Here is a 48,224-nt window from a genome sequence, read left to right as displayed (position 1 = left end):
TTAATCGTTTATGTATCAATGATTTATTTGCACTACAAAGATACAAAAACTTTTGGACATTCCTTCTCTTTTCTCTTGATTTTTAAGACTTTAAGGGCGAGCTATTTGCAAGTGGGAAACTTTAGTATGGTTATCTGAGCGACGCCAAGACACTGAGCATAGTGAAGATCAACCGCACGTCGAACAATGCCCCCTACGACAAAAGCTATGTGGGAAAGAATGCCGTAGCCATCGGCGTGGAAGCCGGCTACGACATCTTCTCACAGATGCAGAAACTGCACGTCGACCAGCAAAAGTTCTATTTCTTTGGCCGATACGACTACTATAACTCTTATATTCCGGCCAAAGGTGAGCCCTCCTATGAATATACAAAGAAGCAGGCCGTGACCTTCGGCTTCAACTATTACCCCATCAAGCAGATTGCCATCAAGGCTGACTACTCCTACCGCTTCCTCAAAAGCCAGTACAACAACGAGCCGAGCTTGAACATAGGTATCGCCTACGAGGCTTTCTTCCTGTAAAGAAGTACGGGATATGTAACGAAAACATAACTAACAAAGACATAAGGTTGCTACGAAGACGAGACACCCGTCGTGGTAGACAATGAAAAACTGGAGCTGGCCTTCAAACTCGGTGAGGCTGTCTTTGAACGTAACTTCACTGACAATACAGAGCCCTTCAAAGGACTCGGACCGGCTTACCTGCGATCATCGTGCATTGACTGTCACCCAGGCTACGGCCACGGCAAGCGGCAGACCTCTTATCCTTCGACTTATGGCAACGGTTATCTGCTGGCTATCTACCATCCTACGTCAGAGGGCAGCAACGACGGTGCCTATATCTCTGAGGTCACGGGCATGCCGCAGACCCTCGCCAATGCACCCTTCCTGCCACCTGTCGACGGCAGTCAGATAAGAATAGAGTGGAAGCACGTCACCGCCATGGAGTCAGGACTGCCAATGAAGTTTCCCGACGGCGAAACCTACGACCTTATCTATCCTGAGGTAACGATTCCTGAGAGTGCCTTCAACACCAACCCGAAGCCTACCAACTATGCTGTCAGACTGGAATCGACCATTGGCGTCATCGGCACAGGCCTCATCGATGCCATTCCACAAGACTCTATCATCGCACAATATAAGGAAGAAGCTGCTGTCGGTGTGGAGCTGAACCCAAGCTTTTGGGACAAAGGAGCCAACGACATGGCAGCCAGTGCCTGGTATAAGTTCACTGTCCCCGGCACCGACTCTAAAGGACAGCCTGTCGAGAAAATGCTCAAGCGCTTCACCTATGCCCTCACCCGTGCATCTCTGCAGGATGGCCCCGGTGCCAACGCCGTGTGGAATATCACCAACGTGACGCGTTCCGACCGTCCTTATCTCTATACCACCAATGCTTGGGCCAAGGCTATGTCGGAAAACGAAAGCGTGCTGAAGGCGATCATGGCCGATCCGACTTCACCCTATTATGGTGACGGCTCACGCGACAGCGTACAGCACATGGTCTACAACCTACTGCGACCCGGTACCAACCAGTTCGACAACCCTTGGCATAAGTTCCAGGCAGAGATGAGCGACGACCAGTTCTACAACTTCATGGTATGGCACCGCGGACTCTCCATTCCCCGTGCCCGCGATCTCAACGATACCGACGTACAGCGTGGCAAGGAGCTCTTCATCAGCATGGGGTGCGCCCACTGTCACCGTCCTCAGTGGACTACCGGCGATGACAACTATTGGAGTCCAAATAACATCAGTCTGAGACCACTGCCAAAATATCCACATCAGAAGATTTATCCTTATTCTGACTTCGTACAGCACAAGCTGTGCATGAAGAACGATATCCACGGCAGCTGGTGCCGCACCACACCTTTGTGGGGACGCGGACTCTCGCTGGCCAACACAGGCGCCGAAGACCGACTCCACGACTGCCGTGCACGTAACGAGGTGGAGGCCATCATGTGGCACGCCTACAGCAAGAACAGCCAGGCTTACTTCGCTGCGGCGAAGTTCTATCAGCTCAGCAAGAAAGACCGCGACTGTGTCGTGAAATTCTTACGAGCAATATAACATCATGTTTTTGTCATGCGACCATGACACGGAATCGTGAGATCCTGCGTCATGCCGCATGACTTCTCTTTTCCGAAACACATGATGCCCAACACAATATTAATACTATCATCGTCGTTTTAATTCATTATCAATAACATGGTGTTTATCAAGAAAGCTCTTCTCTCCCTTTACATGCTTCTTATCAGTGTAATGGCAGTTGCCACCGTCGTAGAGCATTGCACCAGCACGCCGTTTGCCAATGAACACATCTATGGCGCATGGTGGTTCACGCTGTTGTGGGCTCTGTTGGCAGCAGGCGGAATCACATATATCGTTAAGCGGCACGTAAGGAAATGGAATATCGTGTTGCTCCACCTCTCACTCCTTATTATATTATTAGGTGCCTTGCTCACTCACCTCACCTCGTTCAGCGGTACGATCCATCTGCGGCAAGGCGAAGCGGTAGACAGCTATCGCGAGATGGTGTCGATGACTGAGAGCAAGAGCCAACCTCTTCCCTTTGTCGTCCGACTCGATCGCTTCGACGTAATCAACCATTCTGGCACCACAGCTGCCTCAGACTACATCACCCACTTCTCTATCGCCGACAGCAAGACCGTTACCCATGCCCAAGTGTCGATGAACAAGATCTTTGTCTACCACGGTATTCGTTTTTACCAAGCCAGCTACGACACCGATAACCTTGGCTCGATACTCAGCGTCAGCAGCGACCGCTGGGGTATCCCCACCACCTACACGGGCTACGGTCTGCTCTTTTTCTCATTGCTCTGGTTGCTCATAGACCCCAAGGGCACGTTCCGCCGCAGTATCCGACAGCTGTCCCATTTGGGCGACACCGTTAATAAAAGCAAGGATAATACATCGCAAGCAAGGCGCAGCTCGGTTCTTACTAATACCTTATTAATATTGTTGCTGTCAGTCCCCATCACCAGTCACGCCCAGACCAGCGTGCCACGGGAGACTGCCGACCGCTTTGGCAAGCTGCTCATGGAGTACAACGACCGTATCTGTCCCGTAGAGACCTATGCCCTCGACTTCGTACAGAAGATCCATGGCAGCCGCAGTTATAAAGACTATACAGCCGAGCAGGTGCTTCTGGGCTGGACTTTCTTCTCTGAGGACTGGTCGGGAGAACCTTTCATTTGCATTAAAAGCAGCGAGATGCGCCAACAATTAGGCCTTGAAAAATATGCCAGCGTGAACGCTTTCTTCCGCAATGGAGAATACATTTTAGGACAACCTGCCTACGACTACGCCCACGGTACCAACAAAGATGCCTTCCACAAAGCCTGCGCCGACATCGACTGCAAACTGCAGATGATGATGACGCTACGTCAGGGCACCCCATTCACGCTCTATCCCTACACCTTCTCCCATCAACGCACACTGTGGTTCTCACCCTTTGAGCGGTTCCCAAAAGAGATGCCTCGACAGGATGCCGACTTCATTGGGCGTTCCTTTGCCACGCTCTTCGTCGTTGCCCGGCGCGGCGACTTCTCCACCGTGAACAGTACACTGGACGCCATCGCTGAGTATCAGCAACACAACGGCGGCAACAGCCTGCCCTCAAAGTCAAGACTCACTGCTGAAAAAATCTACAACCGACTGCCTTACACCACGATTCTTTTCATTCTCAACCTCACGCTGGGAATGCTGACCGTCGTCCTCCTTGCACGGCACAGCCATCGCAACGATGATACCAAGAAGCATTGCAACACGAAGAAACAAAGAGGCGGAAGTTGTCAGACAACATGCCATTGCATCACAATGTCACCTGCTTTGTGGCTGCGCAACCTGCTGGTTCTCTCATTGCTGGCTCTCACCGCCGTGCTGGCACTGCGCTGGGAGATATCAGGAACCATCCCCTTGGGCAATGGCTACGAGACTACCCTTGTCGTGGCATGGATGTCACAGTTCTTTGCTCTCGTTTTCGTCATCACCAAAGGTACAGACCGCATCCATCCGCTATCCGGGCAAACAGCAATCAGCATGGGCGGAGCCGACCACTTGTCCCACCTGCACGATGAGCATCACCGCTGCCGCTCCCACATCAACGGTCTTGGCCTGCTGATGTGTGCCTTCGGTTTTCTCATCTCCGGCTTCTTTCTGCTTGTAAGCCATATCAGCCTCATGGATCCGGCCATCGGCCCACTGATGCCCGTACTCAACTCTCCACTGCTGAGCATCCACGTGAGTTTCATGATGATGAGCTACGCCTTCCTCTCCATCACCTTCTTCTGCGGACTTGCCGCACTGATACGTCCCCGCACGGCAGAAGCCTTGCAGGTGATCAGCCGCGTGTTTCTCTATCCCGCCATCGTCACCTTAGGCATTGGCATCTTCCTCGGTGCCATCTGGGCCAACATCAGTTGGGGCAGTTACTGGAGCTGGGACCCGAAAGAGACGTGGGCACTCATCACCTTCATGCTCTATGCCATCGCCCTGCACACACAAAGCCTGCCACGACTGGCTCGTTCGCGCGCGTACCATATATATATGGTATTCTGCTTCCTGAGCATCCTGATGACGTACTTCGGTGTGAACTATCTGCTCAGCGGCATGCACAGCTACGCTTAAAACACAAGATGCCAGAGCTACCCGACAAAAGAAAACTTAGAATCATGAATCAATACAAAATCTTCAAAGCACAACAACAAGGCAGTTTCGAGCAACAGACAGCCGACATCAAACAACAACTCGACAGTTGGCTGAACGACAACCAGCAGACCGCCGGCGAACTCCGCTACTGCAAAGTATTTCTCAGCGACATCCTCAACCAATACGACACGCTGAAGACTTCTCCCCTCTACCAAGACTGTCTCGCCCAGCATCCTTGCACCATCATAGGGCAAGCACCGGCCGACGGCTGTAAGATAGCCCTACTGGCAGAAGCTGGGCATAACGCCAACGGCTTTCTGTTCCAAAGCCTACGTCTCAGCGATGAAGAAGCGCAAGGCGTGAGCAGTTATCTACAAACACTCACCCTCTTTGAGCGATACATCCAGAGCCTGCAAGGAACCGAGATGACCATTCGCGACAACCTCGTGCGCACCTGGATCTACGTTGCCGACATCGACGTAAACTACGACGGTGTGGTGCGGGCACGAAACGATGTCTTCCGTCGCTACGGTCTTACCGCCGACACCCACTATATAGCCAGCACTGGCATCGGCGGTTATTCCCAAACACGCCATGCCACCGTGGCCATCGACTTCCTCTCGCTGCCCGACGTGAAGCCCAGACAAATGAAGTATCTCCAAGCCCTCGACCATCTCAATCCAACCCATGAATACGGTGTAGCCTTTGAGCGCGGTACCCGTCTGACACTGCCCAATCGTGAGATCTACTACATCTCGGGCACGGCCAGCATCGACAAGCAAGGGCAAGTACTCTACCTCGGCGACGTGGAACGGCAGACCGCTCGACTTTTAGACAACATCCGTGCGCTGCTTGCCGACGGTGGAGCACAGATGAGCGACATCCGCCACTTCACCGTTTATCTGCGCGACTTTGCTGATCGCGAGACAGTAGGGCGTTATCTCGACAACCACCATCCCGGCATTCCCTACATACTGCTCCACGCCAAGGTGTGCCGCCCGCAATGGTTGGTAGAGATGGAGTGCATTGCCGAAAAAGACAAGAAGCAATAGCATTTAGCAAAAATATCCTAAAACACGCACCGCCACCGCCCGATAATTTGCTTCTTCCAAAAAAGAATGTTATCTTTGTGAATGATTTAAAGTCAAACAACATTTAACACAACAAAACATTATGGCAAAAAGAAACGAAGTATATAAGTGCGCAGAGTGCGGCAACATCGTAGAGGTTATCGTCCCCACCGACAAGGACGTATGCGGATTCAAGCAGCTCAAGGAGAACACTACCGACGCTGCCACAGAGAAGCACGTGCCCGTCGTAGAGAAGATTGAAGGCGGATACCGCGTCACCGTAGGTGAGGTGGAGCACCCCATGACAGAGGCTCACTACATCCAGTTCATCGAGCTTATCACCGACAACAATGAGGTGTTGCGCAAATACCTCACCCCGAGCGACAAGCCGGTGGCTGAGTTCAAGACCGACGCCAAGAACGTCTATGCCCGTGAGTATTGCAACCTCCACGGACTGTGGCGCTCTAAGTAAGCGTAAAGAAGCCGCGTAAGCAAGACACAAAGGGCAGTAGCTGCGTACATTACAGCCTACGTGACCACTCATATAACTAACAATAAGCCAGACTGCGACATTTTGCAGTCTGGCTTTTTTATGCGATTCATTCACCACCCAGTCCACTCGTCACTCATTTTTCCAGCTATCCATCATACATCTTTCATTATTCAAATAATTCATCTGTCCGCACCCAACATTCAACATTCAAAAATTGGTTATATGGCGGAAAATGCTTAATTTTGCAAGGTTAAAGTGATTCACAACTCATAGGTATCTATTATATGACCCGTTTACACCGCATAGCACAGTTTCTCTTGAAGCCTATTACACGCAATGGTGTATTTTTCTTCATGATGTACTCTCTTGGCATTGTCACCGCTCTGATAGCGCCATCGAGTGACCGTGTGGACTTCAACAGCGACCATTTTCTTTACGACAATCTCTTTCTCGAGTTGTTTCTCGACACCTATCTTGTCTGTGTGGTGCTTGCTCTTCTGCCGCACAAAGTACGTATATGGTTGCGCCGTCTGCTCTATGTATTTATCTACGCCACCACGATGGCCGATGTCTACTGCTATTGGAAGTTCGGCTCCACACTCAATCCTGCCATGCTCCTTTTGGTTGCAGAGACCGACAGCCGCGAGGCCGGTGAGTTTCTAAGTTCCTATCTCACTCCCGATGTACTCTTCTCACCGGTAGGCTGGATTGTGCTGCTCATCGTGATTCATGCCATCGTAGCCTTGCGACATCGTTGGTGCCGGTTGTTCACCGAGCGCCAGCATCTGCTCTTTGAAGCATGGAAAGACCGTACCCGTCAGCGTTGGCAGCACGTGCCCGTGACGCTGATCAGTGGTATCGCCGTAGTTGCTCTGCTCATCACCAGCGCCATCACCAGTTGGCACAACAAGGTGGAGATGACCCGAATGATGACAGCTCCGACCATCGGCACCATCGAGCACAAGCTCACCGCTGCCGACCACGCACAGTTCTACTTGCCCATCTACCGTCTGGCTTTCAGCATATACAGCAACCACCTTGCCTCGATGCAAGTAGAGAAGTGCATCGCCGCCGCCAAGAATGCCAAAGTTGACTCGTGCAGCTACACCTCACCAACCATCGTGCTCATCATTGGTGAGAGCTACAGCAAGGCGCACGATGCCCAATACGACTATTTTCTCAACACCACCCCTCGGCAGAAAAAGCTGGAGCGCACTGGACTTCTCACCAAGTTCACCGACGTGGTGAGCTGTTGGAACCTGACCAGCTTTGTCTTTAAGAATGTTTTCTCCACCCACGTCGTCGGAGAGAAAGGTGAGTGGTGCGACTATCCGCTCTTCCCCGAGCTCTTCCGCAAGGCCGGCTACCACGTCACCTTCCTGACCAACCAGTTCCTGCCACGTGCCAAGGAAGCCGTGTACGACTTCTCAGGCGGTTTCTTCCTCAACAATCCCACGCTGAGCGAGGCACAGTTCGACACACGCAACAGCCAGCTGTACCGCTACGACGCCGGACTGCTGAGCGACTACGACAGCAAGGTGAAGGACGGTCAGATCACCATCGACCGTGTGCGCCCCGGACATGAGACTCACCACAATCTCATCATCTTCCATCTCATCGGGCAGCACGTAAGCTATCGCCAGCGCTGCCCCGACAACCAGCGCGTGTTCACTCCCGACGACTACAAAGAGCACCGGCCTGAACTCGGACCGGGACGCCGGCAGATGATTGCCGACTACGACAACGCCGTCCACTACAACGACTCCATCGTCACAGCTATCGTCAAGCGTTTCTCCAAGCGCAACGCCATCGTCATCTACATGCCCGACCACGGCGAGGAATGCTACGAGCCAGACCGCAACATCGTATGCCGCAACCATAGTGCCGAAGTTGACTGGCCATTGGCGCACTATGAATTTGAGGTACCCTTCTGGATCTATTGCTCGCGCAGCTATGCCAGACTGCATCCCGCCGTCTTCCAAGCCATCAAGGCGGCTCGCCGCAAACCTTTCATGACCGACGCCCTGCCCCACATGTTGCTCTGGCTCGCCGGCATTTCCACCAAGGACTATCACGCACAATACAACCTGCTGTCGCCCGAGTATGATGCCTCGCGGCCGAGAATACTCAAGAACAAAGCAGACTACGACAAGTTACGACCAAAAGAAAAATGAACGCAGAATTATTAACCCGTACGGAATGCAACGTGATGCGCGGACTGGCTATTCTGGGCATCTTCCTGCATAACTACTGCCACTGGCTCAGTCCGGTAGTAAAGGAGAACGAATACCAATACTTCCAGCACAACGTCGACTGGCTGCTGCAAGTCTGCGCCCGTCCCGACGCCTTGCTGCCGATGCACCTCATCTCGTTTTTCGGACACTATGGCGTTCCGGTCTTCCTCTTCCTCAGTGCCTTCGGCCTGGAAAGAAAATACGGCAACACCAAGCCCGGTCCACGTCTGGAACCGAAGGTCAACACAGGAGGCTTCATCCGCTATCACTTCCTGAAACTGTTCAAGATGATGATTGTCGGATTTATCTGCTTCACCATCGTCGACGCCATCACGCCGGGCAGCTGGCACTACACCGTGGTGCAGATCCTCACGCAATTAGGTATGGTCAACAACTTCCTTGCCCATCCCGACGACAACATCTGGCCGGGTCCCTACTGGTTCTTCGGCTTGATGCTTCAACTCTATGTCGTCTACCGTCTGCTGCTCTACCGTCGTCATTGGGGCTGGACAGCAGGTCTGATGGCCGTGTGTCTGGGCTTACAGATGGCGATGGGACCCGAGAGCGAGACCATCAACTATTATCGCTACAATTTCATGGGCGGCATGCTGCCTTTTGGCCTGGGCCTTCTCTTCGCCCGCTACGGCGAGCGCATCATGCTGGTGCGCATGAATTTCGGCAGTGCGCTGATGAGTTGGGTCGTCTGCTCATTCTTCATCGTGTCGATGAGTGCCAACTACTACGCCTGGGCTTTCGTGCCGGCAATGGTGTGCTACGCCACTGTCTATTTTGTGAAGACACTTTCGCTGTTGCCTATCCAGCGTCTGCACGACATGTTGTGGTTTGTCTTCTCTTGGCTGGGTTCCATCTCTGCGGCCCTCTTCGTCATCCATCCCGTGCTGCGCAAGGTGTTTATCCCCATCTCGCGTCAAGGTGACAACTATACGGGACTGCTGCTCTACATCATCGCCTCTCTTGGAGTCGCCTGGCTGCTGAAAGAAGTGATGAAGAAGATTCCCAATCCCAAGGAAGTGAGGAATTAGGCTAAGGATACTTTCATCTCTCATCACTCAACTTTGAGCTAATTCCACCATAAAACTCTCAACATCCAACATTGTGAAACGTATACCTGATATAGAACTTTCCAACATCAGCCGCTTCCGTGGCGAGCTGATGGGAGCCGCCATGCTGTTTATCATGCTGTTCCATGTAGACCTTGCCCGTTCCGACGCCTTCTTTGGTCTTCGTCGCATGGGCAACATCGGTGTGGACATGTTTCTTTTCCTCAGCGGTATAGGCCTGTGGTTCTCATGGGCTAAGAATCCGTCTGTCAAGCGTTTCTATTTCCGGCGTTTCGTGCGCATCTATCCAGCCTGGCTCATCATCGCGGCACTGTTCTATCTGCCAAAGTTCCATGGCGGCTCAGCTTGGTCGTGGATCGACCTCTTCGGCGAGTTGGGCTTTAACTGGGAGTTTTGGCTGCGCGACGAGTTAAACTTCTGGTACATCCCCGCCATCATGATGCTCTATCTCTTTGCCCCGCCCTACATGGAGCTGATCCGCCGTCACCCCATCTATCGTTGGTTGCCCGTGGTGATGGTGATGTGGTGCATCCTTGTGCAATGGGTGACGCCAATCAACCACGCCGTGGGTCACCTTGAGATTTTCTGGAGCCGCGTGCCCATCTTCTTCATCGGCATCAACATGGGCGAGATGGTTCGGCGCAAGCAGACTGTCGACGGACAAGGCATATGGATGATCTTCCTGATGTTTGTCATGGCTCTTGCTTCCAGCGTCTTCCTGGAGCAGGAGAAACACGGACTGTTTCCGCTGTTTATCGAGCGCATGCTCTACATCCCACTCACCGTCACAGCCATCCTCATCCTCAACCGCGTCTTCCGCCGGTTGCCTGCCAAGGTGAACGGTTGCTTCCGTTTCGTGGGTGGACTGAGTTTGGAATGCTATCTCATCCATCAGCATTTTGTGCTGGCCTACATCCCCAAGACACTCTCCTATTGGCCGACCTTCCTGCTCTGTCTGGTCATCACCCTGCCCTTGGCATGGGTGCTGCAAAAGGTGACGCAAGTGATCCAGAATGTAGTAGAGAAACGCTTCCAAAGAACACCAACAGAAAAATAAAAGAAATACACATGCACTATACCAGCCTACTTAAGCTCATCCGTCCAGCTCAATGGATGAAAAACGCCTTCGTGTTCTGCCCCGTGATGTTTGGCGGAAAACTCTTCGAGGCCCAGCCCCTACTGTCGACACTGATCACCTTCATGGCATTCAGCTTCGTGGCATCGAGCATCTATTGCTACAACGACATCTGCGATCTTGCCGATGACATCCGCCATCCCGAGAAATGCCACCGCCCCATTGCCTCCGGCGCGGTCACCATAGCACAGGCCTACGGTCTGATGTTCCTGCTGTTCCTCATGTCGATAGGCTGTTGTGCCTTGCTCCTTACCGTGGGCAACGACATGGAAGGTGCTACCGTGAGCGTGGGCAGCGTCATCCTCTTCTACTGGCTGATGAACCTCGGCTACTGTGCCAAGCTGAAGCAGTATGCCGTCATCGACGTGTGCGTGGTGGCCTTCGGCTTTGTACTGCGCCTGTTTGCCGGTGGTTTTGCGACAGGCATCGTGCTGAGCAAATGGATCGTGCTGATGACCTTCCTGCTGACGCTGTTCATGAGTCTGGCCAAGCGCCGCGACGATGTGCTGCGCATGGAGCAGACAGGACAGCCTCCACGCAAGAACACCATCCACTACAACATGACGTTTATCAACCAGAGCATCACCATCACAGCCGCCGTGACCTTGGTATGCTACATCATGTACACCGTAAGTCCCGAGGTCATCGCCGCCTTCCACAACGACTATCTCTATCTCACCTCCATCTTCGTGCTGGTAGGTATCCTGCGCTATCTGCAGATAGCCGTAGTGGAAAAGAAGAGTGGCAATCCCACAAAGATCATCCTCCACGACCGCTTCATCCAGCTCGATGTCCTGGCTTGGTTTGTCGCATTCCTCGTGATCATCTATTAGAGTTGAGAGTTGAGAGTTGAGAGTTGAAAGTGGAAGAGTGGAGAGTTCTTCCTACCCACATCAATACCATAATACCATTCATAGCATCAACCACATGCCGCCATCAACCACATGCCGCCATCAACCACATGCGACAAACAATTATATGCCACCAACAATTAAATATCATCATCAACCACATACCATCATGCGAATCGTTCTCTTCGACTTTGACGGCACGCTGACTACGCGCGACACGCTGATAGCCTTCATCCGCTATGTCCATGGTACCCGCCGGACGCTGGCCGGATTTCTGCACTACCTGCCCCAACTGGTGATGATGAAACTCCACCTCTATCCCAACTGGAAGGCGAAGCAAAAGATCTTCACGCACTTCTTCGCCGGTATGTCATTGGACAACTTCAACAATTGCTGCCGTCGCTTTGCCGCTGACAATCATCATCTCCTGCGTCCCCAAGGCCTCGCTACCCTGCGCCAAGCCTTGGACGCAGGTGCACAGGTGATGGTGGTCAGCGCGAGCATCGACAACTGGGTAGCTCCGTTCTTCACCTCTCTCTTCCCCACTCATCCCACTCCCCTCTCCTTCCCCCATTCCACACCTCACACTACACTCTCCTCCCCCCATTCCACACCTCACTCTACACTCTACTCCCCCCCCTCCACAGCATCCTCCCACTCTTCCGGGCCGGACGGCAACTCTCAACTCTCAACTCTCAACTCTCAACTCTCCCGCCTCCTTGTTGTTGGCACCCGGATAGAAGTCATCGACGGCAAGGTCACCGGGCGCTTCCTCACTCCCAACTGCTATGGTCCCGAAAAGGTGCGCCGTGTGCAGGAAATGCTGAGCGAGCCGCGCGACCATTACCGTATCACCGCCTACGGCGACAGCCGCGGCGACAAAGAAATGTTGCAATATGCCAATGAAAGACATTACAAGCCATTTAGATAAAGACAAGCACGAGAAGCTGGGCGAGGTGCTGCGCTTCGGCCTTGTCGGCGGCGTGGCCACACTCATACAGTATGGTGTGTATCTGCTCCTGCTCCAATGGACGAGTGCGGGCGTTGCCAACACCGTGGGCTACGCGGTAAGCTTCTGTTTCAACTTCTACGCCAGCACCCATTTCACTTTTCATGTCAAGGCCAACGTGAAGCATGGAGCCGGCTTCGCGCTGAGCCACGTGGTCAACTATTTGCTGCAGATGGCCATGCTCGCGCTGTTCATCTGGTTGGGCGTGCCGAAGCGGTGGGCACCCATCCCGATGTTCTGCGTCTGCGTGCCTGTCAACTTCCTGCTGGTACGCTTCTTCCTTAAACGATAGTTGCCATGTCCGTGAACAAGAAAGAAACCGTCTGCCGGGCACTGGCCCTGGTCTATGTCACCTTGCTCAACGCGCTGGTCATCGCCCGTTACTGGCATCAGCTGAGCCATCTCAACGACAACTACCGCAAACTGGTGCTGGGCACCTTCCATATCTCAGGCTTCGATCCGCTGAGCTACATTGTCATCGACCACTGGACCACCGCCTACAACATCTACCGCCACCCGCTGCTGGCTTTCTTCATGTGGTTGCCCTCGCAGCTCAATGCCGCTGTGGAATGGCTCACCGGGCGCAATGCCGCACCGCTTATCATGGGTTGCATACTCGTAGCCTGCGCCTACTACACCTATATATATATGGTACGTCTGCTCCACCGTGTAGTAGGCATCGGCGAAGGCGACGCCTGGCTGCTGACCACCTTCCTGTTTTCTTTCGCCTACGTGATGGTGACCGTCAGCGTTCCCGACCACTTCTGTCTGTCGATGTTCATGCTCACGCTGGTACTCTATCTCTCCGGCATGAAGATGAAGGCGGGAAAGACCATGCCTCGCTGGCAGACCGTCCTGCTATTCTTTCTCACTGCCGGCATCTCGCTCAACAACGGCATCAAGGTGTTCCTGGCCAACCTCTTCGTCAGTGGCAAGCGATTCTGGCGTCCTGCCAACCTGCTGCTGACCGTTGTCCTGCCTGCTGCTCTCATCTGGGGCTTTGCCCGATGGGAATGGCAGACCTTTGAGCGACCTAACTTCATTGCGCGTCAGGAAGCCAAGGCGAAGAAGCACGACAAACTCATTGCCAAGACCTATCAGCAGGTTGCTGACACCATGCACACCACCGACACGGCTCTCATCCGCCGCACAGCCCTTGCCATCGTAGCCCGACAAGACTCTGTCAAGGCAGCCAAGAGCAGCCGACTCGCCATCCACGCCCACGAGGGCAAGCCCATCGCCAACGGTGAGTTCTCACAATGGACAGACATCAGCACGCCACGCGGATGGAGTCTGATAGAAAACATTCTGGGCGAGCCCATCCAACTGCACAACGACCATCTGCTCGAAGACGTGCTGCGCAACCGCCCCGTCATCGTGCACTATCGCTTTGCCTTCAACTACATCGTGGAAGCCCTCATCTTCCTGCTCTTTCTTCTCGGTGTGTGGGCAGGCCGCCGCAGCCGCTTTCTCTGGCTCGCCCTCTCGTTTCTTGGCTTCGACCTGCTCATCCATGTGGTGCTGGGCTTCGGTCTCAACGAGGCTTACATCATGAGCGCGCATTGGCTCATCGTCGTACCCGTCGCCGTGGCGTACCTGTTCCGACATATCGACCCGAAGTATCTGCCCTCGCTGCGCATCCTCGTTGCGCTACTGATGTGCTATCTGCTTGTATATAACGGAATGTTGTACAGTGGTTACTTAATGAGTTGACCGATTCATACTTTCACTCAACAGGAACAAACTTCCTCAAGGCAAAGTTACGAAAGAACAATCTAAAACAGGTATCCTTGCACCCGGATGCTTGCAGATGTCAGATATTTGTATTATCTTTGCCGTAAAGAAAACAGACGCCACTATATGAACTATGCACTCATCATCGCCGGCGGATCCGGCAACCGCATGGGACAGGACATCCCCAAGCAGTTTATGCACGTAGACAACTGCCCGATCATCATCCACACGATGAAGGCGTTTCAACAGCATCCCGACATCCACGGCATCGCCGTGGTGTGTCTCGCAGGGTGGGAAACGGTGTTGCAGTCCTACGCCAACCAGTTCAATATCACTAAGCTGAAATGGATCTTCCCCGGCGGACAGAACGGACAGGAGTCGATACACAACGGCATCTATGGTCTCCGCGAGGCTGGATGCAAGGACGACGACCTGGTGCTGGTGCACGACGCCGTGCGTCCGCTGCTCTCACAAGACATCATTTCGAGCAACATCGCCATCTGCCAGAAATACGGCTACGCCATCACGGGCATCAAATGCCGCGAGGCCATCCTCGAAAGCGACGACGGTTTCACCACCTCCACGAGCATTCCACGCGACAAACTCATCCGCACGCAGACACCACAGACCTTCCGTCTGGGCAACCTCATCCAAGCCCATGAGGAAGCAAAAGCCAAAGGCATTACCAACTCGGTGGCTTCGTGCACGCTGATGGCAGAACTCGGCGGGCGCGAGATGCACATCGTGCCGGGATCGGAAAAGAACATCAAGATCACGACTGTTGAGGACTTGGAGATCCTCAAAGCACTGATGAAGGTACAACCGGAGACATGGCTGAAATGACACCTTACCAAGAAGACATCAGGCAACTCTACGCCCGAGGCCTCAACCTCGACGCGCTGCAAGGACACTCCCTGCTCGTGGCGGGTGCCACAGGATTGGTCGGTGCCTGTGTGGTAGACATCGTGATGGCGGATCCTCACCGCAATCTGCAGGTCTTCGCTGCCGGCCGCAACCGCCGAAGGGCCGAAGAGCGCTTTGCCGCCTACGCCGATGACCCTCGCTTCTCATTCGTGGAGATGGACGTCACACAGCCTGTCATGGACGAAAAACCATACGACTATATCATCGACGCGGCCAGCAACGCCAGCCCAAACTTCTTCAAGCAGCAGCCCGTAGAGGTTATCAAAGCCAATATCGACGGCGTGGCTCATCTGCTGGACTATGGACGCCAGCACGGTCTGCGCAAGATGGTCTATGTCTCATCGGGCGAGATCTATGGCCAGGGCGACGGTCACGCCTTCACCGAGACAAGCAGCGGCTATGTCGACTGCGCCACACCGCGTGCCTGCTATCCCTCGTCGAAGCGCGCTGCCGAAACGCTCTGCATCGCCTACGCCACTGAGTATGCCACACCCGTGACGATCGCCCGCCTATGCCACACCTACGGTCCGGGATTTACCGAGTCGGACAACCGCGTCTTCGCACAGTTTTTCCGCAACGTGCTCCGCGGTGAGGACATCGTGCTGAAAAGCCGCGGCGAGCAATACCGCAGCTGGCTCTATGTCGTAGACAGTGCCCATGCCCTCCTCCACTTGCTACTTCACGGCGAGAGCGCACAAGCCTACAACGTGGCGGATGCAACTGGCAACATCACCATCCGACAGCTCGCTGAGCAGGTGGCCGCGTGGGCCAAGCGCAAAGTGGTCTTCGACATACCCGCCACAGCCGACCAAGGCAACACCACGCCCGTGACACGCGCTACCTTCGACACATCAAAGATAGAGCACACGGGATGGAAGCCACTCTTCGACATCTCTACGGGACTGAGCCACTCGCTGGAGACGCTGAAAAGCCAATAAAAGCAGGAAGGATTATCAGAGTCAGCGGACAAGCATGAACTAATTTGTTCGGTTTTGTGACATTTTACCGCCTCTGAGAATGCGTTCTTTGCCAGCAAACAGTACTTTGGTGGCGATTTCGCGAATTTTGCTCAATGTTACCAACTCTCTGAGCAACAACCATTTAAGAGAAAAACGATTTTTTACTCATTATAAAAACGGTGGTTTGACCAAAAATTCTCTAGAGAATTTTTGGTCAAACCACCGTTTTCATCACCTCAGAAAGGCTTTTTCATCGAGTAAAATAACCTTTTTGAGGACGACAACATCGGTTTTTGATCGTTTCATCTCGCTTTTTTGGATGAAACAACTCTCTTTTATCTCTTTTTGCCCTCGCTTTTCTCTCTAGAATGAAAGCTTAGGCAGACAGACTTTTGTCGGCTTTTCTTATCAGCAAAAGGAGTATTTTCCCAATCTTATCTATTCTTTTTCGCCGGTTACTTCTCGGCCTCATGAACCTTCAAATCGGGGATGATGAGGATCGCATGGAAGTGGCGCTTCTCCACGGGCGGGATGGTCATATAATCCTTGTAGATGTTCTTGAGATACTGATCGGGGTCGTTTGGTGCCGGGAAGTCGGTGTCCTCGAAGCGTATCTTGCCCAAGGGAAACACGGTGGAGCGGTCGTGGGTGATGCCATAGCCGTTCATCGACGGGATGTCAGCGTAGCGTGTCGACTTGCAGCAAAGCATAAGCACACGCCAAAGAGCAGTATAGAGCAACTTCTTGCCACCAAACCAAAAAAACTCAGCCACGGCACGCAGCGAGTAGCGATGGGAGTGGTTGAGGATCGCCATGCTCTTCGTGATGCCGATGCTCAGCCGTTTGATCCATGCTTTCGGCGCATTGGGATGTCGGTCAAAGGGGAAGATGTCAACATAGATACCCTTCTCATAGTCGTCGATGAAGTTGTCGACCTTCTCGATGTAGAGCGAGTTGAGATCCCGCACCTTCACGTTTTGTGCTCTCACTTGCGGGTTGGTCTCCCTCGACTGTATCATCAGGTGATGCGGCAAATAAGCCTGTCCCTCCTTGACAAAGCGGCGGAGATCCTTCACGTCCATGGCAATGTCGATGTCGTCGTCCCATGGGATGAAGCCACCATGGCGCACGGCACCCAACAGCGTGCCGCCGTCGAGCCAATAGCTGATGCCCATTTTCTTGCAGGCCTTGTCGATGTCTTTGAGAATCTCCAGCTGCTTCAACTGGCAGGCCCGCAGGTTGGGTTGGTTATACTTATAGAGTTGCTCTTTGTAGTCCATGTCTTCCTTTTTGTATGCAAAGATACTGCAAACGAGGGGAAAGCCCAAATAAAATGGAATGAAATGGAATTTTATTTGGATTTCCCGAGTGCAGCGTATCTTATTTAAAGATACTGCAAACGAGGGGAAAGCCCAAATAAAATGGAATGAAAATAAATCGGAGAAAAAGCAAAGGATATTAAAAAAGAAAATGTATCTTTGCAATACGTTCTCATTACTACAGACAAAAGAAGAAACATGGCCACAACCGACAAGATACATTCCAAAGCAATGCTCAAAGAGTTTCTGAGGGCTGACTCAAAAAACTATCAGAAGCAGCTCCATCTGCTCAGCCGATGGAAAGAGCGCATCGCCACCAACCCCATGTCAGACCAGCACTGCATCTGGCAGTATATCGTGGCACTTCGTCATCTGGAATACTACAAGAATGCGCCACAAAAAGGCTGGTATCTCATCGGCCATGTCTATTGGGCCTGGAGATTGCGCCGGCTGAGCTACAAAACCGGCTTTCAGATTCCCCCTAACACCTGTGGCAAGGGTTTGACGATATGGCACTGGGGATCCATTGTCATTAACCCGAAAACGCATATCGGCGAGAACTGCACGCTCTATCCGGGAGTGCTCATCGGCCACAAGACGCCTGAGGAAGGCAAAAGCGCCACGATCGGCAACAACGTCTTTATCGCGGCCGGTACCAAAATCATCGGCGACGTGACCATCGGCGACAACGTGACCATCGGCGTAAACACGGTCATCGTCAAAGACGTGCCCAGTAATGTCGTCATCGCCGGCAACCCTTACAAGATCATCCGACGGCTGGAAGGCGGGAACAACAGATAACCGGACTGTCCACTCTATAACTATCATTCCTCTATGCAAACGTTTAAAACAGACGTGGCGGTGCTGATGCTCTTCTTCAACCGCCCCGATAAATTCCAACAAGTGTTTGAGCAGGTGCGCCAGGCACGCCCCAGCCATCTCTTTCTCTACCAGGATGGCCCACGAGGCGAGCGCGACATGCCGGGCATCTTGGCCTGCCGCAAGATAGCTGAAAACATCGACTGGGAGTGCGACGTGCAGCGCCACTACTGCGAGAAAAACCAAGGCTGCGACCCTTCGGGATACCTCTCGCAGCGATGGGCGTTCTCAATGGCCGACAAGTGTATTGTGATTGAAGACGACGTTGTCCCCTCACAGTCGTTCTTCCCTTTCTGCAAAGAGATGCTTGACCGTTATGAACACGATGAGAGAATTACGATGATTGCAGGCTTTAACACCGACGAAGTGTCAGAAGATGTCTCGGCCGATTACTTCTTCACTTCCGTATTCTCTATCTGGGGATGGGCTTCGTGGCGGCGTGTCGTGGAACAATGGGACAGCAGTTATTCTTTTTTGGATGACCGGGAGACAGTACAACGATTGCGAGATCTCATTCGGCAACGAAATTATAGAAAGAGCTTGTTGCCTATGTTTTTTACACATAAAAAAACAGGAAAGCCGTATTTCGAGAGTATCTTTGCTGCCAGCATGATGCTCAACAACGGACTCGCCATCATGCCGAAGCACAATCTCATCAACAACATCGGCCTCACCGCCGACTCCACGCACTATTCCGCCAGCGAGAAAACGACACCACGCGGACTGCGCAAGATCTTCACCATGAAACGCTTTGAGCTCCAATTCCCACTGAAACATCCGCGATATGTCATCGACAACGTGGCTTATAAAGAGCGGTTCTACCGCCGCAGTGCCTGGGGACACCCTTGGATAAAAGTGGGACGCTCGCTGGAAGAGCTCTTCCTCAACCTGCGCTATGGCAACTTCCGCGTCATCGGCAAAGCCATTACCAACCGATTGCAGAAGGCCATAGGGCGACGGTAGACATCGCCAGCCCGAAGCGGAAAACCATGTCGCTTTTGCTTGTTTATATCAAAGAATTGTCTTATATTTGCAGGTAGTTACCATTCCACAAAGCTATGACAAAATATCCCATAGGCATTCAGACCTTCTCAAATATCAGAGAAGAGCAGTACATGTATGTTGACAAGACACAATATGTGTATGAACTTGCCAACACCAAGAAGTACGTCTTTCTCTCGCGTCCACGCCGCTTTGGAAAGTCACTGCTCGCAAGCACGTTTCACGCTTATTTCAGTGGTCGGAAAGAACTGTTCAAAGGACTGGCTGCCGAGCACATGGAAAAAGAATGGAAGAAATACCCGGTACTGCACTTCAGCCTTTCAACGGCCAAGAGAGGTACTGTGGAGGACTTGGATAGCGTCATCGCTATGCAGCTAAAATGGGCAGAACAGCAATATGGAATAGGAAACGACAGCCGCGATGTCACCGCACGTTTATCCTCCTTGGTCATGCGACTCTACGAAAAGTTGCATCAGCCGGTCGTCATCCTCATCGACGAATACGACGCGCCACTACTCACTGTCCTGCACGACAAAGAGCGGTTGGGGGCTATTCGCACTGAGTTGCAGTCGTTCTATTCTCCTTTGAAAGACCTCGATCCCTACCTCCGCTTCGTGTTTATCACTGGCATCAGCAAACTTTCAATGCTAACGACATTTGGACCGCTTAACAACTTCTTCGATATTTCTATGCTGCAAAAATACGCTACTCTTTGTGGCTTCACACGGCAAGAGTTAAAATCAAATTTTCAAGAAGGCATCAATAGTTTAGCCGAAAGATTAAAGACTACGAAGGACGACATCCTTCACAAGTTAGATATATTCTATGGTGGCTATCGCTTTGCAGCCTATTCGACAAAAGTCTATAATCCTTTCTATTTACTCTCTGCTATGAACAAGCAGCAGGTTAACAATAACTTTTTAGCTGCATGCGCCCCTGACCTCCTTGGTAAAATGAAAGAGGAAATCCATACCGATCCCATTAAAATTGACGATAGTAATATTTTCGCACAGGATATCATGGCCACCATCGACAATACATGCTCTATTGTACCGCAGCTTTATCAAAGCGGTTATATTACTATAAAAGACTACGATCAACGTTCACAATGTTATACATTGGGGATTCCCAACGAACAGGTGAAGGTGGGCATCAACTTCTCCACTAAGGAGAGGACGATCACGGAATGGAAAACGGAATCAAATAATAAGCAATAAACAAACGATTATCACAATATGGTAAAACTCGCATTTCTCATCTCTGCGCATAAAGATCCTATTCACTTGAAGCGGCTGATCGACAGCCTGCCGGAAAGCTCAGAGTTCTTTATTCACATCGACGCCAAAAGCGACATAAGGCTGTTCACCGAAGCCATTGACCAGCCCAACGCCCACTTCATCGAGCACCGCGTCAACGTCTGTTGGGGAAGTATCAACGAAGTGGAGTATCAAATGGAACTGATACGCGCAGCACTCGCCGCCGGCTCCTTCGACTACCTCATTACGCTCAGCGGCATGGACTATCCCGTATGGAGCAACAGCAGGATCTTGGAGTTCTTCGACAAGGCCAATGGCAAGATCTTCCTGCAAGGCATCTCCATGCTCCACCAAGGTAAGCTATCGCAACAATACGCTAAGCTGCGCTTCTTCACCGATAAGCCGTGGGCCAACGGCACGCTGCTCAGCAAAGCACGCAACGGACTGCGCGAGGCTGTGTCGGCACTCGGCGTGCGCAAAACACTGACCATACACTGCCCCGACAAGGAATATACGCTCTACAAAGGAGCTGCCTGGTGGGCCATCACACCCGATCTGGCTCTCGACGTGCTCAACCAGTGGGACAACAATGAGCATCTCGTGGGATACTTCAAGACGAGTTTCTGCCCAGCGGAAACCTTCGTGCAGACCGTAGCCTTCAACTCACCGAAATACGCCGACCGCTGTATGCTGGCTCAGGGACGCTACAAGAGTCTGACAGCATTGACGCCTCTGACCTTCATCGACTACAGCACCAACATCAAAATCCTCGATGAGTTTGACTTCGACCGCATCACCAAGTCGGGAAAGATGTTTTGCCGAAAAGTCGTCACCGGTGAGAGCGACCTGCTCATGACGCTGATCGACGACGCAAGAAAAGAGACGGGGACGGAAGCGTAAACCGCCAACAACGGTCAGTCGTTCAGCCGGGCCTTGAGCATCTCGCCATTGCGAAGCCTGCTGCCCATCTCACGGCAATGGGCTATGTAGTCGCGGTGCTCTGCCTCAGTGACGGCGGCAATGCGCTCAGGCAACTCTTCCAGACTGTCGACAACAAGGCCCAGCCGGTTCTGCTTCACCCAGTCGGCCACTGCGGACTGACTCCACACGATAACGGGCAGTCCGGCAGCAATATACAAGGAGAGCTTGTGAGGAAGGTTATAGCGCAGGTAGTCACCGAGCACACCACTGCACGTGGTGATGCTGTCGCCGTCCCATACGAGTCCCCATCCACCATGGATGGTGCCGGTGTGGTCACCCTGGAACACACCATAATATTTAATATGTGGATAGGACGAAAAATCAATGTCGCTCTTCAAGCCATAGAGATTGAACGTCAAACCGCTGAAAGGATGACGGCACAAGGCGGGAAGGAACTCCGACTTCCGGAGATTTCCTGCAAAGACAACCTCGTTGTGTCTGGCAACAATGTCGTCGACGGGCAAGAAATCATCCTCGGAATAGTAGTCGAAGATATGAAGCAACACGATAGGAGTCTTCACGCCGTGGTCGATCAACCACTGTCGCATCGGCTCGGTATGGGCGATGATGAGGTCGGCAGAGTTGAAGATACCAATGTCCTGACTGGGATCCCGGTGATAGCGCAGCGACTGTACATCGTGAACGATGAGGACGATGCGGTTGCGGAAAAGTTGAAGCAGACGGGCCACAATGGGGAAACCGTTGCGAGCCGATGTGGGATACTGATAATAAAACTCGTTGTGACCGCCCCGCCGTGCCAGCATCTTCACGTGGAGCCACAGTCCTTGCAAGTTAGGAAGCAATGGTAACTTATAGTTCTTGCAGACGAGATCTTCTACAGGAAAGCCCAAGCGCTCGAATGTCTTATTGTTGTCTTGGCGTGCCTTTCCCAAAGCCACCTTGTTGGCCATGGTGCCTAAATAAAGCGTATAGTTGACGATAATCTTACTCATCGTGTGTGACGGTTAATTCTTGGATATATGTTTAATGCGTACAAAAATACGACATTATTTCGATTTACGTCGCCTTTGGAACGAAAAGTTTTTGTAATTTTGCACCTTTATGAAGAATCCCTTTAATATCTTTGCCCTGCGCAATAAACCCGAGCGATGGCTCGCACTGGTTTCCGCGCTGGTCTTTGGCGCACTCAACGCCTTGCTCGTCTATGCCCATTGGGACAGGTTCACCATGGCCCGCCACGGCCACGTGGGAGCTTGGTGGCTGTACAACAACCAGCTGCACTTCTCCGGCTACGATCCCTACGCCTACATGATGCTGACGCAGTACACCGCTTACTACGAGATCAACCGCCATCCGATCTACACGTTCTTCTTTTGGCCACTATATCAGCTCAACCACTGGATCATGGTGACCTTTGACTTCAACGCCGCTCCTATTATAATAGGTGTGCTGATCACGGTTCTCTCCTCCTACACCGCCCTGTTTACCTACCGCACACTCAAAGAGGTGATGAGCTTGGGGGTAAAGGACAGCATGTGGCTCACAGCCATGTTTTTCTCCTTTGCCTCGGTACTCACAGCAGCCATGTCGCCCGACCACTTCATCGTGTCGGCGTTTCTGCTCACGCTCACGCTCTATGTCTTCGGCAAATGTCTGCGCGACAACAAGCCCGTCGAATGGTGGAAAGGAGCCGTTCTCTATCTGCTCACAGCTGGCGTGACGCTCACCAACGGTGTGAAGACGCTGCTCGGCGGACTCTTCGTCGACGGGAAGAAGACATTTCAATGGAAGAATATCTTACTCGCTTTCTGTTTGCCTACGCTGCTGCTCGTGGCCGGGGCCACCGCACAATACTACGAGCTGGCAGTTCCGCGCGCGCAAAAGTCGGCCATCATCGTGGCAAAGACAAGAGCAAAAGACCCTACTCTGGCGAAAAAAGATTCCATCAACAAGATTCTAAACAAGAAGATTTCAGGTGAACAACTCAGTAATAAGCCTTTCCTAAAATACATCAGTATGTCGGCACTCCGGACCAACGGCATCGTAGAGGGGCTTTTCGGTGAGTCCATACAGTTGCACCGCGACTATCTCCTCGGCGACATCTACCTCGGTCGACCTGCTGTGGTACACTACCGTTCATGGTTTAACTATGTGGTCAATGCGCTGGTCGCCATTCTTTTCTTCGCCGGCATCGTAGTGGGACGCAAGCGCCGCATCATACAAATGTTGTTGTCGTGGTGGGCAGTGGATCTGCTGATACACATTGTACTGGGCTTCGGCTGCAACGAAGTGTACATCAACGGCGCCCACTGGATGTTCTTCATTCCCGTGGCAATCGCTTGCCTCTATACTGATCTCAAAGGCAAATGGCTACAAACGGTTAAGAACATGACCATGCTGCTCACGGTTTATCTCTTAGCCTACAACGGTACGCTGATAGTAGAATATCTCTTGCACTAAGCACAACAGGCGCTGACGGCACACTACCCGTCAGCGCTTTTTCTTAAATCCCGTCAACGCTTTTTCTTAAATATAAAGTTGACACACTCCTGTAAGATCTTCACACGCGCCACACGCATGACGGCGTAGTAGAGCAATACGGCGATGATGATACGGGAGAACAGCAGAAGCCACAGATTGCTGATGGCACTTGTGAGAAGATGAGTGGCCACCATCACGCCTAAAGCTGCCAGCGCAAAGGGCATGGTGTCCTTGAGAAACTGCCACAAGGAATAGCCCACCATACGGTTGACAAAGAAATGCCAGACAAACAGCCACACGATGTTGACCAAGACATAAGCGATGACCATCGTGCGAATGCCATAAGGATAGAGCAACAACATCAAACCGATCTCCACAACTCCCAGTGAAGCTGTAATCCAAAAATAAAGTCCTGAGCGCCCTTCACTGATGACAAGACTGGAAAGCAACGACACCAACGGGATGGTGGCTCCACTGATGACAAGCAGCTGAAGCAGTTCGGCTGAGGGCAACCACTTGGCTGTGATGGCCAAAACGATGAACTCGCGAGCCACAAGACCGAAGCCCAGCAACAACGGAAAAGCGATGAACGAGGTGAAACGCATCAGCTTGCGCAAGGCCTGTAACTGACGTCCCTGGTTGCTACGAAGGTCTACAAGCACTGGCTGAGCCACTTGGTTGACCATGCCCTGCACAAGATTGAAGCACTTCGAGTCCCATTGATAGGCTTGGTTATAGTTGCCAGTATCGTGAGCGGAAAAGTAGTGACCAAGAAGAATGTTCAACACATTATTATTAATCTGTGTGGCGATGGTCGTTGCAAGTATCTTGCATGAGAACTTAAACATGCGCATGGCCGGGCGGTAATCGATATGCAGCGTAGGATGCCAGGCCGAGTAGTGCCATGCCATGATGGAACTCACACCCACAAAGACCAGACTCTGTGTGGCCAAAGCCCAATAGCCGAAGCCAAGAAAAGCCAGCACAGCTCCCACAACGCTCGACGACACCACGGCGATGATGCCACTCTTGGTCTGAAGCTTGGCCTGAAAGTTCTTAAAGAGATAAGCATAGGGAGCTGTGGCAAATGAACCAAACACAAAGCTCAGAAACACGTAGCGCGACAATGGCACCAAGGCAGGAGTGTGATAGAAGTCGGCGATAAGCGGTGCACAGAAGAAAAGAATGACATACATCGTCGTGCTCGCCGTCACATTGAACCAAAACACGGAGTTATAGTCCTCGTCGGTAGGATGGTCGAGATTGGTCAAGGCAGCACCAAATCCACTGTTCTGTATGGCATTGGCGATTTGAGAAAAGATTGTGATCATCGCTATCATACCATAGTCCGACGGCGACAGCAGACGGCCAAGTATGATACCAAACACCAAACCCACCACCTGCTGCACAAAATTGTTCATGCCGCCCCAAAAGAGTCCTTTAGCTGTTTTCTCCTTTAATGTCTCTGCCATAGAATGCTGTTTTTACGATGAAGCAATCAATAAATCATGCTTCCATCTCTTTGCAAAAATCCTCAAAGATATATTGATCACTCATCAGCTGGAGACCTGTCTCAGGATTATTAAGTAGCTCGAAGGTATGGGATCTGTAAAACAAATCCATTGCCTTCTCCACAGGAATACCAAGTTGATCTTTTATTAATATTATTATTCTGGCAATCTTACGCCATAACACTTGATCACGCATCTTACTCTATTTTAAATGCATCCGTAAATTTAAGATACTGTTCTACAATATTCTGAGAGTTAATACACATTTGGTGTGTCGGCTTCGCGAAACGCAAAAGTCCAAGAGCTTGCTCTATAGTAATACGACCAGCGAAATAATCTTCTACCGTATCGATTACTTGGTCATTTGCGACACCTCCTTCTATCACATCAAATCCTTTCCATGGCTGTTGACCTTTCCTGCTTGCCACAATAAAGTCAAGCCATTGTTCATCATAAGCATTTAAGACCAGATGTCGAGGAGCGTTAGCTTTGGTTTTAAGCCAAGTCTCGATGTCGAATTCGTAAGCACTGACATAGGCGCTATTAGCATTTCTGATAGTTCTTACTCTGCGGGCCCATTTCTCTGCTTGGTCCTTTAGCTTGGTCACGTAAAAGCCGGGGCCGAAATCCAATGACCTTCGACCAACATAGACAAGTGGTTCTTGCACCACTACGTATGACCCATGGTATAATCTCATGATTCTCTGCTCTTTAATGCTTCTGTAATATTCCAAACTACACCCTCTATACTTTCAGCGTGCAAAGTGTCATAGCAGTCGAATAACAGTTCTTTTACCAAGTTATACTTCTTAAGTCTAAGATAGATGTCCGAAGGAGCCGTATGCATTGCTTTTGCTGTGGCTCCTATTGCTAACACCGCGAAATGAACTTTGTCGTAATTATTATTAGCTTCCAACATCATCGTTACTTTTACTTTCTACTTCTGTAGCCCGTTTACTCGCCAAACATCTTCATCACCTTCTCGATGACCGGCGCCATGTCGTAATACTTATATTCGGCCAGTCGACCACCGAAGATAACATTCTCTTCCTGCGCGGCCAATTGGCGGTAAGATTCGGCAAGCCGATTGTTCTTCTCGTCGTTGACAGGATAATAGGGCTCCATGCCGGGTTTCCACTCAATGCTGTACTCACGGCTGATGACCGTCTTGGGGTTGTCGTAGACAGCCTGACCGAAACTCTCGAAGTGCTTGTGCTCGATGATACGGGTGTAGGGCACGCTGGCTTCGGTGTAGTTCACCACCGCATTGCCCTGGTGATTGGCTTCATTGAGAACCTCCGTCTCGAAGCGCACCGTACGGAAATCCAGATGACCAAGCTTATAATCGTAGAAACGATCAAGCTCACCGGTGAATACAATCTTAGACGCCACTCCTTCCCAATGAGCACGATCGTCGAAGAAGTCGACGTTGGTTTTGGTCTCAACCCCTTCCAAGAGTGAGCTGATAAGCTGATTGTAGCCACCGATAGGAATTCCCTGATAGGTATCATTGAAATAGTTGTTGTCAAAGACAAGCCGTACGGGCAGACGCTTGATGATAAACGCCGGCAGATCGGTGCACTTCCGCCCCCACTGCTTCTCGGTATAGCCTTTGATGAGCCGCTCATAGATGTCGCGTCCGATCAGTGTCAACGCCTGCTCCTCGAGGTTGCGTGGCTCGCTGACGCCGTCTGCCTGCATCTTCGCCACCGCCTCTTGACGCTGGCTCTCGATCTTGGCCTGCGCCTCGGCGGGTGTCGTCACGCCCCACATCTGATAAAACGTGTTCATGTTGAACGGCAAATTGTAGAGTTTGCCCTGATAGTTGGCCACAGGTGAGTTGGTGTAGCGGTTAAACTCCACCAAGGAATTGACAAACTGCCACACTCGCTTGTTCGAGGTATGGAAGATATGGGCACCGTATTGATGCACGTTGATGCCTTCAATGTTTTCACAATAGACGTTGCCGCCAAGCTGAGGACGCTTGTCTATGACCAGACAACGCTTGCCCTGCTGATGAGCAAAATATGCGAATGTGGCACCAAAAAGGCCGGAGCCAACTATGAGATAATCGTAGGACATGATAAGAAGAAGATTAGAGTGTTAGTGATAAGTCACCTTGAACATAGACCTTAATGCGTTTGCCATGACATGGTTACGCATTGCGTTATTATCTATTGGCAAAGTTTGCATTGTTCTCTACATATTATATAAGGTATACTATTAACGTTACTGCAAAGGTAATCGTTTCTTCCTTATCTGCCAAAATTTTCCTTTAGATAATCAAAGTAAAGACAAGCAAGAAAAGATATATACTCGTTAATAATCAATAAACATGTTAATAATCAATAAACAAAGGCAGAAAAGACCATTTCACCGGCGAGTGTCTCAAATAAAAGTGGTAACTTTGCAAACCGATTGTGGGAGTGTGTCTTAGAGCTTCCGCAGCCGTGAGGTGTTAATAGTCTGTCTCATTTGGCCGAGACACGACGGTTAGTGAATCTTCATCGGCATCAGAGATAATGCTGTGGATGGTCTCTTTTAGACTGGAGGCGCCGCGAGGTCTCTGTTATCACAAAGTGTAATCAAAAGTTTTTTAGTAGTAATTCAATTTTTAAAATGGACACTTTAAGTTACAAGACTATTTCCGCCAACAAGGAAACAGCAAAGAAAGAGTGGGTCGTTGTCGACGCCACTGACCAGATTGTGGGTCGTCTGTGCTCCAAGGTCGCCAAGCTGCTCCGCGGAAAGTACAAACCCAACTTCACTCCGCACGTAGACTGCGGTGACAACGTCATCATCATCAACGCTGCCAAAGTCGTCTTCTCCGGCAAGAAAGAGACCGACAAGGTCTACACACGCTATACTGGCTATCCAGGCGGTCAGCGCTTCAACACACCCGAAGAGCTGCGCAAGCGCAAGGACGGCATCGACAAGATGATCCGCCACGCTGTCAAAGGTATGCTGCCCAAGGGTCCCCTGGGTCGCTCTCTGATGGACAACCTCTATGTTTTCGATGGCGCAGAGCACAACAAAGAGGCTCAGCAGCCTAAGACTATCGACATTAACCAGTATAAATAATAAGGAGTAAGATGGAAGTTATTAACGCAATCGGTCGCCGTAAGAGCGCTGTAGCTCGTGTTTACCTCTCTGAGGGTACCGGCAAGATCACTATCAACAAGAAAGACATCAAGGATTTCTTCCCATCGGCCATCCTGCAGTACGTGGTTAAGCAGCCGCTGCAGCTTCTCGAAGCCGCTGAGAAATACGATATCAAAGCCAACCTCGACGGTGGTGGCTTCACAGGCCAGAGCCAGGCTCTCCGCCTCGCCATCGCTCGCGCACTGGTGAAAATCAACGCTGAAGACAAGAAGGCTCTCAAGGACGCAGGCTTCCTCACACGCGACAGCCGTGCCGTTGAGCGTAAGAAACCGGGTCAGCCAAAGGCTCGTCGTCACTTCCAGTTCAGCAAGCGTTAATCTGCTGCTGGCTGTTAGCGCATAGTTTAGCATCTAAACGGTGCAGACTCCGGACTTGGATTACTGCACCGTTGATTCTGAACAACATCAAGAATTAAAAAGAAAGTAAACAATTAAAAAAGACAAAGACACTATGTCAAGAACATCATTTGACCAGTTACTTCAGGCTGGCTGCCATTTCGGCCACCTCAAACGCAAGTGGAATCCAGCTATGGCTCCTTACATCTTCATGGAGCGCAATGGCATTCACATCATCGACCTCAACAAGACTGTAGCCAAGATCGACGAGGCTGCTGAGGCACTCAAGGCTATTGCCAAGAGCGGCAAGAAGATCCTGTTCGTCGCTACTAAAAAACAAGCTAAGGACATCGTAGCCGAAAAGGCTGCCTCTGTCAACATGCCTTACGTCATCGAGCGTTGGCCGGGCGGTATGCTCACCAACTTCCCGACTATCCGCAAGGCCGTGAAGAAAATGACGAACATCGACAAGATGATGAACGACGGTACATTCTCTAACCTCTCCAAGCGTGAGATTCTGCAGATCAACCGTCAGCGTGCCAAACTGGAGAAGAACCTTGGTTCTATCGCTGATCTGACCCGTCTGCCGTCTGCTCTCTTCGTCATCGATGTTATGAAAGAGCACATTGCTGTCAAGGAGGCTAACCGTCTGGGCATCCCCGTGTTCGCAATGGTTGACACCAACTCCGATCCTCGCAACATCGACTACGTGATCCCAGCCAACGACGATGCTAAGGACTCTATCGAAGTCGTGCTCGATGCTGTCTGCGGTGCTATCGCTGAGGGTCTTGAGGAGCGCAAAGTTGAGAAGGCAGACGAGAAGGCTTCTGCTGAGCAGGCAGAAGAGGCTGCTGAGGGCAAGCGTCACAGCCGTCGCCCTGCACGCCGCGAAGAGACTGCAACAGAGGCTCCCGCTGCCGAGGCTGCTGCTGAAGAGCAGGCTCCTGCTGCTGAGTAATTGAGCAAATCATTATCATAAACCAATAGATTTATATCCATTATGGCTGTTACAATTGAAGACATCAAGAAGCTCCGCGCTATGACCGGTGCAGGCATGAAAGACTGCAAGAAGGCTTTGGCCGAGGCTGATGGTGATATTAACAAGGCTGTGGAGCTCGTTCGCGAGCGTGGTCTGGCTATCGCTGCCAAGCGTTCTGACCGTACCACTTCCAACGGCTGCGTGCTGGTGAAGAATGTCAATGGCTTCGCTGCCATGATCGCACTGAAGTGCGAGACTGACTTCGTGGCCAACGGTGCAGACTATGTCCAGCTGACTCAGGACATCCTCGACGCTGCCATCGCTGCAAAGGCTAAGACTCTCGACGAGGTGAAAGAACTCACACTGGCTGATGGTCTGAAGATTGCCGAGGCTGTGACACGTCGTTCTGGCGTTGTTGGTGAGAAGATGGAACTCGACGGCTACAACATCCTCGAGGGTGAGAACATCTACACCTACGACCACATGGGTCGCCACACACTGGGCACAATGGTACAGCTCTCTGCTGCCAACGAGGATGCAGGTCACAAAGTAGCCATGCAGGTGGCTGCTATGAAGCCTGTTGCTCTCGACGAGGCATCAGTTCCTCAGGCTACTGTAGACGAGGAGCTTCGCGTGGCTGTCGAGAAGACCAAGGAAGAGCAGATTGAGCGCCAGGTCAACGTCGCTCTGAAGAAAGCAGGCATCAACCCCAACCTCGTTGACTCTGATGATCACATCGAGAGCAATGTCGCTAAGGGCTGGCTGACTCAGGAAGATGCAGACAAGGCTAAGGACATCCGCACAAAGGTTGCAGCAGAAGCTGCCGGTAACCTTAAGGAGCAGATGATCCAGAACATCGCAAAGGGCCGTCTTAACAAGTTCTTCAAAGAGAACTGCCTCGTCGATCAGGAATTCCAGTTCGGCGACGGTGACAAGGCAAGCGTAGCACAGTGGCTCGCTAAGCAGGACAAGGATCTGAAGGTCGTTGCCTACAAGCGTTTCAGCCTCTCTGCTGACTAAGCCCATCATAAATTGTCCATAGCAATTTAATTATACATACATTATCATTAATGAAGTCCGAAGTGCGTGAAGTACTTCGGGCTTTTTTTTGTGGCGGTTCTTCACGATTGACAGTAACCGTGCTTTACCAATCGGAAATATATAGTTTACAAAAAACAACCTAAACAGAATGTTTCTGCACACTTGTTTTCTCATTGTGCAGACGGCATTGCACACCCCATATATTTGTGCGCAACAATTTATGCTTTATTTGCAGTCTGAAAAAGAAATCTGTAAGAGACGACTGTGTTTTGCTAAGTTTTTTGTACTTTTGGCTAAACAAAACGAGAGTTATCATGGAAGAATCAATCAAGCAAATCGGCGAGCGGCTCAAAGGCTTGCGCGAAGTTCTGAATATTCCGGCACAAGAAGTTGCCGACCTCTGCGGCATTTCGCTGGAGCACTATCAAAAGATTGAGTCTGGCGAGGCCGACCCTTCTGTCTACCGGCTCAGCAAGATTTCCAAACGCTACGGCATCGACCTCGATGTCCTGCTCTTTGGCGAAGAGCCACGTATGAGCAGTTATTTCATTACAAGATCCGGACAAGGGCAGGAGATCGACCGCGGCAATGACTATCGCTACCAGTCACTTGCCGCAGGCTTTCGTGGCCGGAAGATTGATCCATTTGTTGTCACTGTGGATCCATTGCCCGACGGACGCAACCACAACAAGAACACACACGACGGACAAGAGTTCGACTTCATGATTGACGGAACGCTTGAGATCACCATCGACACAAAAGTTCTCGTGCTCAACGCCGGTGACAGCATCTATTTCGACAGCCGTCATCCTCATTGCATGCGTGCCCTCGGAGGAGAGCCCGCCACGTTTATCAGCATCATCATCTAATCAGTCTCCTGCGAGAGGCTTCCACGTTTATAGGTAAAAATTCATTCACCATCATGATAGAAAGATTCCTTACTCAGACGCATTTCACGTCGGAACAAGATTTCAAGGATCACCTTCATTTTATTATTCCCGAGAATTTCAACTTTGCCTACGATGTCATGGACGAGTGGGCACGCCTGAAGCCCGATAAGGTCTGCCTGCTGTGGACCAGCGAGCGTGGCGAGGAAGTGCGCACTACCTTCCGCCAATTCAAGGAGCAGACCGACCGCACTGCCGCTTATTTCCAGCAACTGGGCATCGTCCACGGCGATAAGGTCATGCTCATCCTCAAGCGTCACTACCAGTGGTGGCTGAGCATGATGGCCCTGTGCAAGCTTGGTGCCATTGCCATCCCTGCCACCCACATGCTCACCAAGGGCGACATCATCTACCGCAACAACCGGGCCAGCGTGAAAGCCATCATTTGCTGCAACGATGAGTATGTCACCACACAGGTCAGTGAAGCCATGTCTGAGAGTCCCACCGTCAAGCAACTCGTGGCTGTGAACTCCTCTACCCAGCAGGACAAAGCCGTACCCGAAGGCTTTCACGACTGGCGCAAGGAATGGACAGAGGCGCCTCATTTCCGTCGTCCCGAGTTTGTCAACACCAACGAGGACACCATGCTGATGTACTTCACCAGCGGCACCAGTGGCGAGCCGAAGATGGTAGCCCACGACTTTCTCTATGCCATGGGGCACCTCACGACAGGCTGTTTCTGGCACAACCTGAATGAAAACAGCATCCATCTCACCGTGGCCGACACGGGATGGGGCAAGGCCGTGTGGGGCAAACTCTACGGACAATGGTTTGCCGGTGCCACCGTCTTCGTCTTCGACCACGAGAAGTTCACGGCCGAAAAGATCATGCGTCAGATCGAGAAATACCGCATCACCTCGTTCTGCGCGCCTCCAACAATTTATCGTTTCATGATCCTTGAGGACTTCTCCAAGTATGACCTCAGCAGTCTGGAGTACTGTACCACGGCCGGCGAGGCAATGAATCCCTCCGTGGAAGAGACTTTCTACCAGCGCACAGGCATACATATCTATGAAGGCTTCGGCCAGACAGAAACCACGATGACGCTTGGCACCTTCCCATGGATCAAGCCGAAACCCGGCAGCATGGGCAAACCCAATCCCCAGTACGATGTCTGTTTGCTCCGTCCCGACGGCACCGACTGTGAAGACGGCGAGAAAGGCGAGATCTGTATCCGTATCGGCGACGTAAAGCCTATTGGCCTGTTCAAAGGCTATTACCGCGATCCCGAGAAAACCAAGGAAGCCTGGCACGACGGCATCTACCACACCGGCGACATGGCGTGGCGCGACGAAGAGGGCTACTACTGGTTTGTCGGCCGTACCGACGACGTAATCAAGAGTAGCGGCTACCGCATCGGCCCCTTCGAAGTGGAGAATGCGCTGATGACCCACCCTGCTGTTGTGGAGTGTGCCGTGACGGGCGTCCCCGATGCCATCCGTGGCATGGTGGTGAAAGCAACCATCGTCCTGAGCCAGGAATATAAAGCCAAAGCGGGACCGGACCTCGTCAAGGAGTTGCAGGACCACGTCAAGCATGAGACCGCACCATATAAGTATCCTCGCGTCATCGAGTTTGTCGATGAACTACCGAAGACAATTTCCGGTAAGATCCGGCGCGTGGAGATCCGAGAGAACGATGAAGAGAAATATCAGGACAAGAAATAAAGCACACACATGGAAAACGAATATATAAAGCAGTTTCCTGAGTTGATGAAGGGAAAGAAGATCATGTACAACCACGGCTTCGGTTCCTCTGCTTTGTCCGGAACGGTGAAGCGGATCCGCCAGACCTTCCCCAACGCCACAGTGGTCGCCTTCGACATACCTCTCCACCCTGCCGAAGGACTGGCTTTCTTGCGCCAAAAGGCTGAAGAAGAGAAGCCCGACCTGATCATCGGCACTTCGATGGGTGGCATGTACACCGAGTTACTCTATGGCTTCGACCGCATCCTCGTCAACCCTGCTTTTCAGATGGCACAGACCATGAAGGAACATGGCATGACCGGAAAGCAGACTTGGCAGAATCCACGGCAGGACGGCGAGACAGAGTTTATGGTCACCAAAGCCCTTGAGAAAGAGTATAAAGAGTTGACTGATCAATGCTTTGTACAGTTGGAAGCCATGGACGAGGAGCAAAAGAAAGAGGAGCAGAGCCGCGTATGGGGGCTCTTCGGCGACGAGGATCCGCTGGTTCACACCTTTGACCTCTACCGTAGCCACTATCCCCAGGCTGCCCACTTCCATGGCGAGCACCGCATGGACGACAAGAGCTTCCTCAATGGCGTGGTACCCGTCATCCGATGGATCGACGACCGTCAAGAAGGACGCGAGCGCCCCATCGTCTACATCGACTTCTCTGCACTGGCCGACGACTACGGCAAACCCAAAGCCAGTCTGGTCAAGGCCTACCGGATGCTGATCGAGAACTACCAGGTCTACATCGTCGCTCCGGCACCCACCAACGACCATCAGCATTTGAGTGACGCAGCAACATGGGTGGAGCAATATCTCTCCACGCCTGCCCACGACCACGTCGTCTATGCCAACCAAAAAGCATTGCTCTATGGCGATTACTTCATCGACATGCTGCCCGACGACAACTTCATGGGTACCGGCATCCAACTCGGCAGCGATGAGTTCAAGACGTGGGACGAGATCATCACGTATTTCGAGCGGTTGGGAGGTCAATAACCATGAAAAGGACAAACCTCATCATCGGTTTCCTAAGTTACGCGCTCCTCGCTCTGATTCTTATCGTGTGCGGATGGTGGTTAGCCGCCTTGTTGTTGCTGCTTATCTATGGCGTTGTGATACTTCTCTATAAGCACAGCAAAAAGGCACAATGGCTGATCGATGGCGATCCAAGTGACAAAGAGACGCTGGATACCATCATTGCGCAATACGGTCAGCCAGACGATGTAGTTGTCATCGACCCCAGCCGAGCCAACGAGCCGTTTGGCGTGATACTCATCTATTCCGCCGGCCGTTTTCTCATCGCAGCAGGCAAGCGCATCCCCTTCGACAGCATTACAAGCATCTCGGCCAAGAATTCTGCCACGCCCTACACTGTCGGACAATACCAGATCCTCATCAATACCAACGACAAACTGTTGGGCACGCTGCACTTCAACGCGGGCTATGACGCTCAGTTTGCTACAAATTCGGCAACACAAGTCTTACATGCGCTGAAATAGGAATTTCGGTTTCTGTGACTCAAAAGACAACAAACGATGGCTCACATCAGCCTCCCCTTCTGATCAAAGCAGGTATCTCTAATGATAAAAAAAACGTCGGACAATTGGCAGACGGCTGTTTACCATCTTCAAATCAGCTCTTTACACTACACATCAAGGTTGAAGAAATCAGCGATCACAAAAAAAGCATGGTGAGCCAACAGCTCATCATGCTTTTTATTTTTAGTAGAGGGATCTCTTTTAGAATCTATACACAGCGAAAGTCTTGGCAGGGATCGTCACCGTGCAAGCGTTTCCGTTAATCTCCACAGAGCTTTGCTGCGGCACCACATTATTGGGTTTATCCAGCGTGTTCACCGCACGTGGATCATCGGCGTGGAGTGTAGTGACCTTAGCCTGTCCGGAGATCTTGGCACCACGGAAGGAGAAGGTGACCTGCTGCGGCTGGTCGCCCGTGTTAGCGATCTTCACGATATATCTCTTCATCGGCTTATCCCATACCGCACTGGCATAGAGGCCGTCCTTACCCTCCACGGGCTTACCGTTCTCTGTAAGGCTGACTACATTTGTACCTTTATTGGTGCCATAGAGCATCTGCACGTACCAGTTGACCGAGCGCACCGAGCGCAGGTTGTCAAACCAAATGAGGTCGGGACGCCACTGCCAGCCTTCGACATGTGCGAAAAGCGGTGCATAGGTAGCCTGATACACCACGTCGGCGTTGCGCTCCAAGCCCGTCATGAAGGCAGCCTCGGAAAGAGCAGCCTCGAAATTGTTCTTTGCCACAGTAGGCTGATCGTCCACGCCCTTGACGTGCGAGGCGTATTCTCCGGCAAAGACCTTCGGTCCCTTACGGGAATAATTGTCATATCGGCCTGCGTTCTTCAGGAACCAGTCGGGCGACATATAGTAGTGCTCATCGACAAGATCCACTCCTATCTTGCGCATCTGCTCCCAACCATAGTCAAAGTCCTTGCCGCTGGCAGAAGGTCCCGACGTTCCACAGATCTTGATATTGGGATATTTAGCGCGTATCTGCTCCACAAACTTCTTCAGTCGCTCGGGATAAAGCGGTCCCCACTGCTCGTTACCGATACCGATCTGCTTAAGATTGAACGGCTGTGGATGGCCCATCTCAGCGCGCAACTTACCCCATTTGGTGGTTGTAGCACCATTGGCGAACTCTATCAAATCGAGGGCATCGTCGATATACGACTGCAAGTCGTCGACAGCTACATGCGCGTTTTTGTCATTGTCCTTGTTTTGGAACTGGCAGGCAAGGCCGCAGCTCAGCACCGGCAACGGTTCTGCTCCAATCTTCTCCGACAGCAGGAAGAACTCATAGAAGCCGAGACCATAGGTCTGGTAATAGTTGGGATAGAGACGATGCGGGAAAGTATAGTTCCAGCGATTCTCGTTGAGCGGGCGGTTCTCAGCCGGTCCCACACTGTTCTTCCACTGATAGCGTGTGGCCAGATCGGTACCCTCGACGATACATCCGCCGGGGAAGCGGAAGATGCCGGGATGAAGATCTTCCAAGTCCTTCACGAGATCAGCCCGCAATCCATGCCAGTTGTCTTCAGGGAAAAGACTGACATGGTCAAGGTCTACGCCGTCGGCACTCTCCAGGAAGACACGCATCAAGCCTTTCTCAACAGTCTTGTTGGAGGTGAGCGTCACCGTTTTCTTAGCCCACTGGTTGTTTGCGATGGTGATCTCCTTCTTGTCGATAGGGTTGTCCTGGTCGTCGACGAGTTCCACGCGAATCTTAGCCTCCTTGCCCTGCAAGTCGTGAAGGCGGGCAAAGACCGAGAAGTCATAGTTCATACCTTTCTTCAGTCCCATGCCGAAAAAGCCACGGTTCTCCAGTCCGGTGAACTTTTGGTCGTGACCGGCATTCTCCAATACCACGTAGTGGGGATTGCGGTCAAAGGCCGGTTTCACGTCGCTGACGCTGACATTGCCGAAGGTGTTCCAGCCCATCAGCCGCTGCGGAAATTCAAAACTGCGGTTTTCGACCATCTCGGCATAGAGTCCGCCGTCAGCACCAAAGTTGATATCCTCGAAGAAGATACCGTACATCGTCGGCTGGATGGGCGCACCCGGCTTGGCGTTGATGGTCAACTGTCGCTGAGCCGATGCCCCCGTGATGGAGAGCAAGCCAAGGGCCAGCGAGACAAACATTTTAGTAGTATGGTTCATAAGTAATGATTGTTGTGTCTTCTCCCTCCTCCCGGATATGCCGGAAGAAGGAAGAGAGACAAGTTAAATATAAGATGCTATGTTCGTAAAAACAAATTCTTGAGCGTATGTCTACGCGACGGACATCGGATTACTTCACTGGTGCGATCGTGACCTTGAAGGTCATGTTCTGTGCATGCAGTTGGTATTCCTTCAACGGACGGGCACCCCAGCTGTTGATGCCGCCCACACCATATTGTGCCAAGTCAAGACAGAGCTCTGTATACTTGCTCTTTGGCACTTGGTAAGGATGGCGCTGGGCCTTCTCCAGTCCTTCGTCGAGATCAGAAATATTGTAATGCAATGCACTTGCATAGAATGGTTTGGCAGCCGTGAAGCGCAGTCCGACACCTTGTGCGTTGGTTTGTTTCCACCAACGGATGTCGCTCTTCGTCCCCGTCTCCTGTGGACGGATGTAGGGATAGAACTGCTGGTCGGCGGTCTGCGTATAGATACCGAGCCGCTCACTGCTCTTGCGGTCGACATAGTTCTCGATAGGTCCGCGGCCATAGAATGTGCTGCGGTCCATGTCGTAAGCCAAGTCTATCTTCAAGCCGAAGCGGAACAAATCGCTGACCTTTGCGCCCGGCGTCAGCTTCATAGCCTCTGTCACGGTCATCTTGCCGCAAGGCTCTACTTGGTAAGTCATGGTCAACTCAGCCTTCACGTCGGGCATGTCATAGACAGCGGTCACCACATTGTTGTCCTTATCAACGGCGATCGTCTTGAGGTTCATGGCCGGATTTCTCCAAGCAGCAAACTGTTTTTGCAGTCCGGCACCCATGTCGTTGTCGGTCACGGCGCGCCAGAAGTTTGGTTTCAGCGTGCCACCGTCTGGCAGAAGATTGCTGCCGCCCACGGTGTACTCCTTGAGCCAACCGGTCTGTTTGTCAAAGACGATGTCGAGACCGGCCTTGTTGCTCAGAGTGATAGTGGCGGTCTTCTTGTCGTCCTTCACCTTGATCTTGCCGTCCTTGTCGGCTTTTCCTTCTTCCTTCATAGCGCAGCAGGCAGCCGGAGCCGTCTGTTCGCGTACGGTCATCTGACGGTAGGCGACGGTTTGTCCTTTTGTCATCAGCGGCTCAGCTTCCTTCAGTTGGAAATCGACGTTGAGCATCACCTCGCCCGTAGCCGGTACCTGATAGGGCAGTGTCAGTGTGGCGCGCTGCTGAGGAGCGACGTTCAGGTCAGCAACCTCACCGTTTTGTACGGCCTTACCGTCCTGGAGCAAAGTCCAAACAAGCTTATAGTTGCTCAGATCGCGGAAGAAGTTCTCGTTGTAGACCGAGATCTTTCCGGCTTTCAGATCCACGGGCTCAGCCCAAATGTTCTGATACTGATAAGCCAACTCATAAGCGTGGGGGTTGAGCTGACGGTCGGGGCCGATGATACCGTTGCAGTTGAAGTTGTTGTCGCTGGCGTCCGTCTTGTTGTAATCCCCGCCATAGGTGTATTCGGGAGCCATGTTTCCAGTTCCGGGCTCATACTTTGCGGCGATAGCGTCGTAATCGGCTACCGTGCGGCCAGCCTTGAAGTCGGGATGACGGTGGAGTCCCTGATCCACGAAATCCCAGTCATAGCCACCTTGGAACTTAGGATACTTGCGGATAAGATCCCAATATTCCTTGAGGTTACCACCCGAGTTGCCCATTGTGTGGTTGTATTCGCACTGGATCAGCGGGCGTGTGTATTTCGGATCTTTGGCGTAGGCTTCGCAGTCCCACGGCGTGTAGTACATAGGGCAGAAGATGTCTGTGTTGGCTCCGGTTCTTCCAGCTTGCTCATACTGCACGGGACGGCTCTGATCCTGACTCTTAACCCATTTGTAAGCAGCGGTGAAATTAGGTCCGTCAACCGTTTCGTTGCCCAAGCTCCACACGATGACACTGGGATGGTTGAAGTTGATTGCCACGTTGTGCTGGTTGCGCTGCAGGATTTGCAGGCCAAAGTTCTCCTTCTTAGCCTCAGAGTCGCTCTTGTAGCCAAAGCCGTGGCTTTCCTGGTTGGCCTCAGCGGTGACATAGAGACCATATTCGTCACAGAGGTCATACCAGCGTGGATCGTCGGGATAGTGACAGGTGCGCACAGCATTGATGTTCAGCCGTTTCATGACCTTAATATCCTGAATCATGCGGTCGAGGGTGACGACATATCCTCCGTCGGGATCCATTTCGTGGCGGTCAGCACCCTTGATGAGCACGGGCTGTCCATTGACGAGCAGCTGACTGTTTTTGATTTCCACCTTGCGGAAACCGACTTTTTGCGGGATGACCTCCACGACATTGCCGCGGCTGTCTTTGACGGTGGCAAGGAGCGTATATAAATAAGGTGTCTCTGCTGTCCACTTCTTTACGTTGCGAAGCATGAAGCGGGCAGTGCCCTCCTTGCGCCCGACCAACTTAGCGGTAGACTTGGCTACGACGAGATCATTCTCGTTGAGCAGTTGGAAGTCGATCGTCGGGTTGCCCTTGACATTGACATCGATGAGCAACTCACCGTCGTTGTAGTCATTCTCCAAGTCCGGTGTCAGTCTGATGTCGTTGACCTGCACCTTGCTGTCGCGTGCGAAGAGATAGCACTGACGGGCTACACCGCTCAGCCGCCAGAAGTCCTGATCCTCGTCGAGCGAGCCGTCGCACCAGCGAAACGTCTGAAAAGCGATGAGATTCTTTCCGGGATGGACATATTTCGTAATGTCGAACTCAGCGGCAACCTTTGCGTCCTCACTGTATCCCACATATTGTCCGTTGACATAGAGATAGATATTTGAGGTCACAGAACCGAAATGGGCGATGACCTGCTTGCCGTTCCAGTCGGCCGGCAAATCGATTTCACGACGATAAGAACCTACGTGGTTGTCCTTTGTAGGCACGTTGAGCGGATGCTTCCAGTCGAACTGATAGCGCCATGCAAAACCGATATTGACATATTCCGGGTCGCCGAAGCCGTTGAGTTCCCACATTCCCGGCACCTGCATCGTCTTCCAATTGGCGTCGTTCAAGTCGGTTTTGTAGAAGTCCGTTGGGCGTTGGTCGGCATTGGCCACCCAAAGAAATTTCCAAGGTCCCTCAAGTGACAGGTAGTTGGCAGAGCGGGTGATGTCGCCCGCAAGCGCTTTCTGCCCATTCTCATAGGCGAAGAAACTGGTGTGCATCGGGAAACGGTTGACCTCGTTGACCTGTTGGTCGTGCCATTCCGTCCACGTTGGCTCCACCACGCCTTTAGCCGTTGTGGGCTTCTGCGCGGCGCGTGCTCCCAAAGCCATCAGCATCATTGCGGATAGGATGATTGTTTTGTTCATAACGCTTAGGTATTTATTAGTAAAGATGTCTTATATTATTACAAGTGCAAAAATACAATTATTTTTTCAGAAATAAAAATAATACATCTTTTCTTTTGGTTTTCTTATTATTTTATGTAGATTTGCAAATTATGAGACAAATAGTTTATGGATTTAGTGACTCTCCTTTCGGCCATATCATCGTGGCGCGCACATGGGAGGGCATCTGCGATTTGCAGTTCTTGGATTACAACCGGCTCGAGACCATCCACCAACTGGCCAAGCGATGGGGCGTCTATACGCCGACAACGCAAAACGACACTATGGCGCAAACCGTAGAGCGCGTTATCTTCGAGGGCTATGACCATCCCCTCAAACTCGACATCAAAGGCACTGACTTCCAGTTGCGCGTGTGGAATGAGGTTCAGAAGGTGCCCTTCGGTCACACCGCTACTTATCTCGACATCGCAAAGGGTATTGGGGAGCCCAAAGCCGTCAGAGCCGTTGCAACAGCCATCGCCCAAAATCCCATCGCCATGCTCATTCCCTGCCACCGCATCATCCACAGCGACGGAACCACTGGCGAGTATCACTGGGGAAAGGAACTCAAGCAGCAACTGATCGACTGGGAGAAAGACTCTCTTTTGAACGCTCAGAAATAGAAACCACAAGGGGACTGCTACGCTCTTGACGCCACGCCAGCCCCATCCATCCGATCCGCTTATGCTCTCTACCGAACACACGATCCACTCCACCACTTCCACCGCACAGCTTGCCGGTGAGTTTTTCCAGCGCATCGAGGCGTTGCTCGCCCAGCAGGGCAGTGCCACAGCCAACAAGCTCATGCACGAGACACTCGTCCTCGTCTGTGCCGAAGGGTTGAAAGATACACGCTACGGCTTCGGTGACCTCAATGCGCAAGTCGAAACGCTGTTGCGACAGCACCACATGCCCACCGACGAGGCAAATGCCGTCAGGCAGATGCGCCGCCACTCCAACCAAAGTCTGCCGCTGTTGCCCGAAGACTTGCTCCACGACGCACGTGCCCTTGCCGTCTTCGTCAGCCGTGTGCTCCATACCGACATACCACCGTCGCTCTCCATCCGACTGCCCCGCGACCTGCAACCCAAGCAGGAGCACCTCCATGTCAACGCGCCCAACAAGCGTTGTCTCGTTCGCTCGTGGGACAACAGCACCATTTCCGTTGTCGTTGATGAGGATGGAGCCGTGTCACCGATGACGGTTCACTACTGCGAGGACAACCAATACGCCGACATGGGCTACCTGGCTTCTATCCTCAAAGAAGGCATGCACCTCAATCTGCTGGACTGTCAGGTGGAAGGAGACGACATCTATCCGCGCATCATCATCGTAGAGCCGGACTTCCTGCTCGACATCAGCACGATCGCATCCTGCTTCATGGAGTATGGTCACTCGCCACTTCTCTACCTCGTCAGCCGCATGAGGCCCAAAGCCAACACCCAGCCGATCCTGCTCGGAAACTTTGCCGGCAGTGCACTCGACGACATCATCAACAATCCAAACTTCAACGCTTCTCAAACGCTACGCGACAATTTTCGGGAGAAAGCACTGGAGTATAGCACATGCACAGACTTCGACGCACGCCGCTTCAAGGACGATGCCGCCATGCAAATCCGGAACTTGCAGCAGGCCGTCGCGGAGCTGCGCCGTCACTTCAACATGGATCACGCGATTCTCGAACCTTCCTTTGTCTGTGAGCAACTCGGCATCCAGGGACGTGTGGACCTGATGACCACCGATCTGCAACTGCTCGTCGAACAGAAGTCGGGACGCAACATGCTCATCGAACGGCCAGATACGACCAACGGCATCAAGGCCGTGGAGAAACACTACGTGCAGTTGCTGCTCTACTACGGCATACTCTATTACAACTTCCACGCCACGCGCACCGACATCCGACTGCTTTACTCCAAATACGCGCTACCCGGTGGACTGCTCAGCGTGACGCGATTGATGAAACTCCACTACGAGGCCATCCGCTTCCGCAATGAGGCTGTGGCCCAGGAATTCCAAATCGCGGAGCACGGCTTCGCCCCTTACCTGCCGCTGCTGACGGCCGACAACCTCAACGTGGCAGGCAGATGCGACTTCTTCTACAACAATTATCTCTATCCACAACTCAACGCACAGCTGCAGCCTCTGGCTTTTCTCACGCCACTGGAGAAGGCTTACTTTTGTCGAATGATGCAGTTTGTCATCAAGGAAAACCTGCTATCGAAGGTCGGCGTCGTCGAGGGCACGGGCAACTGCGCGGCTTCGCTATGGAACATGCCACTGGCTGAAAAACGCGAAACTGGCAATATCTACACAGGACTGAAAATCGTCAGCAAGGAGAAAAGCAACGACTATAACGGCTACGACCGCATCACACTCGCCGTACCCGACCAGGGTGAGGACTTTCTGCCCAACTTCCGGCGGGGCGACATGGTCTATCTCTATGCCTACCCACAGGACGAAGAGCCCGACGTGCGCAAGGCCTTACTCTTCAAGGGCGGTTTGGAGGACATCCATACCGACCGCATCACCGTGTTGCTGACCGACGGACAGCAGAATGCCGACATCTTCAACCATCTGCCCTATCGCCGTACGCTGCGACAAGGCGAATCCGTCAGCAAGGCCGGCAAGCCTTTTGTGTGGTGTGTCGAGCACGGCAGCAGCGACGCCGGAGGCAGTGCGGCAATCGGTGCGCTCTATGAGCTGATTACCTCCACCGCCGACCGCAAGGCACTGCTCCTGGGCCAGCGTGAGCCTCAGGCCGACAAGAGCTTGACGCTTTCCCACTCTTATCTCCCCGACCTCGACGCCATGTTGACGCAAGCCAAGCAGGCGCGCGACTTCTTTCTCCTCGTCGGACCGCCGGGAACAGGCAAGACCAGCATGGCACTGCGCTTTATGGTGGAGGAAGCCCTCGCCACGCCCTCACCCCCAGGACAGCAGGCCGATCTGTTGCTGATGGCCTATACCAATCGCGCCGTCGATGAGATCTGCGGCATGCTCGTCAAGGCTGGCATCTCGTTTTTGAGGATTGGCAGTGAGCTGAGCTGCGATCCTCAGTATCAGCCTTGGCTGCTGCAAAACAAAATCGGCGACAAGCCTAAGCTCAGCGACATGCAGAAGAAGTTGCTCACGGCGCACGTCGTCGTCGGCACCACCTCGATGATGCAGTCACGCTCCTATCTCTTTGCGCTGAAACACTTCACGCTGGCCATCGTCGACGAGAGCTCTCAGATTCTGGAGCCCAATCTCATCGGACTCCTCGCCAGTCATCAAGGCGAGAACAGTATGGCGGGCAAACAGCATTCAAGCGATAAAGCCGCCATGAGCGGCTGCGACATCGACAAGTTTATCCTTATCGGCGACTATAAGCAACTGCCTGCCGTGGTACAACAAAACGACGGGAGTGCTGCCATCACCGAGCCAGAACTGCAGGCCATCGGCCTGACAAGTTGCAAGAACAGTCTTTTTGAACGACTCATCCGCCAAGAGTTGCGTGCCGGACGCACCGAGTTCATCGGCACGCTCCACCATCAAGGACGCATGCATCCCGATATTGCGGACTTTCCCGGCAAGGCTTTCTATGCCGAGGAACATATTTCTCCCGTGCCGCTGCCGCATCAGCAAGAGACATCGCTCAACTATCCCTCGCCCGCTCTCGACAGCATAGACGAACTGTTGAAGACTCACCGCTGTCTCTTCTTTGCCTCGGCCGACTGCCGGCAACCCGAGATTTCGGACAAAGTCAACAGCTATGAGGCGCGTCTCGTGGCACTGTTGTCGCAGCGCATCCGCCGTTTCTATGGTCAGAACTTCGATGCCGACACCACGCTCGGCGTCATCGTGCCCTACCGCAACCAGATCGCCATGATCCGCAAAGAGCTTGAGAAACTCAATGATCCGCTGTTGGAGCGCATCAGCATCGATACCGTGGAGCGCTACCAAGGCTCGCAACGCGACGTCATCATCTATTCGTTCACGATTCAACAACGCTATCAGCTCGACTTCCTCACGGCCAACAGTTTCGACGAAAACGGCCGTATCGTGGACAGAAAACTCAACGTAGCCCTCACGCGAGCCCGTCGCCAACTGCTGCTCACCGGCCATCCCGATACGCTACAACAGTCCCCGCTATTTAGTCGACTTATGGAATATTTCAAAGAAAAAAGCGAATACATTCCTACAGACTTTTTAAGTAATTATGTTAAAATAGATTAATTCCACCCGTAGTGCTGTTACTTTTTCAATACTTCGTCGTCGTTAGATTTAGGAAGATAGAAAAAGTATAATAACAACAAATAAAAGACAAAACTAAATTTTAGGTATTATGAAAAAGTTACTTCTCATGGCAGCTGTCATGCTGTCTTCCGTGGGCGCTTTTGCTCAGCACGCAGTTGGTTCTTTCACACTGCAGCCGAAGGTTGGTATCAACATTGCCAACATCACTAACAACGGTGATTATGGCAAGGCACGCGTTGACTTCGCTGGCGGTTTGGAAGGCGAGTATCAGGCAACAGACATCTTCTCTCTGAGCGCCGGTCTGATGTACTCTCGTCAGGGCTTCAAGACAAAGGACGTGAATGTAGCAGGCTACACCATCTCTGGCGACTCGTGGACGCCCAGCTATCTGAATGTTCCTGTATTGGCCAACGTGTACGTTGTACCTGGCCTCGCAGTGAAATTGGGTGTACAGCCCGGCTTCATGATTGACAAGGACGATGCTGAAGATGTCAACACCTTTGATCTCTCTATCCCTGTAGGTCTGAGCTATGAGTACAACAACTTCGTGCTCGACGGCCGTTACAACTGGGGTGTAACCAAGATCAACAAGCACAGCATCAAGGGAGCTGACGATACACGCAACTCTGTCTTCCAGATCACTCTGGGCTACAAGTTTAGCCTCTAATCATTCACAAGCATAAGTTTTCAAGCCACAGCGTCCGGTACGCTGTGGCTTTTTTTGAAGATACTCCTTAGCCTGAATAATTCATACCGTCCTAAGACTGTTTCTCTTTTCTACGAATGCTAAACTGTCGGATAGGATCTGACGTATTGTCGAACTTATACCGTTATTAAGATGTCTCCAATAGCCGCTTACGGATGTTTTCAAGGTTTAAATCATTCCCGAATTTGGCTTATGGGCATGCAGAGTCTCATGCCTTGTTCAGGCATGTCTAAGAAATCGTTTTCAGGGTTCGTTAAGCTGCCAGCCTTTCCAAGGCGACAGTCAGCTCTTCGAGGTGCCTGTGATGCGGTGAAAAACTAACGTGTATGAATGTCCTCTTTTCCATAATGTATACAGCACTGAGCATGATGCGTTTTATAAAGCTGTCCATTGTGAAGCTCTCTATGGCAGTGCCGTTGAAGAGCTCATGCTTCATCGTGTGTGCGACGACAAAAGCCGCTGCATAGAGGAAAAGGCGGAAATAGTTGGCCCAGTATGAGTTGCATGACATACGGTCTGCCTTGAAATAAAAGCATAAGCCTATTTGTGGTTAAAATTCTCGATGATAGAAAAAATCCATCGAAAAATTTCTGTCTTTCATATTTTATTGCTATCTTTGCAATGCCTTGTTGGTGTTTTCTTTACTTTTATTTGCGCACCACTAAGTTAAGTGAAATTTCTGACATGGCAAGAAACCGAGCGACATGGTGTTGTTCAGTAACTTATAGACATTGATAAACTAATGTGGTGCATAATTTAGAAATAGCTAATGATTAAAGAAGTTCGCTTACTAGCTATTTTATTGGCTTTTGTGATTTTTGGTAGCTGCTCTTCATCAGAGCAATCTTCTAATTATTTATCAGGTCTAACTACCTCTAAATTTTCTAACCCATATGCGTTTATCGGAAGTATCCACAACGAAGCTATGGATTCAGTACTTGCACAGGGAATAAGCCTTAATAGCCTTAAAAGTTTCAATAGAGATTTCACTAACAAAAAATTAAACAAAATTAAAGGCTTTGAAGGCGAAAAAATATCTACAGATGCACTTAATGCTGGTTATGATATTGGCCTAAAAATGAAGCAGGCTAACACGAGAGCTACTTTAGATAATTTGACAGATAGTTTGATTTGCAGCATTCCTGAAGAAGGAAGAACTTACGTATCTGAAATGTTTCAAATTTGCGACAAACAAATGAAGGATACAATTGACATTAACAAGATTTTTAATGATATTGATAGTAAAATATACTATGATGTTAATTTAAATGATACTTTAAAAGGTGCCTTGCTTGCAATAAGCTCAATCGCTAGAGCAACGAACATCTATAACTCAAAGCCCCTATTAACTAGAGGAGCATCTTGGAGGTCAACAGCACGTGCAGATTTAGGCGGAGCTATTGCTGGTTTAGGATGGAGAGCATTATTTAAGGCTTCTTATAGAGGTCTTATGTTTGGACCTGGTGGAATAGTTGTAGGTTTTGCTAAAGATTGTGTAGTAGGGGCTATAAGTTCTAGCGCGTTGCATGTTCTATCGAGAGGTTATTTTTAGGATATAATATATATGCATAGCTATATCATTATCATTTGCATTATTTTATTTAGCGTTTTATATGGCGCTTTATACTTCTCAAGACTTAAATGGAAGAGATACATTGGAATATTTAATGGTGTTTTAATTTATTCTTTGCTTAATAAATTCCTTCGTGATGAATTTAATTTGGGATTTTGGAGTGGCCTCTTAATCTTTGGCCTATACATATCAGTGTTGGGATTAATAATAAAAGCGATTGAAAAATTGTACAAACACATGATTTAGTAATCATATTGGTTATTCATACCCAAATATAGAGGTCTTCGTATTGCGAGGAACGAGCAATATGAAGACCGAGTTGTACGGCAGGAATACTATTTATGAGGATTAACCCCGACAAGGAAGGTTCCAACCCTCAACCCGAGACAACCCGAGAGTAGAAAAACGGAAGGGGTCAGCCGTTGGCTGTCCGCTTACCCTATAATCTGCATACTTGTCATGCAAAATCGATAGAGCAATCCATAGTGCTGGATGCGCACGAAGGCTTTTAGAAGGACATGAAGCGAGGAGAGGTGTAGGACGTCGATGGCCGACATGGTCGTCATTTGCTTTTGGCTTTAGCTTTTTCGTCATAGCGGAAATAAGTACAATATAAAGAAAACTTGCAGGTGACTGCATCCTTCTTTCATGGTTATATCAAAACAGAAAAGAAATCTATCATTAACATTATTTAAAGAAATATTTTAACTCAGTGCAATGTTAGTGCACGGAGAAATATTAGTCTTGCAAATGTAAATGGATCCGGAGCCTTTTACTAACATAGTATTAACAGCTAAATTTTGGAATTATGAGTAAATGTCCAATTGTTGCTTATCAGCTTTAAACAGAGTACTTTCGAGTACCCCGTTTTATGCTAGGCTGAGTAAGATTTAAGACTTGTTAATCAATAGCGAGTTGTCCGGGCAGCATCTGAGCGT

General features: G+C 51.3%; 38 protein-coding genes and 2 pseudogenes. 31 read left to right on the top strand and 9 right to left on the bottom strand.

Features of this window, described 5'->3' with window-relative positions; translation table 11 throughout:
- Nucleotides 1-161: 161 nt before the first annotated feature.
- From FYJ73_RS10820 to FYJ73_RS10755, 14 genes and pseudogenes are all read left to right on the top strand, one after another.
- On the top strand, nucleotides 162-521 hold the full coding sequence (locus FYJ73_RS10820) for a hypothetical protein (protein WP_154534733.1): 360 nt from the start codon (nucleotides 162-164) through the stop codon (nucleotides 519-521).
- A gap of 48 nt (nucleotides 522-569) precedes the next feature.
- A pseudogene (locus tag FYJ73_RS10815) lies at nucleotides 570-2,069 on the top strand (di-heme oxidoredictase family protein); the annotation flags it as partial.
- A 192-nt stretch (nucleotides 2,070-2,261) separates the two neighbouring features.
- Nucleotides 2,262-4,649: a cytochrome c biogenesis protein gene (locus tag FYJ73_RS10810; protein ID WP_154534732.1), complete on the top strand. Its 2,388-nt coding sequence runs from the start codon at nucleotides 2,262-2,264 to the stop codon at nucleotides 4,647-4,649.
- Nucleotides 4,650-4,693: 44 nt separating this feature from the next.
- Nucleotides 4,694-5,722 (top strand): Rid family hydrolase, encoded by a 1,029-nt coding sequence (locus FYJ73_RS10805; protein WP_154534731.1) that lies wholly within the window; start codon nucleotides 4,694-4,696, stop codon nucleotides 5,720-5,722.
- Nucleotides 5,723-5,843: 121 nt separating this feature from the next.
- The gene (locus tag FYJ73_RS10800) at nucleotides 5,844-6,212 is read left to right on the top strand and encodes a desulfoferrodoxin (RefSeq protein ID WP_154534730.1); all 369 of its coding nucleotides are present in this window, start codon (nucleotides 5,844-5,846) and stop codon (nucleotides 6,210-6,212) included.
- A gap of 305 nt (nucleotides 6,213-6,517) precedes the next feature.
- Nucleotides 6,518-8,407 carry a phosphoethanolamine transferase family protein gene (locus tag FYJ73_RS10795; RefSeq protein WP_154534729.1) on the top strand — a complete coding sequence of 630 codons (1,890 nt, stop codon included), beginning with the start codon at nucleotides 6,518-6,520 and terminating at the stop codon, nucleotides 8,405-8,407.
- Nucleotides 8,404-9,510 carry an acyltransferase family protein gene (locus tag FYJ73_RS10790; RefSeq protein WP_154534728.1) on the top strand — a complete coding sequence of 369 codons (1,107 nt, stop codon included), beginning with the start codon at nucleotides 8,404-8,406 and terminating at the stop codon, nucleotides 9,508-9,510. The genes FYJ73_RS10795 and FYJ73_RS10790 overlap by 4 nt, the downstream gene beginning before the upstream one ends.
- Before the next feature lie 130 nt (nucleotides 9,511-9,640).
- On the top strand, nucleotides 9,641-10,606 hold the full coding sequence (locus tag FYJ73_RS10785; protein ID WP_154534735.1) for an acyltransferase family protein: 966 nt from the start codon (nucleotides 9,641-9,643) through the stop codon (nucleotides 10,604-10,606).
- 11 nt (nucleotides 10,607-10,617) lie between these two features.
- Nucleotides 10,618-11,517, top strand: a complete 900-nt coding sequence (locus tag FYJ73_RS10780; protein ID WP_235899324.1) for a decaprenyl-phosphate phosphoribosyltransferase — start codon at nucleotides 10,618-10,620, stop codon at nucleotides 11,515-11,517.
- A 145-nt stretch (nucleotides 11,518-11,662) separates the two neighbouring features.
- The gene (locus FYJ73_RS15955) at nucleotides 11,663-12,466 is read left to right on the top strand and encodes an HAD family hydrolase (protein ID WP_235899323.1); all 804 of its coding nucleotides are present in this window, start codon (nucleotides 11,663-11,665) and stop codon (nucleotides 12,464-12,466) included.
- Nucleotides 12,438-12,836 (top strand): GtrA family protein, encoded by a 399-nt coding sequence (locus FYJ73_RS10770; protein ID WP_154534726.1) that lies wholly within the window; start codon nucleotides 12,438-12,440, stop codon nucleotides 12,834-12,836. The genes FYJ73_RS15955 and FYJ73_RS10770 overlap by 29 nt, the downstream gene beginning before the upstream one ends.
- A 5-nt stretch (nucleotides 12,837-12,841) precedes the next feature.
- Nucleotides 12,842-14,257, top strand: coding sequence for a DUF6080 domain-containing protein (locus FYJ73_RS10765; protein WP_154534725.1), 1,416 nt, complete (start codon nucleotides 12,842-12,844; stop codon nucleotides 14,255-14,257).
- Nucleotides 14,258-14,404: 147 nt separating this feature from the next.
- Nucleotides 14,405-15,121 carry an IspD/TarI family cytidylyltransferase gene (locus FYJ73_RS10760; protein WP_154534724.1) on the top strand — a complete coding sequence of 239 codons (717 nt, stop codon included), beginning with the start codon at nucleotides 14,405-14,407 and terminating at the stop codon, nucleotides 15,119-15,121.
- Nucleotides 15,109-16,140, top strand: a complete 1,032-nt coding sequence (locus tag FYJ73_RS10755; protein WP_154534723.1) for an NAD-dependent epimerase/dehydratase family protein — start codon at nucleotides 15,109-15,111, stop codon at nucleotides 16,138-16,140. Before FYJ73_RS10760 ends, FYJ73_RS10755 begins: the two co-directional genes overlap by 13 nt.
- 476 nt (nucleotides 16,141-16,616) lie before the next feature.
- Here FYJ73_RS10755 and FYJ73_RS10750 read toward each other — a convergent pair whose 3' ends face one another.
- A complete protein-coding gene (locus FYJ73_RS10750; protein WP_154534722.1) occupies nucleotides 16,617-17,441 on the bottom strand; it encodes a LicD family protein in 825 nt (274 codons plus the stop codon).
- A gap of 237 nt (nucleotides 17,442-17,678) precedes the next feature.
- Between FYJ73_RS10750 and FYJ73_RS10745 the strand changes: the two genes are divergently transcribed.
- The 4 genes from FYJ73_RS10745 to FYJ73_RS10730 all read left to right on the top strand — a co-directional run bounded on the left by FYJ73_RS10745 (nucleotide 17,679) and on the right by FYJ73_RS10730 (nucleotide 21,517).
- The gene (locus FYJ73_RS10745; protein WP_154534721.1) at nucleotides 17,679-18,281 is read left to right on the top strand and encodes a serine O-acetyltransferase; all 603 of its coding nucleotides are present in this window, start codon (nucleotides 17,679-17,681) and stop codon (nucleotides 18,279-18,281) included.
- 33 nt (nucleotides 18,282-18,314) lie between these two features.
- Nucleotides 18,315-19,322 (top strand): hemolysin activation protein, encoded by a 1,008-nt coding sequence (locus tag FYJ73_RS10740; protein ID WP_154534720.1) that lies wholly within the window; start codon nucleotides 18,315-18,317, stop codon nucleotides 19,320-19,322.
- Nucleotides 19,323-19,417: 95 nt separating this feature from the next.
- A complete protein-coding gene (locus tag FYJ73_RS10735) occupies nucleotides 19,418-20,578 on the top strand; it encodes an ATP-binding protein (RefSeq protein WP_154534719.1) in 1,161 nt (386 codons plus the stop codon).
- 18 nt (nucleotides 20,579-20,596) lie between these two features.
- Nucleotides 20,597-21,517: a beta-1,6-N-acetylglucosaminyltransferase gene (locus FYJ73_RS10730; protein WP_154534718.1), complete on the top strand. Its 921-nt coding sequence runs from the start codon at nucleotides 20,597-20,599 to the stop codon at nucleotides 21,515-21,517.
- 14 nt (nucleotides 21,518-21,531) lie between these two features.
- On the opposite strand, the gene FYJ73_RS10725 is transcribed toward FYJ73_RS10730, so the two are convergent.
- Complete coding sequence (locus tag FYJ73_RS10725; protein WP_154534717.1) at nucleotides 21,532-22,551, bottom strand: glycosyltransferase; 1,020 nt, start codon at nucleotides 22,549-22,551, stop codon at nucleotides 21,532-21,534.
- Nucleotides 22,552-22,660: 109 nt separating this feature from the next.
- Between FYJ73_RS10725 and FYJ73_RS10720 the strand changes: the two genes are divergently transcribed.
- A complete protein-coding gene (locus tag FYJ73_RS10720) occupies nucleotides 22,661-24,019 on the top strand; it encodes a DUF6080 domain-containing protein (RefSeq protein ID WP_154534716.1) in 1,359 nt (452 codons plus the stop codon).
- A 53-nt stretch (nucleotides 24,020-24,072) separates the two neighbouring features.
- Here FYJ73_RS10720 and FYJ73_RS10715 read toward each other — a convergent pair whose 3' ends face one another.
- From FYJ73_RS10715 to glf, 4 genes are all read right to left on the bottom strand, one after another.
- The gene (locus FYJ73_RS10715; RefSeq protein ID WP_154534715.1) at nucleotides 24,073-25,512 is read right to left on the bottom strand and encodes a lipopolysaccharide biosynthesis protein; all 1,440 of its coding nucleotides are present in this window, start codon (nucleotides 25,510-25,512) and stop codon (nucleotides 24,073-24,075) included.
- A 236-nt stretch (nucleotides 25,513-25,748) separates the two neighbouring features.
- A complete protein-coding gene (locus FYJ73_RS10705; protein ID WP_154534713.1) occupies nucleotides 25,749-26,249 on the bottom strand; it encodes a DUF3990 domain-containing protein in 501 nt (166 codons plus the stop codon).
- Nucleotides 26,246-26,470, bottom strand: a complete 225-nt coding sequence (locus tag FYJ73_RS10700) for a DUF3791 domain-containing protein (RefSeq protein ID WP_262279120.1) — start codon at nucleotides 26,468-26,470, stop codon at nucleotides 26,246-26,248. Before FYJ73_RS10700 ends, FYJ73_RS10705 begins: the two co-directional genes overlap by 4 nt.
- 35 nt (nucleotides 26,471-26,505) lie before the next feature.
- A complete protein-coding gene (glf, locus tag FYJ73_RS10695; protein WP_154534711.1) occupies nucleotides 26,506-27,633 on the bottom strand; it encodes a UDP-galactopyranose mutase in 1,128 nt (375 codons plus the stop codon).
- A 537-nt stretch (nucleotides 27,634-28,170) separates the two neighbouring features.
- Here glf and rplM point away from each other — a divergent pair.
- From rplM to FYJ73_RS10655, 8 genes are all read left to right on the top strand, one after another.
- Entirely contained in the window at nucleotides 28,171-28,632 is a 462-nt protein-coding gene (gene rplM, locus FYJ73_RS10690; RefSeq protein ID WP_154534710.1) for a 50S ribosomal protein L13, read from the top strand.
- 11 nt (nucleotides 28,633-28,643) lie between these two features.
- The gene (gene rpsI, locus FYJ73_RS10685; protein WP_154534709.1) at nucleotides 28,644-29,030 is read left to right on the top strand and encodes a 30S ribosomal protein S9; all 387 of its coding nucleotides are present in this window, start codon (nucleotides 28,644-28,646) and stop codon (nucleotides 29,028-29,030) included.
- Nucleotides 29,031-29,163: 133 nt separating this feature from the next.
- Entirely contained in the window at nucleotides 29,164-30,006 is an 843-nt protein-coding gene (rpsB, locus tag FYJ73_RS10680) for a 30S ribosomal protein S2 (RefSeq protein WP_154534708.1), read from the top strand.
- Between the two features lie 42 nt (nucleotides 30,007-30,048).
- Nucleotides 30,049-31,047, top strand: coding sequence for a translation elongation factor Ts (gene tsf / locus FYJ73_RS10675; RefSeq protein WP_154534707.1), 999 nt, complete (start codon nucleotides 30,049-30,051; stop codon nucleotides 31,045-31,047).
- A gap of 335 nt (nucleotides 31,048-31,382) precedes the next feature.
- Complete coding sequence (locus tag FYJ73_RS10670; RefSeq protein ID WP_154534706.1) at nucleotides 31,383-31,937, top strand: helix-turn-helix domain-containing protein; 555 nt, start codon at nucleotides 31,383-31,385, stop codon at nucleotides 31,935-31,937.
- A 53-nt stretch (nucleotides 31,938-31,990) separates the two neighbouring features.
- Nucleotides 31,991-33,682: an AMP-binding protein gene (locus FYJ73_RS10665; protein ID WP_154534705.1), complete on the top strand. Its 1,692-nt coding sequence runs from the start codon at nucleotides 31,991-31,993 to the stop codon at nucleotides 33,680-33,682.
- 9 nt (nucleotides 33,683-33,691) lie between these two features.
- Nucleotides 33,692-34,708, top strand: a complete 1,017-nt coding sequence (locus FYJ73_RS10660; protein ID WP_154534704.1) for a YqiA/YcfP family alpha/beta fold hydrolase — start codon at nucleotides 33,692-33,694, stop codon at nucleotides 34,706-34,708.
- A gap of 2 nt (nucleotides 34,709-34,710) precedes the next feature.
- Nucleotides 34,711-35,211, top strand: coding sequence for a hypothetical protein (locus FYJ73_RS10655; RefSeq protein WP_154534703.1), 501 nt, complete (start codon nucleotides 34,711-34,713; stop codon nucleotides 35,209-35,211).
- 240 nt (nucleotides 35,212-35,451) lie between these two features.
- On the opposite strand, the gene FYJ73_RS10650 is transcribed toward FYJ73_RS10655, so the two are convergent.
- A complete protein-coding gene (locus FYJ73_RS10650; RefSeq protein WP_154534702.1) occupies nucleotides 35,452-37,413 on the bottom strand; it encodes an alpha-L-arabinofuranosidase C-terminal domain-containing protein in 1,962 nt (653 codons plus the stop codon).
- A gap of 130 nt (nucleotides 37,414-37,543) precedes the next feature.
- A complete protein-coding gene (locus FYJ73_RS10645) occupies nucleotides 37,544-40,753 on the bottom strand; it encodes a glycoside hydrolase family 2 TIM barrel-domain containing protein (protein ID WP_154534701.1) in 3,210 nt (1,069 codons plus the stop codon).
- A gap of 128 nt (nucleotides 40,754-40,881) precedes the next feature.
- Between FYJ73_RS10645 and FYJ73_RS10640 the strand changes: the two genes are divergently transcribed.
- From FYJ73_RS10640 to FYJ73_RS10630, 3 genes are all read left to right on the top strand, one after another.
- On the top strand, nucleotides 40,882-41,394 hold the full coding sequence (locus tag FYJ73_RS10640; RefSeq protein WP_336509600.1) for a methylated-DNA--[protein]-cysteine S-methyltransferase: 513 nt from the start codon (nucleotides 40,882-40,884) through the stop codon (nucleotides 41,392-41,394).
- Between the two features lie 61 nt (nucleotides 41,395-41,455).
- Nucleotides 41,456-44,986 (top strand): AAA domain-containing protein, encoded by a 3,531-nt coding sequence (locus FYJ73_RS10635; protein WP_154534699.1) that lies wholly within the window; start codon nucleotides 41,456-41,458, stop codon nucleotides 44,984-44,986.
- A gap of 109 nt (nucleotides 44,987-45,095) precedes the next feature.
- Complete coding sequence (locus FYJ73_RS10630; protein ID WP_154534698.1) at nucleotides 45,096-45,674, top strand: porin family protein; 579 nt, start codon at nucleotides 45,096-45,098, stop codon at nucleotides 45,672-45,674.
- A 292-nt stretch (nucleotides 45,675-45,966) separates the two neighbouring features.
- On the opposite strand, the pseudogene FYJ73_RS10625 reads toward FYJ73_RS10630, so the two are convergent.
- A pseudogene (locus FYJ73_RS10625) lies at nucleotides 45,967-46,242 on the bottom strand (transposase); the annotation flags it as partial.
- A gap of 240 nt (nucleotides 46,243-46,482) precedes the next feature.
- Between FYJ73_RS10625 and FYJ73_RS10620 the strand changes: the two are divergent.
- The gene (locus FYJ73_RS10620; protein WP_154534696.1) at nucleotides 46,483-47,265 is read left to right on the top strand and encodes a hypothetical protein; all 783 of its coding nucleotides are present in this window, start codon (nucleotides 46,483-46,485) and stop codon (nucleotides 47,263-47,265) included.
- The last annotated feature ends 959 nt before the right edge of the window (nucleotides 47,266-48,224 follow it).

Source organism: Hallella mizrahii, from assembly GCF_009695775.1.
GTDB lineage: Bacteria > Bacteroidota > Bacteroidia > Bacteroidales > Bacteroidaceae > Prevotella > Prevotella mizrahii.
This window is presented reverse-complemented; position numbering and strand designations above follow the sequence as displayed.

Excerpts from the sequence above, each read along its gene's own strand:
- FYJ73_RS10795 (WP_154534729.1), top strand. The coding sequence starts at position 6,518 with ATGACCCGTTTACACCGCATAGCACAGTTTCTCTTGAAGCCTATTACA.
- rpsB (WP_154534708.1), top strand. The coding sequence starts at position 29,164 with ATGTCAAGAACATCATTTGACCAGTTACTTCAGGCTGGCTGCCATTTC.
- FYJ73_RS10720 (WP_154534716.1), top strand. The coding sequence starts at position 22,661 with ATGAAGAATCCCTTTAATATCTTTGCCCTGCGCAATAAACCCGAGCGA.
- FYJ73_RS10725 (WP_154534717.1), bottom strand. The coding sequence starts at position 22,551 with ATGAGTAAGATTATCGTCAACTATACGCTTTATTTAGGCACCATGGCC.
- FYJ73_RS10750 (WP_154534722.1), bottom strand. The coding sequence starts at position 17,441 with ATGGACTACAAAGAGCAACTCTATAAGTATAACCAACCCAACCTGCGG.
- FYJ73_RS10770 (WP_154534726.1), top strand. The coding sequence starts at position 12,438 with ATGAAAGACATTACAAGCCATTTAGATAAAGACAAGCACGAGAAGCTG.
- FYJ73_RS10665 (WP_154534705.1), top strand. The coding sequence starts at position 31,991 with ATGATAGAAAGATTCCTTACTCAGACGCATTTCACGTCGGAACAAGAT.
- rpsI (WP_154534709.1), top strand. The coding sequence starts at position 28,644 with ATGGAAGTTATTAACGCAATCGGTCGCCGTAAGAGCGCTGTAGCTCGT.
- FYJ73_RS10765 (WP_154534725.1), top strand. The coding sequence starts at position 12,842 with ATGTCCGTGAACAAGAAAGAAACCGTCTGCCGGGCACTGGCCCTGGTC.
- FYJ73_RS10780 (WP_235899324.1), top strand. The coding sequence starts at position 10,618 with ATGCACTATACCAGCCTACTTAAGCTCATCCGTCCAGCTCAATGGATG.
- FYJ73_RS10810 (WP_154534732.1), top strand. The coding sequence starts at position 2,262 with ATGGCAGTTGCCACCGTCGTAGAGCATTGCACCAGCACGCCGTTTGCC.
- FYJ73_RS10645 (WP_154534701.1), bottom strand. The coding sequence starts at position 40,753 with ATGAACAAAACAATCATCCTATCCGCAATGATGCTGATGGCTTTGGGA.
- FYJ73_RS10655 (WP_154534703.1), top strand. The coding sequence starts at position 34,711 with ATGAAAAGGACAAACCTCATCATCGGTTTCCTAAGTTACGCGCTCCTC.
- FYJ73_RS10635 (WP_154534699.1), top strand. The coding sequence starts at position 41,456 with ATGCTCTCTACCGAACACACGATCCACTCCACCACTTCCACCGCACAG.
- FYJ73_RS10785 (WP_154534735.1), top strand. The coding sequence starts at position 9,641 with ATGGGAGCCGCCATGCTGTTTATCATGCTGTTCCATGTAGACCTTGCC.
- FYJ73_RS10670 (WP_154534706.1), top strand. The coding sequence starts at position 31,383 with ATGGAAGAATCAATCAAGCAAATCGGCGAGCGGCTCAAAGGCTTGCGC.
- FYJ73_RS10805 (WP_154534731.1), top strand. The coding sequence starts at position 4,694 with ATGAATCAATACAAAATCTTCAAAGCACAACAACAAGGCAGTTTCGAG.
- FYJ73_RS15955 (WP_235899323.1), top strand. The coding sequence starts at position 11,663 with ATGCCACCAACAATTAAATATCATCATCAACCACATACCATCATGCGA.
- FYJ73_RS10745 (WP_154534721.1), top strand. The coding sequence starts at position 17,679 with ATGGCCACAACCGACAAGATACATTCCAAAGCAATGCTCAAAGAGTTT.
- glf (WP_154534711.1), bottom strand. The coding sequence starts at position 27,633 with ATGTCCTACGATTATCTCATAGTTGGCTCCGGCCTTTTTGGTGCCACA.
- FYJ73_RS10760 (WP_154534724.1), top strand. The coding sequence starts at position 14,405 with ATGAACTATGCACTCATCATCGCCGGCGGATCCGGCAACCGCATGGGA.
- FYJ73_RS10630 (WP_154534698.1), top strand. The coding sequence starts at position 45,096 with ATGAAAAAGTTACTTCTCATGGCAGCTGTCATGCTGTCTTCCGTGGGC.
- FYJ73_RS10800 (WP_154534730.1), top strand. The coding sequence starts at position 5,844 with ATGGCAAAAAGAAACGAAGTATATAAGTGCGCAGAGTGCGGCAACATC.
- FYJ73_RS10790 (WP_154534728.1), top strand. The coding sequence starts at position 8,404 with ATGAACGCAGAATTATTAACCCGTACGGAATGCAACGTGATGCGCGGA.
- FYJ73_RS10735 (WP_154534719.1), top strand. The coding sequence starts at position 19,418 with ATGACAAAATATCCCATAGGCATTCAGACCTTCTCAAATATCAGAGAA.
- FYJ73_RS10620 (WP_154534696.1), top strand. The coding sequence starts at position 46,483 with ATGATTAAAGAAGTTCGCTTACTAGCTATTTTATTGGCTTTTGTGATT.
- FYJ73_RS10740 (WP_154534720.1), top strand. The coding sequence starts at position 18,315 with ATGCAAACGTTTAAAACAGACGTGGCGGTGCTGATGCTCTTCTTCAAC.
- FYJ73_RS10755 (WP_154534723.1), top strand. The coding sequence starts at position 15,109 with ATGGCTGAAATGACACCTTACCAAGAAGACATCAGGCAACTCTACGCC.
- FYJ73_RS10700 (WP_262279120.1), bottom strand. The coding sequence starts at position 26,470 with ATGTTGGAAGCTAATAATAATTACGACAAAGTTCATTTCGCGGTGTTA.
- FYJ73_RS10650 (WP_154534702.1), bottom strand. The coding sequence starts at position 37,413 with ATGAACCATACTACTAAAATGTTTGTCTCGCTGGCCCTTGGCTTGCTC.
- rplM (WP_154534710.1), top strand. The coding sequence starts at position 28,171 with ATGGACACTTTAAGTTACAAGACTATTTCCGCCAACAAGGAAACAGCA.
- FYJ73_RS10715 (WP_154534715.1), bottom strand. The coding sequence starts at position 25,512 with ATGGCAGAGACATTAAAGGAGAAAACAGCTAAAGGACTCTTTTGGGGC.
- tsf (WP_154534707.1), top strand. The coding sequence starts at position 30,049 with ATGGCTGTTACAATTGAAGACATCAAGAAGCTCCGCGCTATGACCGGT.
- FYJ73_RS10660 (WP_154534704.1), top strand. The coding sequence starts at position 33,692 with ATGGAAAACGAATATATAAAGCAGTTTCCTGAGTTGATGAAGGGAAAG.
- FYJ73_RS10730 (WP_154534718.1), top strand. The coding sequence starts at position 20,597 with ATGGTAAAACTCGCATTTCTCATCTCTGCGCATAAAGATCCTATTCAC.
- FYJ73_RS10705 (WP_154534713.1), bottom strand. The coding sequence starts at position 26,249 with ATGAGATTATACCATGGGTCATACGTAGTGGTGCAAGAACCACTTGTC.